Annotated in this window: 51 protein-coding genes, 2 pseudogenes and 2 riboswitches (1 of these 55 running past the window's edge); of the genes and pseudogenes, 18 read left to right on the top strand and 35 right to left on the bottom strand. The window is 74.2% G+C overall.

Going from position 1 to position 56,630, the window contains the following annotated elements; translation table 11 throughout:
- A partial coding sequence (locus tag ABZ570_RS12750) for an ATP-dependent DNA helicase (protein ID WP_358061305.1) occupies nt 1-1,644 on the top strand: 1,644 nt, incomplete at its 5' end.
- Nucleotides 1,645-1,739: 95 nt separating this feature from the next.
- On the opposite strand, the gene ABZ570_RS12755 is transcribed toward ABZ570_RS12750, so the two are convergent.
- Entirely contained in the window at nt 1,740-3,092 is a 1,353-nt protein-coding gene (locus ABZ570_RS12755; RefSeq protein ID WP_358061308.1) for an AI-2E family transporter, read from the bottom strand.
- Between the two features lie 88 nt (nt 3,093-3,180).
- Between ABZ570_RS12755 and ABZ570_RS12760 the strand changes: the two genes are divergently transcribed.
- Both ABZ570_RS12760 and ABZ570_RS12765 read left to right on the top strand, forming a co-directional pair.
- Complete coding sequence (locus tag ABZ570_RS12760; RefSeq protein WP_358061311.1) at nt 3,181-3,525, top strand: co-chaperone GroES; 345 nt, start codon at nt 3,181-3,183, stop codon at nt 3,523-3,525.
- 79 nt (nt 3,526-3,604) lie between these two features.
- Nucleotides 3,605-3,772, top strand: a complete 168-nt coding sequence (locus ABZ570_RS12765) for a hypothetical protein (protein WP_358061314.1) — start codon at nt 3,605-3,607, stop codon at nt 3,770-3,772.
- A gap of 63 nt (nt 3,773-3,835) precedes the next feature.
- Here ABZ570_RS12765 and ABZ570_RS12770 read toward each other — a convergent pair whose 3' ends face one another.
- Entirely contained in the window at nt 3,836-5,320 is a 1,485-nt protein-coding gene (locus tag ABZ570_RS12770; RefSeq protein ID WP_358061317.1) for a PrsW family intramembrane metalloprotease, read from the bottom strand.
- 24 nt (nt 5,321-5,344) lie between these two features.
- Nucleotides 5,345-5,462: riboswitch (SAM riboswitch) on the top strand.
- Nucleotides 5,463-5,513: 51 nt separating this feature from the next.
- Between ABZ570_RS12770 and ABZ570_RS12775 the strand changes: the two genes are divergently transcribed.
- The gene (locus ABZ570_RS12775; protein ID WP_358061320.1) at nt 5,514-6,809 is read left to right on the top strand and encodes an aminotransferase class V-fold PLP-dependent enzyme; all 1,296 of its coding nucleotides are present in this window, start codon (nt 5,514-5,516) and stop codon (nt 6,807-6,809) included.
- A gap of 29 nt (nt 6,810-6,838) precedes the next feature.
- Here the strand turns inward: ABZ570_RS12775 and ABZ570_RS12780 are convergent, their stop codons facing one another.
- Nucleotides 6,839-8,116: an FUSC family protein gene (locus ABZ570_RS12780; RefSeq protein WP_358061467.1), complete on the bottom strand. Its 1,278-nt coding sequence runs from the start codon at nt 8,114-8,116 to the stop codon at nt 6,839-6,841.
- Between the two features lie 169 nt (nt 8,117-8,285).
- A complete protein-coding gene (locus ABZ570_RS12785; protein ID WP_358061470.1) occupies nt 8,286-10,100 on the bottom strand; it encodes a glycerol-3-phosphate dehydrogenase/oxidase in 1,815 nt (604 codons plus the stop codon).
- Nucleotides 10,101-10,346: 246 nt separating this feature from the next.
- Here ABZ570_RS12785 and ABZ570_RS12790 point away from each other — a divergent pair, with 246 nt between their 5' ends.
- The 3 genes from ABZ570_RS12790 to ABZ570_RS12800 all read left to right on the top strand — a co-directional run bounded on the left by ABZ570_RS12790 (nt 10,347) and on the right by ABZ570_RS12800 (nt 14,147).
- Complete coding sequence (locus ABZ570_RS12790; RefSeq protein ID WP_358061323.1) at nt 10,347-12,791, top strand: S8 family serine peptidase; 2,445 nt, start codon at nt 10,347-10,349, stop codon at nt 12,789-12,791.
- A gap of 87 nt (nt 12,792-12,878) precedes the next feature.
- Nucleotides 12,879-13,808 (top strand): GNAT family N-acetyltransferase, encoded by a 930-nt coding sequence (locus ABZ570_RS12795; RefSeq protein WP_358061326.1) that lies wholly within the window; start codon nt 12,879-12,881, stop codon nt 13,806-13,808.
- A gap of 93 nt (nt 13,809-13,901) precedes the next feature.
- Entirely contained in the window at nt 13,902-14,147 is a 246-nt protein-coding gene (locus ABZ570_RS12800; protein ID WP_358061329.1) for a hypothetical protein, read from the top strand.
- A gap of 64 nt (nt 14,148-14,211) precedes the next feature.
- Here ABZ570_RS12800 and groL read toward each other — a convergent pair whose 3' ends face one another.
- From groL to ABZ570_RS12815, 3 genes are all read right to left on the bottom strand, one after another.
- Nucleotides 14,212-15,834, bottom strand: a complete 1,623-nt coding sequence (groL, locus tag ABZ570_RS12805) for a chaperonin GroEL (protein ID WP_089005035.1) — start codon at nt 15,832-15,834, stop codon at nt 14,212-14,214.
- A gap of 275 nt (nt 15,835-16,109) precedes the next feature.
- Nucleotides 16,110-17,195 (bottom strand): hypothetical protein, encoded by a 1,086-nt coding sequence (locus ABZ570_RS12810; protein ID WP_358061333.1) that lies wholly within the window; start codon nt 17,193-17,195, stop codon nt 16,110-16,112.
- Nucleotides 17,196-17,632: 437 nt separating this feature from the next.
- Complete coding sequence (locus tag ABZ570_RS12815) at nt 17,633-17,836, bottom strand: cold-shock protein (RefSeq protein ID WP_018787966.1); 204 nt, start codon at nt 17,834-17,836, stop codon at nt 17,633-17,635.
- 221 nt (nt 17,837-18,057) lie between these two features.
- Here ABZ570_RS12815 and ABZ570_RS12820 point away from each other — a divergent pair, with 221 nt between their 5' ends.
- A complete protein-coding gene (locus ABZ570_RS12820) occupies nt 18,058-18,588 on the top strand; it encodes a GNAT family N-acetyltransferase (RefSeq protein WP_358061335.1) in 531 nt (176 codons plus the stop codon).
- Between the two features lie 152 nt (nt 18,589-18,740).
- Here the strand turns inward: ABZ570_RS12820 and paaN are convergent, their stop codons facing one another.
- The 3 genes from paaN to thrC all read right to left on the bottom strand — a co-directional run bounded on the left by paaN (nt 18,741) and on the right by thrC (nt 23,150).
- Nucleotides 18,741-20,414 (bottom strand): phenylacetic acid degradation protein PaaN, encoded by a 1,674-nt coding sequence (paaN, locus tag ABZ570_RS12825; protein WP_358061338.1) that lies wholly within the window; start codon nt 20,412-20,414, stop codon nt 18,741-18,743.
- Between the two features lie 52 nt (nt 20,415-20,466).
- The gene (locus ABZ570_RS12830; protein WP_358061341.1) at nt 20,467-21,486 is read right to left on the bottom strand and encodes a GNAT family N-acetyltransferase; all 1,020 of its coding nucleotides are present in this window, start codon (nt 21,484-21,486) and stop codon (nt 20,467-20,469) included.
- Nucleotides 21,487-21,863: 377 nt separating this feature from the next.
- Nucleotides 21,864-23,150 carry a threonine synthase gene (thrC, locus tag ABZ570_RS12835; RefSeq protein WP_358061344.1) on the bottom strand — a complete coding sequence of 429 codons (1,287 nt, stop codon included), beginning with the start codon at nt 23,148-23,150 and terminating at the stop codon, nt 21,864-21,866.
- 12 nt (nt 23,151-23,162) lie between these two features.
- Nucleotides 23,163-23,294: riboswitch (SAM riboswitch) on the bottom strand.
- A gap of 130 nt (nt 23,295-23,424) precedes the next feature.
- On the opposite strand from thrC, the gene ABZ570_RS12840 reads away from it, so the two are divergent.
- A complete protein-coding gene (locus ABZ570_RS12840; RefSeq protein ID WP_358061347.1) occupies nt 23,425-24,057 on the top strand; it encodes a DUF4232 domain-containing protein in 633 nt (210 codons plus the stop codon).
- Between the two features lie 84 nt (nt 24,058-24,141).
- Here the strand turns inward: ABZ570_RS12840 and ABZ570_RS12845 are convergent, their stop codons facing one another.
- Genes ABZ570_RS12845 through ABZ570_RS12855 form a run of 3 tightly spaced genes read right to left on the bottom strand, consistent with a single transcriptional unit; the run spans nt 24,142 to nt 28,347 of the window.
- Complete coding sequence (locus tag ABZ570_RS12845; RefSeq protein ID WP_358061473.1) at nt 24,142-24,552, bottom strand: DoxX family protein; 411 nt, start codon at nt 24,550-24,552, stop codon at nt 24,142-24,144.
- A gap of 37 nt (nt 24,553-24,589) precedes the next feature.
- On the bottom strand, nt 24,590-25,459 hold the full coding sequence (locus ABZ570_RS12850; protein ID WP_358061350.1) for an ABC transporter permease subunit: 870 nt from the start codon (nt 25,457-25,459) through the stop codon (nt 24,590-24,592).
- A 17-nt stretch (nt 25,460-25,476) separates the two neighbouring features.
- Nucleotides 25,477-28,347, bottom strand: a complete 2,871-nt coding sequence (locus ABZ570_RS12855; RefSeq protein ID WP_358061353.1) for an alpha/beta fold hydrolase — start codon at nt 28,345-28,347, stop codon at nt 25,477-25,479.
- Between the two features lie 145 nt (nt 28,348-28,492).
- Between ABZ570_RS12855 and ABZ570_RS12860 the strand changes: the two genes are divergently transcribed.
- A complete protein-coding gene (locus ABZ570_RS12860; protein WP_358061355.1) occupies nt 28,493-30,700 on the top strand; it encodes an AAA family ATPase in 2,208 nt (735 codons plus the stop codon).
- A 66-nt stretch (nt 30,701-30,766) separates the two neighbouring features.
- On the opposite strand, the gene ABZ570_RS12865 is transcribed toward ABZ570_RS12860, so the two are convergent.
- The 16 genes and pseudogenes from ABZ570_RS12865 to ABZ570_RS12940 form a co-directional block, all read right to left on the bottom strand.
- Nucleotides 30,767-31,108 (bottom strand): gas vesicle protein K, encoded by a 342-nt coding sequence (locus ABZ570_RS12865; protein ID WP_358061358.1) that lies wholly within the window; start codon nt 31,106-31,108, stop codon nt 30,767-30,769.
- Between the two features lie 40 nt (nt 31,109-31,148).
- Nucleotides 31,149-31,415, bottom strand: a complete 267-nt coding sequence (locus ABZ570_RS12870; protein ID WP_358061361.1) for a gas vesicle protein — start codon at nt 31,413-31,415, stop codon at nt 31,149-31,151.
- Nucleotides 31,406-32,293: a GvpL/GvpF family gas vesicle protein gene (locus ABZ570_RS12875; protein ID WP_358061364.1), complete on the bottom strand. Its 888-nt coding sequence runs from the start codon at nt 32,291-32,293 to the stop codon at nt 31,406-31,408. The genes ABZ570_RS12870 and ABZ570_RS12875 overlap by 10 nt, the downstream gene beginning before the upstream one ends.
- Entirely contained in the window at nt 32,277-32,654 is a 378-nt protein-coding gene (gvpJ, locus tag ABZ570_RS12880) for a gas vesicle protein GvpJ (RefSeq protein ID WP_358061366.1), read from the bottom strand. The genes ABZ570_RS12875 and gvpJ (ABZ570_RS12880) overlap by 17 nt, the downstream gene beginning before the upstream one ends.
- A 1-nt stretch (nt 32,655) precedes the next feature.
- Nucleotides 32,656-33,006, bottom strand: coding sequence for a gas vesicle protein (locus tag ABZ570_RS12885; protein WP_358061369.1), 351 nt, complete (start codon nt 33,004-33,006; stop codon nt 32,656-32,658).
- A gap of 1 nt (nt 33,007) precedes the next feature.
- On the bottom strand, nt 33,008-33,352 hold the full coding sequence (locus ABZ570_RS12890) for a gas vesicle protein GvpG (protein WP_358061372.1): 345 nt from the start codon (nt 33,350-33,352) through the stop codon (nt 33,008-33,010).
- A gap of 3 nt (nt 33,353-33,355) precedes the next feature.
- On the bottom strand, nt 33,356-34,111 hold the full coding sequence (locus tag ABZ570_RS12895; protein WP_358061375.1) for a GvpL/GvpF family gas vesicle protein: 756 nt from the start codon (nt 34,109-34,111) through the stop codon (nt 33,356-33,358).
- 229 nt (nt 34,112-34,340) lie between these two features.
- Nucleotides 34,341-34,520: pseudogene (gene gvpJ, locus ABZ570_RS12900) on the bottom strand (gas vesicle protein GvpJ); the annotation flags it as partial.
- A 35-nt stretch (nt 34,521-34,555) separates the two neighbouring features.
- Complete coding sequence (locus ABZ570_RS12905; protein WP_358061378.1) at nt 34,556-35,743, bottom strand: SRPBCC family protein; 1,188 nt, start codon at nt 35,741-35,743, stop codon at nt 34,556-34,558.
- 2 nt (nt 35,744-35,745) lie between these two features.
- Entirely contained in the window at nt 35,746-36,216 is a 471-nt protein-coding gene (locus ABZ570_RS12910) for a hypothetical protein (RefSeq protein WP_358061381.1), read from the bottom strand.
- 288 nt (nt 36,217-36,504) lie between these two features.
- Entirely contained in the window at nt 36,505-37,014 is a 510-nt protein-coding gene (locus ABZ570_RS12915; RefSeq protein ID WP_358061384.1) for a GNAT family N-acetyltransferase, read from the bottom strand.
- Between the two features lie 117 nt (nt 37,015-37,131).
- Nucleotides 37,132-38,067 (bottom strand): hypothetical protein, encoded by a 936-nt coding sequence (locus ABZ570_RS12920; protein WP_358061387.1) that lies wholly within the window; start codon nt 38,065-38,067, stop codon nt 37,132-37,134.
- Nucleotides 38,068-38,232: 165 nt separating this feature from the next.
- Nucleotides 38,233-38,649, bottom strand: a complete 417-nt coding sequence (locus ABZ570_RS12925; protein ID WP_358061390.1) for a DUF3263 domain-containing protein — start codon at nt 38,647-38,649, stop codon at nt 38,233-38,235.
- A 132-nt stretch (nt 38,650-38,781) separates the two neighbouring features.
- Nucleotides 38,782-39,798 (bottom strand): ABC transporter permease subunit, encoded by a 1,017-nt coding sequence (locus ABZ570_RS12930; protein ID WP_358061393.1) that lies wholly within the window; start codon nt 39,796-39,798, stop codon nt 38,782-38,784.
- On the bottom strand, nt 39,795-40,802 hold the full coding sequence (locus ABZ570_RS12935; RefSeq protein ID WP_358061396.1) for an ATP-binding cassette domain-containing protein: 1,008 nt from the start codon (nt 40,800-40,802) through the stop codon (nt 39,795-39,797). Before ABZ570_RS12935 ends, ABZ570_RS12930 begins: the two co-directional genes overlap by 4 nt.
- Before the next feature lie 151 nt (nt 40,803-40,953).
- Entirely contained in the window at nt 40,954-41,739 is a 786-nt protein-coding gene (locus ABZ570_RS12940) for a DeoR/GlpR family DNA-binding transcription regulator (RefSeq protein ID WP_358061476.1), read from the bottom strand.
- A gap of 199 nt (nt 41,740-41,938) precedes the next feature.
- On the opposite strand from ABZ570_RS12940, the gene ABZ570_RS12945 reads away from it, so the two are divergent.
- The 3 genes from ABZ570_RS12945 to nagA are packed head-to-tail and all read left to right on the top strand — an operon-like array spanning nt 41,939 to nt 44,903.
- Complete coding sequence (locus ABZ570_RS12945; protein WP_358061399.1) at nt 41,939-42,868, top strand: sugar isomerase; 930 nt, start codon at nt 41,939-41,941, stop codon at nt 42,866-42,868.
- Entirely contained in the window at nt 42,865-43,797 is a 933-nt protein-coding gene (locus ABZ570_RS12950; RefSeq protein ID WP_358061401.1) for an ROK family protein, read from the top strand. The genes ABZ570_RS12945 and ABZ570_RS12950 overlap by 4 nt, the downstream gene beginning before the upstream one ends.
- Complete coding sequence (nagA, locus tag ABZ570_RS12955) at nt 43,794-44,903, top strand: N-acetylglucosamine-6-phosphate deacetylase (protein WP_358061404.1); 1,110 nt, start codon at nt 43,794-43,796, stop codon at nt 44,901-44,903. Before ABZ570_RS12950 ends, nagA begins: the two co-directional genes overlap by 4 nt.
- A 119-nt stretch (nt 44,904-45,022) precedes the next feature.
- Here nagA and ABZ570_RS12960 read toward each other — a convergent pair whose 3' ends face one another.
- The gene (locus tag ABZ570_RS12960) at nt 45,023-46,258 is read right to left on the bottom strand and encodes a DUF4032 domain-containing protein (protein ID WP_358061407.1); all 1,236 of its coding nucleotides are present in this window, start codon (nt 46,256-46,258) and stop codon (nt 45,023-45,025) included.
- 142 nt (nt 46,259-46,400) lie between these two features.
- Between ABZ570_RS12960 and ABZ570_RS12965 the strand changes: the two genes are divergently transcribed.
- The gene (locus ABZ570_RS12965; RefSeq protein WP_358061479.1) at nt 46,401-47,138 is read left to right on the top strand and encodes a phosphatase PAP2 family protein; all 738 of its coding nucleotides are present in this window, start codon (nt 46,401-46,403) and stop codon (nt 47,136-47,138) included.
- 9 nt (nt 47,139-47,147) lie between these two features.
- A complete protein-coding gene (locus tag ABZ570_RS12970; protein ID WP_358061410.1) occupies nt 47,148-48,389 on the top strand; it encodes an APC family permease in 1,242 nt (413 codons plus the stop codon).
- Between the two features lie 7 nt (nt 48,390-48,396).
- On the opposite strand, the gene ABZ570_RS12975 is transcribed toward ABZ570_RS12970, so the two are convergent.
- Nucleotides 48,397-50,178 (bottom strand): NAD-binding protein, encoded by a 1,782-nt coding sequence (locus ABZ570_RS12975; RefSeq protein WP_358061413.1) that lies wholly within the window; start codon nt 50,176-50,178, stop codon nt 48,397-48,399.
- A gap of 86 nt (nt 50,179-50,264) precedes the next feature.
- Here ABZ570_RS12975 and ABZ570_RS12980 point away from each other — a divergent pair.
- Both ABZ570_RS12980 and ABZ570_RS12985 read left to right on the top strand, forming a co-directional pair.
- A pseudogene (locus ABZ570_RS12980) lies at nt 50,265-50,579 on the top strand (MSMEG_6728 family protein); the annotation flags it as partial.
- 280 nt (nt 50,580-50,859) lie between these two features.
- Nucleotides 50,860-51,303: an HNH endonuclease gene (locus tag ABZ570_RS12985; RefSeq protein WP_358061416.1), complete on the top strand. Its 444-nt coding sequence runs from the start codon at nt 50,860-50,862 to the stop codon at nt 51,301-51,303.
- Between the two features lie 175 nt (nt 51,304-51,478).
- Here the strand turns inward: ABZ570_RS12985 and ABZ570_RS12990 are convergent, their stop codons facing one another.
- Both ABZ570_RS12990 and ABZ570_RS12995 read right to left on the bottom strand, forming a co-directional pair.
- A complete protein-coding gene (locus ABZ570_RS12990) occupies nt 51,479-52,246 on the bottom strand; it encodes an enoyl-CoA hydratase/isomerase family protein (RefSeq protein ID WP_358061419.1) in 768 nt (255 codons plus the stop codon).
- Nucleotides 52,247-52,340: 94 nt separating this feature from the next.
- Nucleotides 52,341-54,737: a M4 family metallopeptidase gene (locus tag ABZ570_RS12995; protein ID WP_358061422.1), complete on the bottom strand. Its 2,397-nt coding sequence runs from the start codon at nt 54,735-54,737 to the stop codon at nt 52,341-52,343.
- 171 nt (nt 54,738-54,908) lie between these two features.
- Between ABZ570_RS12995 and ABZ570_RS13000 the strand changes: the two genes are divergently transcribed.
- On the top strand, nt 54,909-55,442 hold the full coding sequence (locus ABZ570_RS13000) for a hypothetical protein (RefSeq protein WP_358061425.1): 534 nt from the start codon (nt 54,909-54,911) through the stop codon (nt 55,440-55,442).
- A gap of 43 nt (nt 55,443-55,485) precedes the next feature.
- On the opposite strand, the gene ABZ570_RS13005 is transcribed toward ABZ570_RS13000, so the two are convergent.
- Nucleotides 55,486-56,097 carry a histidine phosphatase family protein gene (locus tag ABZ570_RS13005; RefSeq protein ID WP_358061428.1) on the bottom strand — a complete coding sequence of 204 codons (612 nt, stop codon included), beginning with the start codon at nt 56,095-56,097 and terminating at the stop codon, nt 55,486-55,488.
- Nucleotides 56,098-56,170: 73 nt separating this feature from the next.
- A protein-coding gene (locus ABZ570_RS13010) for a DUF998 domain-containing protein (RefSeq protein ID WP_358061431.1) crosses the window boundary here: on the bottom strand, nt 56,171-56,630 show its 3' portion. Its footprint extends 197 nt past the window's final position; the window shows 460 of its 657 coding nt (coding positions 198-657); the start codon falls outside the window, past its right edge; the stop codon is at nt 56,171-56,173.

Here is a 56,630-nt window from a genome sequence, read left to right on the forward strand (position 1 = left end):
CGGCTGGGCAAGCAGACGCAACGGCTGCGCGACTGGGCGGAGGAGACCGCCACCGGGGACCGGGACGAGCTGGACCCGGGCGTCGACGACCAGGTGTGGCGGACCGTCTCGATGCCGGCGCGGGAGTGCGTCGGCGCGGCCCGCTGCCCGTTCGGGCAGGAGTGCTTCGCCGAGGCGTCCCGGGCCCGGGCCCGCGAGGCGGACATCGTGGTGACCAACCACAGCCTGCTCGCCGTCGACATGCTCGCCGGCCGGCACATCGTGCCGCCGCACAAGCTGCTCATCGTCGACGAGGCGCACGAGCTGGCCGACCGGGTCTCCTCGGCCGCCCAGGCGGAGCTGGTCCCGGAGCTGATCGACCGGTCCGCCCGACGGGCCCGGCCGCTGCTCCGCCCCGAGGTGGCCGAGCGGCTCACCGAGGCGGGCGACGCCCTCGCGGTCGGGCTGGCCGAGGCGCCGGCCGGACGGCTCACCGCGGGCCTGCCGCCCGCGCTGCGCGAGGCCTGCACGCTGCTGGACGGGGCGACCCGGGCCGCCCTGGACGGGATCGGCGAGATCAAGTCCGACGACCCGGACCCGGTCCGCAAGCAGCAGGCCAAGGCGGTGCTGGACGAGCTCTCCACCACCGCGCAGCGGCTGCTGGAGGAGGCCGACCACGACGTGGCCTGGGTGGAGAAGCCGGAGAACGGCAACCGCCGGGCCCTGGTGGTCGCCCCGCTCTCGGTCGCCGGCACCCTCGCCACCCACCTGTACGACGAGCGGACCGTGGTGGCCACCTCGGCCACCCTGGCGCTGGGCGGCCGCTTCGACACGGTCGCCCGCGCGCTGGGGCTGGACGCGCCGCCGCCCGGCCCGCCGTCCCCGGCCGCCGCCGCGCTGGCCACCACGGCCGCCGCCGGCCGTCCCCGCCCCGGGGCCGCGGAGGCCGAGGAGAGGCGCACCGCAGCCGGCACGGTACCGGCCACCGAGGGCCCCGGCTGGCGGTCGCTCGACGTCGGCTCGCCGTTCGACTACGCCCGGCAGGGCATCCTGTACGTCGCGGCGCACCTGCCCCGGCCCAGCGTCTCCGGGCTGCCCGAGGCGGCCGGCGAGGAGCTGCTGGCGCTGGTCGGCGCGCTCGGCGGGCGTACCCTCGGGCTCTTCTCCTCGCGCCGGGCCGCACAGCAGGCGGCGGAGCTGCTGCGCGCGCGGACCGACCTGCCCGTGCTGCTGCAGGGCGAGGAGGCGCTGCCGCTGCTGGTCCGCCGGTTCCGGGAGGAGCGGGAGAGCTGCCTGTTCGGGGTGATGTCGCTCTGGCAGGGGGTGGACGTGCCGGGTGACGCCTGCCAGCTCGTGGTGATCGACCGGCTGCCCTTCCCCCGGCCGGACGAGCCGCTCGCCGCGGCCCGCGCGGCGGCGGTGGACGCGAGCGGCGGCTCCGGTTTCGCGGCGGTCAGCGTGCCGATCGCGGCGGTCCGGCTGGCCCAGGGCGTCGGCCGGCTGATCCGGGCGACCGGTGACCGGGGCGTGGTGGCGGTGCTGGACTCCCGCCTGGAGACGGCCCGGGGCTACGGCCCCTTCCTGCGGCGCTCGCTGCCGCCGTTCTGGTACACCACCCGGCCGGACGTGGCCCGGGGTGCCCTGGAACGCCTCGGCAAGTCCTGACCCCGGCGTTGATCCACTCCGGGTACGCAGGTCGCGGCTTCCGGCCGCCGGGCCACCGCGGTGCGCGGCACCCGGAGTGGATCAAGACAGGTGGGTCAGGGGGCCTGGGCGGCGACCACCACGGCGTCAGGCGGGGTGTCCGGCACGGTCCGGGCGGCGAGCCGGCGGATCGCGGTGTTGAGCACGGCGATCAGGGGCACCGCGACCAGCGCGCCGGCGATCCCGGCGAGGACCACCCCGGCCGCGATCCCGATGATCACGGCGAGCGGGTGGATGGCCACCGCCCGGCCCATGATCAACGGCTGGAGCACGTGCCCCTCCACCTGCTGCACCCCGATCACGGCGCCCAGGATGATCAGGGCCGTCACCGGGCCGCTGTCGACCAGCGCCACCAGCACGGCCACCCCGCCGGACAGCGCCGCCCCGACGATCGGGATGAACGCCCCCAGGAAGACCAGCGCGGCCAGCGGGAACGCGAAGGGCACGTCGAAGATGACCAGGAATATGCCGATGCCGACGGCGTCGATGAAGGCGACCAGCACGGTGGCCCGGACGTACGCGCCGAGCGTCGACCAGGCGGCCCGGCCGGCGTCGTCGACCTTCCACCGGGCGGCCACCGGCAGCAGCCGGACCAGGAAGCGCCAGATCTTGTTGCCGTCGCGGAGGAAGAAGAAGGTCGCGAAGAGCACCAGGATCGTGCCGGTCAGCACCTCGGCCAGCGTCGCCGTGGCGGACAGGGCACCGGAGGTGAACGTCTTGGAGTTGCCGGTGATCCAGGTCTGCGCCTCGTCGATGTAGTGGTTGATCTGGCTGTCCGACACGTGCAGCGGGCCGGTCTTGAGCCAGTCCTGGATCTGCCGCACACCCTGGGACGACTTCTCGCTCAGCTCCGGCACGCCCCGGATGAACTCGTTCACCACGAGGGTGAGCGTGCCGACCACCGCGGCCAGGCCGCCGACCAGCACCACACCGGTCGCCAGCGACCGCGGGAAGCGGACCCTGAGCAGCCAGCCCACCGCCGGGGCGAGCAGCGCCGAGAGCAGCAGCGCGATCGCCAGCGGAATGATCACGATGCGGATGGTGCCGACGATCTTGAGCAGTGCCCAGGCGACGATGCCGATCGCGATCAACCGCCAGGACCAGGCCGCGGCGATCCGCAGCGCGTGCGGCACGTCCGCGTCGTCCCGGCTGGCGGTCGAGGCGTGCAGGGCGGTCGACGGTTGCCCGGTGGCGGTGCTCGCCGAGGCCGGGCCGGGCGTGGGCGGCGAGGCGGTGGTCGTCGTCTCCTCCGGCGCCTCCGCGACCCGGCCGGCCCGGGCCGACTCGCGGCCGGACTCGTACGCGCGGCGGAGCCGTCCGCGTATCCGCTCGAAGCGGCTCAAGCGCACCTCCCGCAAACTTGGCCCGCCCACGCAACAGGGGGGACAGGATACGTCCGTCCACCCCACCCTAGGGCGACTCCGCCACACATTGCCCGCACCAAGTCTGCCCAACCATGCCGACGATCGACCATCGCGTACGCGGTAGCGTCTTCGCGTGACCGCCGACCAGAACCTCGACTCGGGCCTGCCGATCCGTCTGCTGCACGACCGCGTGCTGGTGCGTACGGAGAACGGCGAGGGGGAACGCCGATCCACCGCCGGCATCGTGATCCCGGCCACCGCAGCGATGGGCAAGCGGCTGGCCTGGGCGACCGCGGTAGGGGTGGGCCCGAACGTGCGCGCCGTAGTCGCCGGGGACCGAGTGCTCTTCGATCCCGACGACCGCTCGGAGGTCGAGTTGCAGGGCCGGGCGTACGTCCTGCTGCGCGAGCGCGACGTGCACGCCGTCGCCGCCGAGCGGGTGGAGAAGGAGCACGGCTCGACCGGCCTCTACCTGTAGGCCCGCCCGGCCGGCTGCGGGCGTCGTTTGCGCCGCTGCCCGGCGGGAAGCCCAGGCACCTCAGCCCTGGGGAGGGACCATGCCAATTGTGCTCAAAAAGCTACTGGCCTGGGGACTCGTCGCGTTCCTGATCTACTTCGTGGCCTTCCGCCCGGACGGCGCGGCGCAGCTGGTCAGGACGATCGGGACGGCTCTGATGGCCATCGCCCAGGGGGTCGGTGACTTCCTCACCCGCCTGATGAGCTGACCCCGCGCCGGCCGACCGACCGACCAGGTGACCGGTCGGGCGGCCGGCAGAGCCGGAACGCGTTCAGGCGCCGGGCGGCCAGGGGGTCGCGGGGCGCGGGCCGTACCAGCCGGGCGGGCCGTAGCCGGCCGGGTAGGCCGGCGGTGGCGGCGGGGCCAGCACCACCGGGATCGGCACGACCGGCTCGTCCGGGGCCTCGACCGCCCGCTGCGACCCGTCCGGGAAGCGCAGGTGGTAGCTCCGCCCGTCCCAGACGCCGACCGGCGCCTGCGGGTCCCGACCCACGAAGAACGCCCGGTACGCGGCGATCGCGTCCAGCAACTCCCGCTCCTCCCGCGTTGTCCGGTCCCGCTCGGCCGGCTTGCGGTCCAGCCCCCGGCGCATGCCGTCGCGCAGCAGCGCGAGCCGCGTCGCGGCGAACTGGTAACCCCGCATCGCCTTCACCCCGCCCTCGCCGGCCACCCGGCGGGCCCAGGTACGCGCGGCGTGCCGCCGGCCGAGGCTGCCCAGGGCCGCCACCTCGGGCGGGGTGAGCCAGCCGGCCCGCACGTAGTCCGGCAGGATGCGTTCGGTGAGCCGCCCCTCCCAGGCGCGCAGCCAGATCGCCAGCCCCACCATCGCGAAGAAGATCGGCACCATCACGCCGATGTAGCCGTACAGGACGATCACCGGCTGCCCGATGCTGACGGCGAGCGTGGGCAGCAGGTTCCACGTGCCGTGCAGCATCATCGCGACCAGCAGGCCGGCGATCGGGGCGAGGACGCGGACCCGGCGGTCGGCCGTACGGGCGGCGATGCCCAACCCCACCCCGGTCATCGAGGTGAACAGCGGGTGGGCGAAGCCGAAGAGCAGGATCCGCACGATGAAGATGGCGATCACCTGCTGGGCGCCGGTGGCCGGACCGTACTCCTGGACGCCGGCGCGGTAGCCGTATCCGCCGAGGTAGAGGATGTTCTCCACCATGGCGAAGCCGACCGCGGAGAGCCCGCAGTAGACCAGTCCGTCGGTGATCCCGGAGAACTCCCGGCGGCGGAAGATCAGCAGCAGGATGGGACCGGCCGCCTTGGTCAGCTCCTCGATGAACGGGGCGACCAGCACGGCGGTGAGCGCCGCGGGCAGCCCCCAGGCCTTGAACAGCCCGGCGAAGCCCTCGTTGACGTTGATCGCGATCGAGGTCGAGACGAACGCGCCCCAGGCGAAGCAGAAGATCAGGTAGCGCAGCGGCTCCGGCTCGTAGCGGTCCAGCCAGAGAAAACAGGCGACGAGCACCGGCACCGGCAGGATCGCCGCCACCACACCGACCAGCAGTGCTTGCGGTCCGAGGTTGGAGCCGAGCCGGTAGAGGATGAAGACCGCGCCGACGGCGATCACCAGCACCACCACGGCGAGCGCCACGAGCCGCGGCCAGCCGAGTCGGCGTAGCGGCATCCGGGGGGTCGCCGAGCCCGGCGGCGGGACGGCGGGCACGGGCGGTGGCGGAGCGTCGCCGGGCGGGGTGTCGGCCATGCGGTCAGCGTAGTCACCCGCGGGCCGCTGGTCCGGCCCCATGGGCGCGCGCTATGCTGCCGGGCAGGTCACGAGCGCCAGCGTCAAGCCCCGGCTTGCTGGCCGGCAACCCTCGTCGAGTTCGCGGTGGGGTGCCCCGGGTGATGACCGGGCCCAGTCCGACCGTGCTGGGCAAGCGCGGACCCCGTCCCGGTAGCCACGCCCCCGGGGTCCCCTGGACCCGGGAGGTTCCGGCATGACCGTCACCCTCGTACCCGCTCCGCCCCCGCTGGCCGAGCCGCCGGCGCCGGCCCGGCCGGACCCGCTCGCCGTGCTCGGCGTACCCGGGGAGATAAACCTGGACCACGCGGCCAGCGCGCCGTGCGCGCGGGCGGCAGCCGACGCGGTGGCCGCGCTCCTGCCCTGGCACGCGAGCGTGCACCGGGGCGCCGGGGCGCTGTCCCGACGCTGCACGCTGGCCTACGAGCGGGCCCGGCAGACGGTGGCCGACTTCCTCGGCGCCCGCCCCGGCGACCACGTGATCTTCACCCGGAACACCACCGACGCGGTCAACCTGCTCGCCCGGGCACTGCCCACCGGCACCACCGTGGTCACCTTCGCCGGTGAACACCACGCCAACCTGCTGCCGTGGCCACGCGGCTCGGTCCGGCTGCCGGTGCCGGCCAGCCCGGCCGAGGCGGTACGCGGACTCGACGCCGCGCTGCGCGAGCTGCGCCGGCCGGGCCCCATCGGGTCGGCGACCGGCACCCGACCCGATCTACCGGTGCTGGTCGCGGTGACCGGGGCGAGCAACGTGACCGGGGAACGCTGGCCGGTGGCCGAGCTGGCCCTGGTGGCCCGCCGGCACGACGCCCGGATCCTGGTGGACGCCGCGCAGCTCGCCCCGCACGCCCCGGTCGACCTGGCCGCGCTGGACGTGGACTACCTGGCGCTCTCCGGCCACAAGCTGTACGCCCCGTTCGGCGCCGGCGTGCTGGTCGGGCGCGGGGACTGGCTGGACGCCGCGCCGCCGTACCTGGCCGGCGGCGGGGCGACCAGTCACGTCGGTACCGCCACCCACGAGGTGCGGTGGGCCACCGGGCCGGCGCGGCACGAGGCCGGCACCCCGAACCTGCTCGGCGCGGTGGCGCTCGCCGCGGTCTGCGCCGCGCTCGCCGAGGCGGACCGGGACGCGCTGCACGCCCGCGAGCAGGCGCTGCTGGCCCGGTTGCGGGACGGGATCGCCGCCCTGCCGCACGTGGTGGAGCTGCGTACCTTCGGCCCGGACGCGCCCCGCGTCGGCATCGCCTCGTTCGTGGTCGCCGGCCGGGACTCCGCCGAGGTCGCCGCGTACCTGGCCGACGCGCACCGGATCGGGATCCGGGACGGGCTCTTCTGCGCCCACCCGCTGGCCCGGCGGCTGCTGGCCGAGGCGGGGGCGCGCAGCGGCCGGCGGGACCTGCCCCCGACCGCGCTGCGCGCCAGCCTCGGCCTCGGCACCACCACCGCCGAGGTGGACGCGCTGCTCGCCGCCCTCGCCCGGCTGGCCTGAGCCGCCCGAGGGCGAAGCGGGGGACGGGCTCAGCCGACGGGGGGCGCGGTGGGAGGTTGGGGGGCGGGACTCTGCTCGGTCCTGCCGCCCGTCCGCTGCTCCCGCTCGCCGAACGCCTGCCGGACCAGCCGGTTCGCCTCCTCCTGCTCGACCCCGGAGGCCACCATCAGGTCGCTCGCCGTGGTACGCACCTGCGCGATCACCACGCTGCCGGAGAAACCGACCCCCTCGGCGTACGCCCGGCCCGCCTCGCTGACCGCGCGCAGCGAGCGCTCCCGGGCACGCTGCGGCTCCTCCCCGACGGCGAACTCGTGCCGGAGCAGGCGTACCGACTCGGCGAGGTGGGCGATCGCGGCGGGCATCGGCTCGGGGACCGGTTCCTCGTCCTCGATCAGGGTGACCGAGCGTCGGATCAGGGTGCCGCTGTTGCGCATGGCCCGGTCGATCGGGTCGGCCGCCTCCGCGTAGTGGGTCAGTTCGCTGCGCCGGTGCCAGCGGGCCGGCGAGATGGTCACGGTCTCCTTGGCACCCTCGATCGCCTCCGAGAACTCGGCCAGTTCCGCCTTGTTCTCCCGCAACCGGAACAGCGCCCGCTGCGCCGCGGCCCGATCGCGCGTGCGTAACGCCTCCGCGCAGACGTCGAGCTGCCCGGCGAGCAGGTCCAGCGCCGGCCGGGCGGCCCGGTTGATCACGCGTAACGGGTTCAGCGGCAGCAGGATCGAGGAGACCAGCAACGCGATGCCCCCGCCGATGGCCGCGTCGATGAAGCGTGGCACCTCCAGGTTCTTGGTGGAGGGGCTGAGCGTGACGATCAGTACGGCGGTGGCCGCCGCCTGGATCACGACGGCCACGCTCGCCCCGGCGAAGATGCTCAACAGGATCGCCACGGTGACCACCACGCCGAGCTGCCACGCGCCGCTCCCCAGGACATAGATCAGACCGTCGCCGAGCGCGACCCCGATGGCCACCCCGACGATCAGCTCCACGGTCCGGCGGAACCGCTGGCCCACGGAGGCGGCCAGGGTGCCCACCGCGGAGATCGGGGCGAACACCGGCTGCGGGTTCTTGAGCAGCCGATGGGAGATCACGTACGCCAGAGCGGCGGCCAGACCCGCCTGGAGGGCGAGGCCGGCGGCGGTGCGCACCCGGTGCAGCCGGTCGTGCCAGGTGGCTCTGCTCCGGTCCCGCAGCTCGTCCATCGCCTTGGAGATCCGGGCCGTGTCGACGTCGACCAGCCCCTCGCGCCGCAGGAACGGCAGCCGGACACGCCGCAGGAACGGCGGTCGTCGGTCCCGGGCAACGGCCATGGCCGGGACTACCCGTCCCACACCCGGTGAATCCTCGCGCCCAGGACGGCGGCGCGGCAGACTCCCCCGGGTGGACGAGCTGATCGAACGGTGGCGGGACGGGGCCCATGCGGCGGGGGCGTCCGGACCGGGCCGTCCGTGCCGAGCCGCTGCACCAGCCAGGGGCCGCCTACCGCGACGACGGCAGCTCGGCGCTGTCGCCCTCGCCGCCCCGGTCCGCCGCGAACCCGCGCACGTCCGGCGCGCCGAGCCGGGCCGCGTCGGCGGCCACGTCGTCGGGCATCGCCTGCGACCGCCGCTCGGCCTCCACCCGGGCCCGGTAGTGGGCCACCTCGCGGGCCCGGGTCGCCTCGTCCCAGCCGAGCACCGCGCCCATCAGCTCCGCGGCGTGCTCCGCCGACTCCAGGCCCCGGTGGCTGGTCTCGAAGGAGATCCGGGTACGCCGGGTCAGCACGTCCTCCAGGTGCAGCGCTCCCTCGGCGCAGGCCGCGTACGTCACCTCGGCGGCCAGGTACTCCGGGGCGCCGGCCAGCGGTGAGCCGAGCAGCGGATCGGTGTCGATCAGGGCGAGCAGATCCCGGGTGAGGGTGCCGTAGCGCTCCAGCAGGTGCTCGACCACCCCGACCGGCATCCCGTGCCGGCGGGCCAGGTCGGCCCGGTCCCGCCACATGGCCACGTAGCCGTCCGCGCCGAGCAGGGGCAGGTCGGCGGTACGCGACGGGCGCGGCCAGCCCAGCCGGTGCACCGCCCGGTCGACCACGTCCGACGCCATCACCCGGTAGGTCGTGTACTTGCCACCGGCCACCAGGAGCAGCCCGAGCATCGGCTCGACCACCGCGTGCTCCCGGGAGAGCTTCGAGGTGGAGTCCGCCTCACCGGCCAGCAGCGGACGCAGCCCGGCGTACACCCCCTCGATGTCGTCGGTGGTCAGCGGCCGGTCGAGCACGGTGTTGACCTGCTCCAGCAGATAGTCGATGTCCCGCGCGGTGGCCGCCGGGTGGGAGCGGTCCAGCCGCCAGTCGGTGTCGGTGGTGCCGATGATCCAGTGACCGCCCCACGGGATCACGAAGAGCACGCTGGTGGCCGTCCGCAGGATCAACCCGGCCTCGCCGGTGATGGCCGAACGGGGCACCACCAGGTGCACCCCCTTGGAGGCCCGGACCCGCAGGCCGGGGCGCAGCCCGACGTCGTTGAGCATGCGCGACATGTCGTCGCTCCACACCCCGGTCGCGGCGATCACCGTGCGGGCGCGTACCTCGAACTCGGCGTACGGCGAGCCGGCAGGCGCCTCCAGGTCGCGGACCCGGACCCCGGTGACCTCGCGGGCCTGCCGGATCAGGCCGACCGCCCGCGCGCTGGTCACCACCGTCGCCCCCAGGCTGGCCGCCGTCCGGGCCAGCGTCACCACCAGGCGCGCGTCGTCGACCTGTCCGTCGTAGTAGCGGATCGCCCCGGCCAGCTTGTGGGCCCGCAGGCTCGGGAACACCCGGCGGGCGCCCTCCCGGGTCAGGTGCCGGTGCAGCGGCATGCCCCGCCCGCCGCCGAACAGCCCGGCGAACACGTCGTAGGCGGCCACCCCGGCGCCGTAGTAGGAGCGGCGGAAGAGCCGGCTCGGCAGGTCGCCCAACCCGCCCTCGGCGGGCAGCGGGACCAGGAACGGCACCGGACGGACCAGGTGCGGGGCGAGCCGGGTGGCGAGCAGCCCCCGCTCGGTGAGCGCCTCGTGGACCAGGTGGAACTCCAACTGCTCCAGGTAGCGCAGGCCGCCGTGGATCAGCTTGCTGGACCGGCTGGAGGTGCCGGCGGCGAGGTCGCGCGCCTCCACCAGGGCCACCTTCAGCCCTCGGGACGCGGCGTCGAGAGCGGCGCCGGCCCCGGTCACCCCACCGCCGATGACCAGCACGTCGAACCGCTCGGCGCGGAGTCTGCGCAGGTCGTCGGCCCGGCGCTGGGCGGAGAGCTGACCGGCCACGGATCGGGACACGTTGGGGTCGCGCACCCGTCCACCGTAACCGTCCCGGCGCTCCGGCGACATCTGCCGTCTCCGCACACCAGCAGCCCGGCCGGCGCGCACTCGGCGGCCCGCGTGTCGCGACCACTCGACCAACCACTTCGCAGTGATATGCCTGTGGGGCATATTCATGCCTCACAGGCATATCCAAACAGGGGGCATTGTCTTACCGGCGGCGTCACCGAGCATCACGGGTGCCGGCCGTCGTACGGTTTGCGAATGCCGGCCACCTCACCGCAGGGTCCCGCGCCCCACCTCCGCCCGACCGGGAGCAGCCCTTGGGCGCTGGTCGCGGCGGTGTTCGTCGGCGGCTGGGCCGTCCTGGTGACCGTGTCGAGCCAGGTCGTCGGCTGGGCGGTCGACCAGGTGCTGCTGGTCGCCGGCCTGCACCGGGCGGTGCTGGTGTGGCCGGCGGTCGCGCTGGCCACCGTGCTGCTGGTGGGTGCGCCCAGCCTCGCGCTCGCGCTGCTCCCCCGCTCACCGGCCGTCCGGACCACCGGCCGCGCCTGGCTGGCTGCGGCACTCGTCCTGGGCGCGCTGACCCTGCTGCGCACGGTCCCGCCGGTGCACGAGGAGGCGTACCTGGCGGCACTGGCCGCGGCCGCCGCGGTGCTCGCGCTGGTCGTCGGTCGGTTGTCGCGCCGCCGCGCGGTCGCCGCGCCCGGCAGCCTGGCCAGCCCGGGGGCCGGTGACGGGGGGCGGCGGCTCGGGCCGGTGACCCTGCTGGCGATCGCCGCCGGGTTGGCGTCGCTGCTGCCCTGGGTCGGGGTGGGTGCGCTCGGCGGGGCGCTGGAGACACTGCTCGCCGGCCTCGCCGCCGCCGCGCTCGGCGCCCTCGCCGGGGCGTTGCTCGACGCCGCGTTCTGGGCCCGGTTCGCGGTCGGCGCGCCACCCCGACCGGCCCGACTGGTGCTGGTCGGCGGGCTGGTCGCCGGGGTCACCCTGGTGCCGCTGGCCGGCGCGGCCGGGCAGTCCGGGGCGCAACTGCCGGCCCTGGTGCTGCTGCCGCCGCTCGGTTTCGTGCTCGGCGCGCTGGAGGCCGCGGCACGGCGCTCCGGCCGGCCGGCCGGCCGGGCCCCGGTCCGCTGGCTCGTCGGCCTCGCGGCGGCCGGGCCGCTCGCCTTCACCGACCCGGAGGAGATCACCCTCCTGCTGGCGGGCAGCCGCGACGTCCCGTACTGGGTCGCCGTCGGAGCCGGCGCCGGGTTCGCCGTCGCGGTGCTGCTCGCCGTCGGGTACGGCGTCCTGCTGGCCCGGCCGCGCGCCCGCGCGCCCCGGCGGGTCGCGGCTGGCCTGGCCGCCGCGGCCCTCCTCGCCGCCGTGGCCGTGGTGTACGTCGTTCCCGGCCGGCCCGGACTGTACGGCGAGCGCCTGCTGGTGGTGCTGCGCGAGCAGGCCGACCTGGGCGGGCTCCCGACCGGGCGACCCGGCCGGGACGGGCGGAACGCCCGCGCGACGGAGGTCTACCGGCGGCTGGTGGCCACGGCCGACCGCACCCAGGGCGACCTGCGCCGCGAGCTGACCCGGCTGCGCCTGCGTCCGACGCCCTACTACCTGGTCAACGCCATCGAGACGGACGGCGGGCCGGCGGTACGGGCCTGGCTCTCCGGCCGGCCGGAGGTGGCCCGGGTGCTGGTCAGCCAGCGGCTGCGTCCGGTGCCGGCGCCAGCACCGCCGGCCCGGGGCAGCCAGCCGGCGCCCACCGGTCCGGTCTGGAACGTCTCGCTGATCGGCGCGGACCGGGTCTGGTCGGAGCTGGGCGTGACCGGGTCGGGCGTCGTCGTCGGCAGCTCGGACTCCGGGGTGGACGGTCGGCACCCGGCGCTGGCCGCCGGCTTCCGGGGCGGCGACGACTCCTGGTACGACCCGTGGGAGCACCGCCGTACGCCGGGCGACCGGGGCGGTCACGGCACCCACACGGTGGGCAGCGCGGTGGGCCGGAACGGGATCGGCGTGGCCCCCGGCGCGCAGTGGGTGGGCTGCGTCAACCTGGACCGCAACCTGGGCAGCCCGGCCCACTACCTCGACTGCCTCCAGTTCATGCTCGCCCCGTTCCCGGCCGGTGGGAACCCGTTCACCGACGGCCGGCCCGACCGCGCGCCGGACGTGCTGACCAACTCCTGGGGCTGCCCGCCGATCGAGGGCTGCGACCCGGGGGCGTTGCGACCGGCGACCGCCGCGCTCGCCGCCGCCGGCATCCTGGTGGTGGCGGCCGCCGGCAACACCGGCCCGTACTGCGGCTCGGTCGCCGACCCACCGGCAACGTACGCCGACGTGCTGGCCGTCGGGGCGGTGGACCGGACCCGTCAGCTCACCCGCTTCTCCAGCCGGGGCCCGGCCGCCGGGGGTCTCGCCAAGCCGGACCTGGTCGCGCCCGGGGCGGGGGTGCTGTCGGCGTTCCCCGGGGGCGGCTACGCCACCCTCGACGGCACCTCGATGGCGACGCCGCAGGTGGCGGGGGTGGTGGCGCTGATGTGGTCGGCGAACCCGGCGCTCGTCGGCGACCTGGCCCGGACCCGGCGGATCCTCCTCGACACCACCACCCCAGCCGGCGTACCCGCCGGCACACAACGCTGCGGCGGCCCGGCCGACGAGGTCGGCGCCGGCCTGGTCGACGCCTACGCCGCCGTGCGCGGCGCGCTGAAAGCAGGGGCCCCTTCTTAACGCCTCCGGCAGGGCAGGGCTCCCTGTTGACACCCGGGCCGGTCGGGCGGTGCCGGGCGAACGATGGATGGCCTAGGGTCGGCGACCATGGATGTGGAGATCATCGAGCTGGGCCCGGAGCGCCTGCCGGCGGTCGTCGACCTCTGCCGGCGGGCCCTCGACCTGGCGGAGGATGCCGCCGAGGCGCCGGCCATCGTGGACGCGCTCGCCGCCCGCGCGGCGGCCGACCGGCCGGTGCTGACGCTCGGGGCGGTACGCGGCGGCGAGCTGGTCGGCGTACTGGTCGGCTCGGTGTCGCAGCGGGACGCCCGGCTCGGTCACGTCGACCTGCTGGCGGTGGCGCCGCAGGAGCGGCGGCGGGGCGTCGGGCGGGCCCTGCTGACCGGGGCGGAGCGGCGGTTGGCCGGGCTCGGCGCGGCCGAGCTGCTGCTGGCCGGCAATCCGCCGTACTACGCCTGGCCGGGCATCGACGTGCGGTACACCCCGGCGGTCTGCGCCGCGTTGCGGCTCGGCTACCGGCAGGACCGTACGGCGTGGAACATGACGGCGGACCTGGCGGCGGGTTCCCCGGCGCTGCGCGCGACGGACGCCGCCGAACGCCGACTGGCCGACGGTGGCGTGACGGTACGCCGGGCCGAGCCGGCGGACCTGCCCGCGCTGGCCGCCTTCGCCCGCACCACCTTCGGCGGGGCGTGGGACGGCGAGCTGGCCGGCTCGCTGGGCCGGCCGAACGCGGGCGCGCACCTGGCCGAGCGGGACGGCGAGATCCTGGGCTTCGCCGCGTACGGCTCGTCCCGGCCGGGCTGGTTCGGGCCGATGGGGACAGCCCCGGCGGCCGAGGGCTCGGGCATCGGCGGGGTGCTGCTGCGGCGCTGCCTGCGCGACCAGGCGGCGACCGGCCTCGATACGGCGCAGATCGGCTGGGTGGGCCCGGTGCCGTTCTACGCGAACGCGGCGGGCGCGCGTATCGAGCGGGTGTTCTTCCTGTATCGCAAGGCCCTGACGGAACAGGAATGATTAAAAGGGCGAAAAGGGCATAGACGTCAATAACGCCATTCCGGCCCGCCGGTCATTGATCTCCGCCTACGGTCGTGCGTAGAGGAGGCAGCCATGACGACGGATGACGAACTGACCGGCGACCAGCCGGCGAGCTGGCGCCCGGTCGGCGAACTCCCCGGCCAACTGCCGTTCGACCGGCTCGACTACGGCGACGCCGAGCAACTGGCGGAGATGGCCCGCGTCGACGAGCCGTCCACCGCCGAGGAACCGCTGCAACTGGTGGACGAGCCGATCCGGATCGTGCCCCCGTACGACCGCACGCACAAGCGACGCAACCAGCGGCCGCTGCCGACGTGAGCAGACGGAGAGGGGCGGACCGCTGACGCGGCCCGCCCCTCTCGGCGCACTGGTGGAACTGGACTCAGAAGTCCATGTCCCCGCCACCCGGGCCAGCCGGGGCGGCCGGGGTCTTCTCCGGCTTGTCCGCCACGACGGCCTCGGTGGTGAGGAACAGCGCGGCGATCGAGGCGGCGTTCTGCAGCGCGGAACGGGTCACCTTGGCCGGGTCGATGATGCCCGCGGCCAGCAGGTCCACGTACTCGCCGGTCGCGGCGTTGAGGCCGTGGCCCGGGTCGAGGTTGCGGACGTGCTCGACGACGACGCCACCCTCCAGGCCGGCGTTCACGGCGATCTGCCGCAGCGGGGCGTCCAGCGCGATCTTGACGATCTGCGCACCGGTCGCCTCGTCGCCGGCCAGGTCCAGCTTGTCGAAGGCGGTCTTGCCGGCCTGCACCAGCGCGACACCACCACCCGGGACGATGCCCTCCTCGACGGCGGCCTTCGCGTTGCGGACGGCGTCCTCGATGCGGTGCTTGCGCTCCTTCAGCTCGACCTCGGTGGCCGCGCCGACCTTGATCACCGCAACACCGCCGGCCAGCTTGGCCAGGCGCTCCTGCAGCTTCTCCCGGTCGTAGTCGGAGTCGCTCTTCTCGATCTCGGCCCGGATCTGGTTGACCCGGCCCTGGATCTGCTCGGCGTCGCCGGCACCGTCGACGATGGTGGTCTCGTCCTTGGTCACCACGACCTTGCGGGCGCGGCCCAGCATGTCGAGGCCCACCGCGTCGAGCTTGAGGCCGACCTCCTCGCTGATGACCTGGCCACCGGTGAGGATGGCGATGTCGGCGAGCATGGCCTTGCGGCGGTCACCGAAGCCCGGCGCCTTGACGGCGACCGACTTGAAGGTGCCGCGCACCTTGTTGACCACCAGGGTGGCCAGGGCCTCGCCCTCGATGTCCTCGGCGATGATCAGCAGCGGCTTGCCCGACTGCATGACCTTCTCCAGGATCGGGAGCAGGTCCTTCACCGACGAGATCTTGCTGTTGACGATCAGGAGGTACGGGTCGTCGAAGACGGCCTCCATACGCTCCGGGTCGGTCATGAAGTAGGCGGAAATGTAGCCCTTGTCGAAGCGCATACCCTCGGTGAGCTCCAGCTCCAGGCCGAAGGTGTTGCTCTCCTCGACGGTGATGACGCCTTCCTTGCCGACCTTGTCCATCGCCTCGGCGATGATCTCACCGACGCTCGGGTCGGCGGCGGAGATGGAGGCGGTGGAGGCGATCTGCTCCTTGGTCTCCACGTCCTTGGCGAGCTTCAGCAGCTCCTCCGAGACGTTGGCCACGGCAGCCTCGATGCCCCGCTTCAGGGCCATCGGGTTGGCACCGGCGGCCACGTTGCGCAGGCCCTCACGGACCAGGGCCTGGGCCAGGACGGTCGCCGTCGTCGTGCCGTCACCGGCCACGTCGTCGGTCTTCTTCGCGACCTCCTTGACCAGCTCAGCGCCGATCTTCTCGTACGGGTCCTCGAGCTCGATCTCCTTGGCGATGCTCACACCATCGTTGGTGATGGTGGGGGCACCCCACTTCTTCTCGAGCACGACGTTGCGGCCCTTGGGGCCGAGGGTCACCTTCACGGCGTCAGCGAGCTGGTTCATGCCCCGCTCGAGGCCGCGGCGCGCCTCTTCGTCGAACGCGATCATCTTGGCCATACGGCGTTGTCCTCCTGGACACTCACGGGCCACCCGAGTGTGTCTCCCGGATGGGCCGCCTGGTGTACGCACCTTGGGACGTCGCCACCTGGCGACGACGACGTCCGTCGGCCGGGCCGGATAGCCCGCGACGACCGGCCTCGTGCCACGCCGGTGCCATCGAGACACCGGCGCGGCCGTGGCCCTACCGCCCCGACCATTGGCACTCAACGTACGCGAGTGCCAATGACCTGTTTAGCACTCTCCCTAGCCGAGTGCAAGCACGATGCCCCGGCTCAGCCGAGTTCCGCGGCCAGTCGGGCGGTGTTCACCGGGCCTTCGTGGGCCCGCTGTTCGGCGTACGTGACCAGTAGCCCGACGAGCTGCGCCAGGTAGGCGGGGGTGACCAGCACGGCGGAGAGCACGGCCACCGCGACGGCTCCCGCCGCCGTACCGGGGGCGTCCATCGGGTGGGTGCCGAACTGGACCTGTCCGAGCAGTTTCAGCACCGCGCCGACCACGGCGAAGACCACCGCCCCGACGGCGACCAGGGCGACCCGGCCCAGCACCATCCCGAACCGCCGGTGGAACATCGCGAAGGAACGACCGATCGGGTTCTCCCGCTCGAAGAGATAGACCGGCCCGACCAGGGCCACGGCGAACGCGACGTAGATCGCGGGCAGCAGGCAGAGGCAGGCGCCGACCACGATCAGCAGGCTGGCGACGATCGTCCAGCCCCAGAGGCCGAGGGCGCGGCGCAGGCCGTACCGGAGGGCGGCGCCGACCCCGACGGCCGCACCGGCCGCCTGGCGGGTGACCACCCACGAGCCGGCGGCCCAGCCGGTGCTCTGGACCGGCCCGAGCAGCAGGCTGGCCAGGATCACCACGCCGTAGAAGGTGAAGAAGTCGGCAAAGTACCCGTCGGGCAGGACCGGGGCGCCGTCCGGTCCGGTGGCGAACTGGTCCGGCGGGGCCAGGGCGCTCGAGAGGACCGAGATCACCGCCGCCGGGAGCGCCTGGGTGAGCAGCATGATCGGCAGCATCTGGCGCCAACCGCGGCGCACCGCTGCCGTGCACCGGGAGAACCAACCCCCGACACCGGCGTACGGCGGCGTGACCAGGGGGTCGTCGGCGTCGACGCCCGGATACCAGCCGTACGGCTGACCGGGGACCGCGCCGGGATACGGCCCGACCGGCACGGGAGCCCCCGTGGCCGGCCACACCCAGCCCTGCGGCTGCCCACCCGGGTCCGACGGGTAGGCCCCCCAGGGCTGCCCGCCGTACGCGCCGAACTCCGGCTGCCCCGGCCAGGCCGGCGCCCCGTACGGCACGCCCTGACCCGGCACCGTCGACTGGCCCGGCACCGTCGGCTGCGCCGGCACCGCGCCCTGACCGGGCAGGACCGGCTGCGTCGGTGGAGCGGGTGCCGGGAACTGGCCGGGTAGGACAGCCTGACCAGGCTGGGGCGGTATCGCCGCCGGCGGCATCACCGGCCGACCGGGTTGCGCCGGTACGGCTGGGTCGCCGGGTTGAACGGGCTCGTCCGAACCGGTCGGGGTGGACTGTCCGGGCGGGGCCGGCTGGCTCGCCCGCCCCGGTGTCGGCGCGGGTTCACCTGGCGGCGACGCGGGCCGGGCCTGGTCGCCCGGGGTGTCGGACGACGCCGGGGGCACCGGCTCGGTGGAACCCGACGGGGGCTGGTCGGACATGAACCCTCCTCAGCGGCGATGGCTGGAACGGCTCATGATCCTTCCCGGTGCGCGTTCGCACCGCAGCCCCTGTCCGGGATGGACCTCCGCCCGATCGGGCGGCGACGGAATCAGGCGATGAGCCGGACCCGCTCAGCCTGCGGGCCCTTCTGCCCCTGTGCGATCTCGAACTCGACCCGCTGGCCGTCGTCCAGCGCCTTGTAGCCGTCCATCTCGATCGCAGAGAAGTGGACGAAGACGTCCTGCCCGCCGTCGACGGCGATGAAGCCGTAGCCCTTTTCGGCGTTGAACCACTTGACGGTGCCCTGTGCCACGGTCCACTTCCTCACTATGCGCGGCGTTCCACAATCCGGAGACCGGCGGACCGGCACCGGCGGACCACCGGTTCGGCGATCGTCGACGGCCGCTGAATCGGTGACCGAAATCGCACGGTACACGAGGCGTGACGACCGCGCACGACCACAAATCGGGCATATTCCGGCCATCATCCGACCCGGACGGTCGGAAACCCGTCGCCCTCCGGTATGCATGCGACATGACCTGCGCGCCGACCACGACCGGGCCCCGCCCCGCGACCGTCCGCCGGGCCCGCCCCGAGGACGCCGCCCGGATGCGCGCGCTCCGGCTGGAGATGCTCGCCGACTCGCCGCTGGCGTTCCTGGAGACCGTGGCCGAGGCCGCCGCCCGGCCGCACGCCGCGTACGCGGCCCGGATCGCCGCGGTCGCCGAGGGCACGGAGACGGCCCAGTTCGTGGCCGATCCGGGCGGTCGCCTGGTCGGCCACGCCGGCGGCTCGGTCGCTCCGGGCGAGCCGGAGCTGACCGTGATCCACGCGGTCTACGTCACGCCGTCCTGGCGCGGCAGCGGCCTGCTCGGCGCGCTGCTCGACGAGGTGGCCGCCTGGTCCCGGGCCTGCGGCCGGCCGGAACTGATGCTGGAGGTGGTGGTCGGCAACGACCGCGCCTACCGGGCGTACCAGAAGCTCGGCTTCGTGGACACCGGCGTACGCGTCCCGCACCCCAGGATCCCCACCCTCAGGGAACTCCAGATGCGCCGCCCCGCGTGACCCCCGGGACTCCGTCGACCGTGGACCCGGCCCGAGGCGGCGCCCCCTCAGACCGGCCGACCGGACGGGTTTCCGGGCGGGCCGCCTCGCGGAGGGATCAAGCCTGACCGCCCGGAGCGACGTGGCCTGCCCGGAAACCCCAACAGCAACCGCTATACGTGCCGGCGCGACTGCACGATCCGGAAGCGGTTCGAAACGTACGCCCCGTCCGTCAGTGCGGAGTTCGCCGCCGGGTTCGCTCCCGAGCCGTGGAAGTCGGAGAACGCCGCCGACTGGTTGACGAAGACCCCGCCGGTGAGGTTGCAGGACAGGTGGACGCCGACCTCGATCGCCGCGGCCTCCGCGGCGTCCAGCACCGCCTCGTCCGTGGAGTAGACCGCCGCGGTCAGCGCGCCCTTCTCTCCCACCGTCTCGCGCAGGACCCGCAGGCTGTGCGCGGTCGAGTCGGTCGCGATGGCGAACGAGATCGGGCCGAACCACTCCCGCGAGTAGGTCGCGGTGTCGGTCGCGTCCAGCTTGACGATGGTCGGCGTCCGCACCACCGCGTCGGGGAAGGACGGGTGCTCGACGCTCCGCGACTCCAGCACCGGCTCGCCGACCTTGGCGACCTCCTCCAGCCGCTCCAGCACGCCGTCGTTGACGATCGCGCCGGTGAACTCGACCCCCCGGGCCGGGTCGGCGGTGAGCTTGCCGATCGCCGCGGCGATCCCCGCGGCCACCTCGTCGAAGCTCTTGTGCCCCTGGTCGGTCTCGATGCCGCCCCGAGGGATCAGCAGGTTCTGCGAGGTGGTGCACATCTGGCCGCTGTACAGGCTGAGCGTGAAGCCCAGGTTGCGGCACATCCCGGCGAAGTCGTCGGTGGAGTCGATCACCACCGTGTTCAGGCCGGCCTTCTCGGTGTAGACGGCGGCCTGCCGGGCGTTCGCCTCCAGCCAGTCGCCGTACTCGGTGGAGCCGGTGAAGTCGACGATCTTGACGGCGGGGTGCAGCGCCAGGGTCGAGGCGAGCTTCTCGCCGGCCGCCTCCGGGGCGAGCTGCACCAGGTTCGGGTCGAAGCCGGCCTCGGCGAGCACCTGGCGGGCGTACTTCACGGTGATGGCGAGCGGCAGCACCGCGCGCGGGTGCGGCTTGACGACCACCGGGTTGCCGGTGACCAGGGAGGCGAACAGGCCGGGGTACGAGTTCCAGGTCGGGAAGGTGTTGCAGCCGATCACCAGCGCCACGCCGCGGGGTACCACGTGGAAGGTCTTGCTCATCCGCAGGGGGTCACCCTTGCCGGCGGCCTTCTCCCAGCCGGCCGTGCCCGGGTGGCGGGTCATCTCGGCGTACGCGTACGCGACCGCCTCCAGCGCCCGGTCCAGCGCGTGCGCGCCGCCGGCCTGGAAAGCCATCACGAACGCCTGCCCGCTGGTGAACTGCACCGCGTTGGCCAGCTCGAAGACATGCTTGTGCAGCCGGTCGAGGATCTCCAGGCAGACGCCCGCCCGGGCCTGCGGACCGGCGTCGCGCCAGGCCGGCAGGGCGGCGGACGCGGCAGCCACGAGCTGGTCGGGGGCGGCGTGCGGGTAGCGCACGTTCAGCTCGACGCCGAACGGGCTGACCTCGGTGGCGACGGTCTGCCCGTCACCCGCCTGGTCGAGGGGGAAGTCCTGGCTCAGGTACGCCTCGAAGGCAGCCCTGCCGTCCGCGGCGGCCGTCTCGCCGTACACCCGGGGGCTGGGCGACTCGGGATAGGCGGACCAGTATCCCCGCTCCGTGATCGCGGTCAGCGCGCGGTTGAGGGTGTCGGCGTGCCTGTCGTACAGGGGGTGCGGGGTCTCCGTCATGCCCGCCATCATGCAACAGAAAGCCACCAGATCAGTAGGGGCGTGTCACAGCTCAAATCGTCAGCTGCCAGTCCGTCCAGGCGTCCACCGGACGGAAGCCGAGCTGCTCGTTGATCGCGATCATGTGCCGGTTCTCGGCGGCGTTCCAGGTGTCGACCGCCCGCAGGGCCGGCTCACGGTCGAGCACGTACCGCAGATTCTCGATCTTGACGAGCAGGCCGAGCCGGTGCCCCCGGTGCGCCGGGTCGACGATGGTGATCTGCTGCCAGGCGTGCCAGTCGGCGTTCGGACCCAGGTCGATCAGGGTCCAGGCGACCAGCCGCCCGGTCGCCTCGTGCACCGCCCCGTGGTGGTAGCGGCGACGGCCCCGGGCGTCGAGCGCCCGCTCGGTCGCCCGTACCCGCTCGACGTCGACCCGCTCGGGCTCCCACTCCAGGTCGCCCAGGGGCGCGTCGGCCATCAACCGGCCGTCCAGGTACGCCACGTCGGCGACGTACTCCTCCGGCGCGCCGCCCTGCCAGCGGACGGTGCGGTAGCCGGCCGCCCGTGCCCGCGCGTCGGCGGCCAGGACGGCCAGGGCCGCCTGGTCGAGCCGGCCGGTGTCGAGCCGGCGGCGCACCTCGGCGAGCGCCGGCCGGGCGCCCGTGGCGGCGGCGAAGGCGCCCCCTGCCTCCGGCCGGGCAACTCCTCCGGGCAGCGCCGACACGGTCGCCCCGACGACCCGTTTGCGGCCGTGCTCGCGCAGCAGGCGCAGGCCGTGCTCGTGCAGCGCCCGCCCGACTCCCCGGCGCCGGTACGCCGGATGCACCACCAGCTCGATTTCGGCGTTGGCGGTGTTGTCGAGCTGCGGCAGGGCGAGCGCGAGGTAGCCGGCCGGCACCCCGGCGAGCCGGGCCAGCGCCCAGAGCCGCACGCTGCCCGGCAGCGGGTGCCGGAGGCCGCCGGTGAAGCGCTGCCGGCAGAACGGCGGGAAGTCGGGTACGTCGGCCTGCTCGGCGGCCGCACCGATCTGGTACGCCGCGTCGATCGCGGCCGGGTCGGCGGCGTCGAACGGGGCGATCGTGATGCTCATGCGGTGAGCCTGCGCCACGCACAGCGAAGGGGCCAGCGATATTCTCGCCGGCCCCTTCGGACGTTGGTCGGGAGGGACGTCCGCACAACGCCTCCGGCGTTGGGTCGCAAGAACTTGAAAAGTCTCCGGCGGATGCCCTCCCGCACCGAGCATCTTGCGCCGTCCCATTCCTGCCGTCAAGTCCTTGTCGGCGGGTTTCTCACACTCACAGCGAATAGCCAGTTACCCCACGGATCACCCCGATCCCCCACCCGGGCGATCCCCCCTCCCCTCCCTCCCCACCCCCCTCCCTCGCGATCTTGCAGTTACTGCCGCCCATCTGCCCTTTACGGGGCTTTTGCCACGGCAGCAACTGCAAGATCGACGGGGAGGGTGGGTTAGAGGAGGGTGGCGTCGCGGGCGGCGCGGAGGGAGGGCTTGATGCGGTGGGTGGGGCCGACCTGGGCGGCGACCGCGTCGAGGGTCTTGAGGCCCTCGCCGGTGTTGAAGACGACGGTCTCGGCGGCCGGGTCGAGGCGACCGGACTCGACCAGCTTGCGGAGCACCGCCACGGTGACCCCGCCGGCGGTCTCGGCGAAGACCCCGGTGGTGCGGGCCAGCAGCCGGATGGCCGCCCGGATCTCGTCGTCGTCGGCGTACTCCATCCAGCCGTCGGTGCGGCGGACCGCCTCCAGGGCGTAGAGGCCGGCGGCCGGGTCGCCGATGTTCAGCGACTTGGCGATGCCGGTCGGCTTCACCGGAACGATGGTGTCGGTGCCGGCGTGCAGCGCGGTGGCGATCGGGTTGCAGCCGGCGGACTGGGCGCCGAACACCTTCCAACCGCCGGCCGGCGCCTTCACCAGCCCGATCTCGACCAGCTCGGCGAACGCCTTGTCGATCTTCGTGAGCAGCTCGCCGCTGGCCATCGGGATGACCACCTGGGCTGGGATCCGCCAGCCGAGCTGCTCGGCCACCTCGTACCCCAGGGTTTTGGAGCCCTCGGCGTAGTACGGCCGGACGTTGACGTTGACGAAGGCGGTGTCCTCGAACTCGTCGGTCTCCACCAGCTCGCCGCAGAGCCGGTTCACGTCGTCGTACGAGCCGTCGACGGCGACCAGGTCGCCGCCGTAGACGGCGGTGGTCACCACCTTGCCCTGCTCCAGGTCGCTGGGGATGAAGACCACCGAGGGCACCCCGGCCCGGGCCGCGTGGGCGGCGACCGAGTTGGCCAGGTTGCCGGTGGAGGCGCAGGCGTACCGGGTGAAGCCCAGCGCCCGGGCGGCGGACAGCGCCACCGAGACCACCCGGTCCTTGAAGGAGTGGGTGGGGTTGGCACTGTCATCCTTGACCCAGAGCGGGGCGGTGAGGCCCAGCTCGGCGGCGAGGTGCGGGGCGGCGACCAGCGGGGTCAGGCCGGGATTGAGGGTGACCCGGGTGGCCGGGTCCTGGCCGGCGGGGAGCAGGGCGGCGTAGCGCCAGAGGTTCTTCGGGCCGGCCTCGATCTGCTCCCGGGTCACCCTGGCCAGGGCGGCGCTGTCGTAGTCGACCTCGAGCGGCCCGAAGCACTCGTAGCAGGCATGCTGGGCGGCGAGCGGGTAGCGCGCGGAACAAGCGCGACAGACCAGGGCACGGGCCGGGCTGAGGGTGGTGTCGATGCCGGAGGCGGCGGGAAGCGTCGACGTCATGTCGAGGAAGTCCTCTCATCTTTCCCCGCATCGCCTCGTGCGGCGGGGACGGAATTGGCACCTGCCGGCGTCGCTCGTCGTCGAGCGCGCGGGTGGTTGCCGGGGCGTCATCGGGCCGTATCCCTCAGCCCCTCTGGATGAGGTATGCAGTTGTGCCGTCGAGTCTATGCCCAGGCCACGCTGCCACCGCGCGGGGTTCCCACGCTGTGAACTGCTCGCCACACCTCCCCGGGCCCTCGGCAGCGCCGTGCGGCAGGGCTGACAGGATCGCCGGGTGAGGTTGACGGCCTTCCGGATCTGCGCCCTGACCGGCACGGCAATGCTCGCCGCCTGCACGTCCGGGCCACCGACCGACGGCCCCGCCGCGGCGAGCCGGCCGACCCCCACCACCACCACCACGGTCGTCCCCGAGTGCTCCCCGGAAGGGGTACGCATCACGAGTCTCGGCGTGGACGCCGCCATGGGCCTCCGGGCGATGGGCCTGGAGCTGGTCAACTGCGGCAGCGGGCCGTACGTCCTGGAGGGCCGTCCGGAGCCGCGGCTACGGGACGCCGACGGGCAGCCGCTGGCCGTCGAGATCATCCCCGGGGCACGGGCGATCACCTCGGGTTTCGACGATCCGCCCCGGCGGATGGTGCTGCGCCCCGGCGAGCGGGCCACCGCCGCCCTGCTCTGGCGCAACCTGGTGACCGACGCCACGGTGGTCGCGAGCAACGGCACGTACCTGGAGATCAGCCCGATGGCGGGGCGGCCGGCGTACCCGGTGGAGCTGGACGGGCCGATCGACCTGGGCAACACCGGCCGGCTCGGAGTGAGCGCCTGGAAGCGGAACGACGACCCGGCCCCGACCCGCAGCGCACCACCCGCCGTCCCCGACCCCACCCCGACCCCGGACAACCGCCTCTGACCGGCTCGCCTCGATCAGCTCGGGGACTGGGCGGTGGTACGCCGGGTGGCCCGTTGCGGTGGGCCACCCGGCGGGTCCGCGCGGTCAGGCGGGGACCGAGGAGCACTCGGCCGGGCCCGGCAACGCGGCAACGGAGCGGCGGCGGAGCAGGGCGTCCAGCGCCCAGGTGCCCGGGCCGAGCACCGCGATGAGCACGAACGACCAGCAGAAGAGGGCCGCGAGTTCGCCGCCGTTGTGCAACGGCAGCAACGCGTGCGGCTGGTGCACCACGAAGTACGCGTACGCCATCGAGCCGGCGGCGAGCAGCGCCGCGGGCCGGGTCAGCAGGCCGACGAGGACCAGGGCGCCGCAGGCGAGCTGGATCAACGCGGCCCACCAGCCGGGCCACTGGCCGACCGGGATCGCCTTGCCGGTCGCCGAGTTGCCGCCCAGGACGCCGAAGAGCGACGCAGCGCCGTGGCAGAGGAAGAGCAGACCGGTGACCATGCGGAACAGGGAGAGCGCGGGACATACGGCCCCCCGGGGGCTATGGTCAGCTCGTGACGTCCTTGCGGGTGAAACGCCAGAAGGCCAGGCCCCAGAATCCGGTGGCGTAGGCGATCGCCGAGATGGCCCCGCGGACGAGATCGTCCGTCTGCACCGGGGTGGAGAGCAGGCCCAGCCAGGCGCTGCTGTAGTGGGTGGGCAGGAACGCGCGCAGCCCGCCCAGCGCGGTGATCTGGTCCAGGATGCTGGACAGGATCCAGAGCAGCACCGCCCCGCCGACCGCGCCGAGCGCCGCGTCCGTGGTCACCGACAGCAGGAACGCCAGGCCGGCCACCACCAGCAGGACGACCGCCAGGTAGCCGAGCACCGCGAGCAGGCGGAGCAGCCCCTCCGCCGGGGCCAGCTCGGCGGAGACCTGGCTGCGCAGCGGGGACCAGCCGTACCGGAGGGTGCCGGCGAGCAGCGCGGTGCCGGCCAGCAACAGCAGGGCCAACGCGGAGTACGCGAGCGCGACCAGCAGCTTCACCGCCAGCAGCCGGGCCCGGGGCACCGGGATCGCGAGCAGGTAACGCAGGCTGCCCCAGCTCGCCTCACTGGCCACCGTGTCGCCGCAGAACAGCGCCACCACCACGACCAGCAGGAACGACGCCGAGACCAGGATCGTGAACAGGGTGAAGTTCAGCCCGCCGGAGGTGGCCAGGTCGGCCAGGCTGCCGAACTCCCCCCGGCCGCCGCGGTCGTCCTCGGCGGAGGGGAACTGGAACGCGACCAGGATGATCAAGGGCAGCAGCACCATGAACCCCAGCGCGAGCTGGGTACGCCGGCGCGACGCCTGCCGGCGGAACTCGGCCAGGAACGGCAGCGTCGCCGACGGCCGGTAGCCCTGCGCCGCCCCGCCGCGGTCCGCCGCTCGCACGGATGACGACTGTCCCATCACCGGTCCCCGCTCCCCCGAGAGTTCTCGCCGACCAGGGCGAGGAAGGCGTCCTCCAGGCGGCGCCGGGGCACCACCCGGTCCACCCCGATACCCGCCCGGACCAGCTCGGCCACCACCTCGCTGCGGGCGGTGCCGTTCGTGTCCACCACCAGCCCACCGTCGCCGCCGGGCAGCACCCGTACGCCGGCCAGCCGGTCGAGCACGCCGCGCGCCGCGTCCGGGTCGCTCACCTCGAACAGCACGCTCGGCGACTCGCCGACGATCTCCTCGACCGGGCCGGACGCCACGATCCGCCCCTTGTTGACCACCACGGCATGGGTGCAGGTCTGCTCCACCTCGGCCAGCAGGTGACTGGAGACCAGCACGGCGCGGCCGTCGGTGGCGTACCGCTGGAGCACCCGGCGCATCTCGGCGATCTGCGGCGGGTCCAGGCCGTCCGTCGGCTCGTCGAGCACCAGCAGCTCGGGCAGGCCGAGCATGGCCTGCGCGATGGCGAGTCGCTGCCGCATCCCGTGGCTGTACTTGCGGGTCTTGCGGTGCACCGAGTCGCCCAGCCCGGCGATCTCCAGCGCCTCGTCGAAGTGCGCGTCCGCCCAGGGCCGCCCGGTCGCCCGCCAGTACGCCTTCAGGTTCTCCAGGCCCGACAGGTGCGGCAGGAAGCCGGGCCCCTCCACCAGCGCGCCGATCCGGGAGAGCACCGGTGAACCCGGCACCAGCCGGTGCCCGAAGACGTAGATCTCACCGGCCGTGGGCTGGGTCAGCCCCATCAGCACCCGCAGCGTGGTGGTCTTGCCGGCGCCGTTCGGGCCGAGCAGGCCGACCACCTGACCGGGGTGCACCTCGAAGTCCACGTTGGAGACCGCGACGAAGCCGTCCGCGTACTCCTTGCGGAGCTGGCGGACGGCGAGTGGGACGCCCGCGTACCCGGGGTGGACCGAGCTGTCCTGGCGGCGGTGCCGGCGGCGGGCGACCAGGACGACCACGGCCAGCCCGACCGCGATCGCGGCGAGCAGGCCGACCAGCACCCAGCGCCAGACCGTGGCCGCGGTGGGAATCGGCTGGGCGTCGACCGTGGGCAGGACCAGCGGGCCGTCGCCGAGGGTGACGGTGTGCACGGCCGGCTCGGCCGGGGTCGCGTACGCCTGGTCGGAGGTGGCCACGACGACCCGCAGCCGGTGCCCGGACTCGATCCGGCGGACGATCGCCGGCAGGGTGACGGTGACCGACTGCGCGGCGTCGATCGCCGCCGGCAGGCCGGTCAGCCGCACCGGGGCGACCAGGCCGTCGGGGAGGGTGGCCGCGCCCTTCGGGTCGACGTCGTAGAGCTTGACGAAGAGCACCGCCTCGCCGGTCGGCGAGGCCGCCCGGATCCGTACGGTCGGCGCGCCGACCACGTCCACCGGCTCGGTCAGCGGCGCGGACTCGAACCGGGCGTGCTGGCCGGGGATGTCCCGGGCCACGCCGTTCAACAGCGAGCCGAGCGCCCCGGCGAAGGGCACCGAGGAGATCGCCGCGGGGTTGGCGTTGGGCGGATTCGCGATCACCTGGGCCGGGCCGGCCAGGGTGACGTCCTGGCGGCCCTGTCCGGCCAGGCCGGGATAGTCGGCGGTGTGGTAGCCGGTGGCCACCAGGCCCCGGTCGAGCGCGTCGAAACCGGCGATCCGCGAGAAGGTGAAGCTGTTGGCGGGTGCCGCGCCCTCGCCCTTGACGTAGTGGTCGAGCCACTGGGCGGTCAGGAACCGCACCCGGTCGGAGTCAGAGGTGGGACCCGTGCCGCCGTCGTGGCCGCCGGTGAACCAGGCGACCCGGACGGGGGCGCCGGCGGCGGCGATGCCACGCGCGTTGGCGTCCGCCTCGGTGAGCGGGAAGAGGGTGTCCGCCTCGCCCTGCACCAGCAGGGTCGGCGCCTTGATCCGGTCGAGCACCCCGGCCGGGGAGGAGCGGCGCAACAGGTCGACCGCCTGGGCGTCGGCCCGCCCGGTGGTGGCGATCCGCAGGTACGCGGCGCAGACGTCGGCGGCGAACCGACCGCAGGACGGGTCGGCGGCGCTCCCGGGCACCCGCCCGGAACTGGTGCCGGGACCGGCGCCGGGCTGCGGGCTGGGCGGGCCGGCCGACGCGGGGGCGCCCTCGGGCTGGCCGGCGGTGTTGCCGGAGACGCCGGCCGGGCCGGAGCCGGCGTTCCCGCCGCCGCCGAAGAAGATGCCGGCCCAGCCCTTCTTGAACACACCCTCGGTCGGCGCCTTGCCGGTGTTCTCCGGCAGGAAGGCGCGGGACAGGTCGTTCCAGGTGATCATCGGCACGATCGCGTCGACCCGCTGGTCCTGCGCGGCCAGCAGCAGGGCCAGGCCGCCACCGTACGAGCCGCCGACCACGCCGACCTGGGGATCGCCGGCGGTGTCGAGGCGGATGTCGGGGCGGGCGGCGAGCCGGTCGAGCAGGCGCTGGGCGTCGCGCACCTCGTAGTCCGGGCTGTCCAGGTGGATCTCCCCGCCGCTGCGGCCGAAGCCCCGGGCCGTCCAGGTGAGCACCGCGTACCCCCGGTCGGCCAGGTCCTCCGCGTCGGCGCGGACCGACTCCTTGGTGCCGCCGAAGCCGTGCGCCAGCAGCACCGCCGGGACCTGGTGCCGGGCCGAGGCGTCCCGCGGCAGGTAGAGCGTGGTGTCCAGGTCGACCGGCTGGTCGCCGGCCGGTCCGGAACGGACGGTCACCAGCGCCGGCTCGGTCCGGAAGCCGGGCCGCTGCGGCCGGGCCGCCCAGGTGACGGCGCCGGCCACCAGGACGACCGCCACCACCGCGGCGACCACCCGCCGACGACGGGTGGCCAGGGCACGCCGGATCCGCGCGGCGGCGAGCGGTGGTTTCATGCGGCACACGGTACGGCCCGGACCCTGAGTGGTACCTGAGATCCGCCGTACGTCCGTCCGGCCGACTCCGCGACGACGGCCGCTCCCGCCCACGGTCGACCGGTGGACGCGCCGGGAGATGGTGCCGGCGGCTACTGTCGGGCGGGTGGCGGAACCCGAGCTGACCCTGACCGCGAGCCTGCGGCCGGCCGCGCTGGACGCCCGGCGCGGCGTCGTGCGCCTGCACCCGGAGGTGCTGACCGCGCTGGCGCTGCGGCCCGGCGATCCGGTCCGGCTGGCCGGCCGGCGGGTGACCGCCGGCATCGCCGCCCCGGCCGAGGCGACCGCGAACGCGGCTCTGCTCTACGCCGACGACCTACTCCTCGGCAATCTGGGCCGGCGGGACGGCGGGCAGGTGCGGGTGAGTCGCCTGCCGGTGGTCCCGGCCCGCACCGTGACCCTGGCCGGCCCGGTCGGGGTCGTCGCCGCGGTCTCCCCGGAGATGCTCCGCCTGGCCCTGCTCGGCAAGCTGGTCACCGCCGGGGACGACGTCTCGCTACTGCCCCAGGACGTGCTCCCCGACGCCGCGGTCCGCGGTCTGGTCGAGGCCGCCCGGCGCAGCCTCGCCAACACCGTGGGGTACGCCTGGACCAGCACCCTGCTCACTGTGGTGGGAGCCGAACCGGAGGCCGGCGCGCTGGTCACGATGGACACCGTGGTCGGCTGGGAGCAGGGGGCGGCGACCCGTGGCGCCGCGGCCGGACCCGGAGCCGGGTGGGCCCCGCCCGAGCCGGAGCTGGCCGAGCCGGCGGAGGCACCGGACCTCGACGAGCTGCCCGGGCTGCGGGCCCAGGCCGAGCAGCTGACCGAACTGCTCGACCTGGGCTTCCACCACCGGGAGGTGCTGGGCCGGCTGGGCACCACGGTCTCGCTGGGTGTCCTGCTCAGCGGACCGGCCGGCTCGGGCAAGTCGGCGCTGGTCCGGGCGGTCGCCGCCCGGGTCCGCGCCCGGATGTGCGCGCTGTGGGCGCCGGAGCTGGCCGCACTGACCAATGACGCGGCGGCCCGCCGGCTGCGCGAGGCGGCCGAGGCGGTACGCGCGGACGGCCCGGGCGTGCTGCTGGTCACCGACGTCGAGGCGCTCGCCCCGGCCGACGAGCCCGGTCCCCTGGCCACGGTGTTCCGGCAGGTCGTCGGCGAGGCGCTCCGGGCCGGGGCGGCCGTGGTCTGCGCCACCGGCCGCCCGGAGGCGGTGGATCCGGCACTGCGCGCCCCGGACCTGCTCTCGCTCCGGATCACCGTCCCCCTGCCCGACCAGGCGCTGCGCCGGGAACAGCTGACCGTGCTCACCCGGCAGGTGCCGCTCGCCGACGACGTCCGGCTGGACGAGGTGGCCGCCCGTACGCCGGGGTTCGTCGCCGCCGACCTGGCCGCGCTGGTCCGCGAGGCCGGCGTACGCGCGGCGCTGCGGCAGAAGGCGGCCGAGTCGCCGACCGTGGCGATGGTCGACTTCACCGCCGCGCTGGAGGTGGTCCGGCCCACCACCATGGCCGCGTCCACGCTGGAACTGGCCTCGGTGGCCCTCGACGACGTCGGCGACCTGCGCGAGGTCAAGGAGACCCTGACCGAGTCCGTGCTCTGGCCGCTGACCTATCCGGACACGTTCGCCCGGCTGGGCGTGACGCCGCCGCGCGGGGTGCTCCTCTACGGGCCGCCCGGCTGCGGCAAGACCTACCTGGTCACCGCGCTGGCCGGCTCCGGTCGGGCGAACGTGCTGTCGGTGAAGGGCGCGGAGCTGCTCTCCAAGTGGGTCGGCGAGAGCGAACGCGCGGTCCGCGAGCTGTTCCGCCGGGCCCGCGAGGCGGCCCCCACGCTGGTCTTCCTGGACGAGGTGGACGCGCTCGCCCCGGTCCGGGGCCAGGCCAGCGACGGCGGCACGACCGACCGGGTGGTGGCCGCCCTGCTCACCGAGCTGGACGGGGTGGAGGCGCTGCGCAACGTGGTGGTGGTGGGCGCGACGAATCGGCCGGACCTGGTCGACCCGGCGCTGCTCCGACCCGGCCGCCTGGAACGCCTGGTGTACGTGCCGCCGCCGGACGGTCCGGCCCGGGCGGAGATCCTCCGGGCGGCGGCCCGGAACGTCCCGCTGGCCGACGACGTCGACCTGGCCGCGCTCGGCGCGGAGCTGGACGGCTTCTCGGCGGCCGACTGCGCGGCCCTGGTGCGGGAGGCGGCGCTGGCGGCGATGCGCGAGTCGCTGGCCGCCGCCACGGTCACCGCCGCCCATGTCGAGACCGCCCGCGCCCGGGTCCGCCCCTCCCTGGACCCGGCCCAGGTCGCCTGGCTCGCCGCGTACGCCGCCGCCCACCAGTGATCCGTTGATCATGAGGTTGCCGGCAGTCGAGGATCCACATCGCCGCCAACTTCATGATCAACGGAGTCAGTCGGTGGGCAGCAACGGGCCGAGGGGGCCCAGGTCGAGGTTGAGGTCCTCGGGGGAGAGACCGAAGTACTCGCGGAGCTGAGTCATCTGCTCCTCCAGCGCCATCAGCGTGGTGCCGATCCGTTCGACCTGCTCCTCGGTGAGGTCGCCCAGGTCGACCCGGCGCAGGGCCTGCCGTTCCATGAGCTGCCGCAGCAGCTCGATGATCGTGAGCACCAGGCTGGCCAGCCCGCGCTCGACGGAGTCCTGGTCGACGGCGAGCCGGCGGTCCAGCGGCCGGACCCGGGGTGTCTGCCACTGCGGCTCCCCCAGCGCGGCCGCCTCGTCCCGCCCGGTCACGACCGCGCCCCCGCCGGCTCGGCCGCCTCGGCCCGCCCGGTCACGGCTGGGCCCCCGCCGGCTCGGCCACCTCGGCTCGTCCGGTCGCCGCCGGCGCCTCGGGCAGCGGCGCGGCGAGGGCATCCACCGAGGCGACCAGCGCGCGCAGCGAGATGCGTACCAGGTCGACGTCGGCGATCGCGAGGGTGATGTCGCCGGTGATCACCACGCCGGTGGCGAGCACCCGGTCGAGCAGGTCGACGAGGGCCACCGGCCGGAAGGCCAGCGGGTCGTCGGCGCTGCTCGGGGCGAGCGTGGTCACGCCCATGCCGGCCCCCGCGCCGCGTCCGCGCCAGCCCCCGGACTCCGCGCCGCGTCCGCGCCAGCCCCCGGACTCCGCTGCGGCTCCGGCGACGGTTCCGTCACGAAGGAGTACGGCGGCCAGGGGCCGGTCAGCTCCAGCCGGATCGCCGGGTGCCGGTCCGCCAGCGCGCCGACCAGCGCGGAGAATCCGTCCAGGCCGTCCCGGTCGATCAGGTACGCGCCGTTGAGCACCATCGCCGTGGGCGCGCCGGAGAGCCGCCGGTCCTGCGGGGCGTGCCGGCGAGCGTCGACGGCGTACCCGGCGAGGGCGCTGTGCACGGCGGCGGCCGCGTCGGCGGCCACCTGCTGCCCCTCCGCCCGGGCGGCGAGCTGGGCCCGGCGCCGCCGCAGGTACGCCGTGCCGGCTCCGCCCCCACCGCCGGGCTCCTCGGCCCGCGGTGTCACGCCGGGCACGACGTACCCCTTCACGCCCCACTCCTCACGGCCGGCGAGCCGGGCCAGCGTGCCGGCCAGTTCGGTGCCCCGCCCGGCCAGCATCCGGGCCACCCGGTCGTCGTCGCGGTACACGGTGGCGAGCCGGGCCGGCACCACCGCACCGGCCCGGGAGAGCGCGTCGACCACGGCGTGGTGCGCCCGGGCGGTCCGTTCCAGCCAACCCAGGTCCTCCAGGTTGCGGCGCAGCGCCTCCTCGCCGTACTCGGCCAGCGGGGCGTCGCTGACCACGGCGACCAGCCCGGCGGCCGGCACCGCCCGGACCGGCGCACCGGCGACGCCGGTGATCCCGGCGAGGGTCGCCGGGGCGGCCTCGGTCACCACGCCGTGCAGCCAGACGCCGGTGTCCGGCGCCGTTGCGCCCCGGGCGGTGTCAGCCGTCGTACTCATCCCACTCCTCCCTCGCGGTCCGCTCGGCCCGGGCGGCGGCCCGCGGCCGTCGGGACGCCTCGACCTCCTCCGGGTCGCGCGGGCCCGGCTCGACGGGTGGACGGGCTCGGGAGCTGAGCCACGGATCGTGTTCCCACCAGTCGATGCCGATCTGCCGCGCGGTGTCCACGGAGGCGATGACCAGCCGCAGCTTCAGCGTCAGCAGTTCGATGTCCAGCAGGCTGACCCGGATGTCGCCGGCGATCACGATGCCCCGGTCGAGAACCCGTTCGAGGATGTCGCCGAGGTTCGCCGGCTCGTGCCCGGCCGGCAGCACCTGGCCGGAGTTCTGCACCACCGACGGAGTCCGCCCGACCGTCATCTCAGTCCCCCTTGCCGCGCTGGTAGCGGCGCGTCCGCCGGTAACCGAGCAGGGTGCCGACCATGTCCAGCTCGACCTCGTAGAGGCCGAGCAGGTCCGTGGACGCCGGGATGCGGTGGTCCTCGACCACCTCCACCCCGACCAGCCAGCCGTCGTCGGTCGCCTCGATCGAGGTGACCCCGAGCGGGTCCCTGCCGGTCAGCCCGGCGATCTGGCGCAGCCCCTCCCGGGCCGCCTCGGCCGCCGCGATCGCCTCGTCGTCGTCCTCGTCGACGTACCGGTCCGCGTCCCGGCCGCCCCGGTCGCGCCACCGTTCACGGTCGCCGTCCCCGCGGATGCGTGCTGCTGTCATCTCATCTCCCTCGCCCGCGGCGCTGCCCGGTGCTCCGGCGTCGGACTGGAGACGGCCGCCGGCCGCCACCGGCCGCCGACGCCGAGCCACGACCGCCAACCGGCGTCGAGCCACGACCGGCGGCCGGGACGATCAGCCGCTCCAGCACCCGCCGCTCGCCCTGGTCCCGCTCCTGCGGGGTGATCTCGCCGGCCGTCGCCGCCCGGTCCAGCTCCTCCAGCTCGCGCCGGACGTTGACCGGGTCGTACTGCTGCGACTCCGCCTCCCGGGCGATCACCTTGACCATCGCGGTGAGCCCACGCACCGGGGCGTACGGCAGGGTCAGCAGCGCCCAGAGGATGTCCACGGCTCACTCCACCAGCTGGTGCGCGCTGACGAAGTCGTACGGGGCGACCGGGCCGCGCAGGCGCATCCGGATCAACTCCCGCCGCTGCTCGGCGAACTCCTCCACCGCACCGACGAACTCGTCCTCGTCCTCGGCGGCGACCAGGAAGGCGACCTTCACCGCGTCCAGCTCGTGGCTGGGTGAACGGACGATGTTCGCCACCGCGTACCGGCCCACGGCGTCGATCAGCTCGCGGTTCTCCGCCTCCCGGTGCAGCTCCACGGCCTGGCTGATCACCTCGCCGAGCCGGATCCGCTGCTCCCGGCTCTCCGCCTCCGGCCGGCCGCGCACCTCACCGGCGAGCGCGGCGGCGGAGGCGTTGCCGGCGAGGAGGCCGGAGATGAACACCTGCTCGTCGAAGCGCCCGTGCACCAGGTACTGGAGGCGGTCCTCCAGCTGCGCCAGTACGGCGGCGAACCGGTCGTGGTACTCGTCGAGCAGGTCGTCGACCGCGTCCACACCCGTCACCACCGTGCCGAACCGCACCGGCAGCACCGGCGCGACCACCACCGTCCCGTCGAGCAGCGTCTCGTACGCCGTGAGATCGGCCGGCCGGCCCAGCGGCTCCGCCAACCCGACCTCGCTGACCAGCGCGGCCAGGTCGCCGTGCCGGATCGCGGTGACCTCGCCGGGCGGCGAGCCGACCCCCTCCGCCTCGGGGGTCGGCTCCACGTCGGAGGGCACGATGCCGTAGATGAACAGTCCCGTCTCCTGAGCCATCTCAGCGCTCCCTCTCCCGGCGGCGCGGCCGTTCCCGAGCGCGGCCCTGGTCGTCGTCCTCGTCCTCGTCCTCGTCGAGACCGCTGAACGCCTCCCGGACCGCGCCGCCGATCGCCCCGGCCGCCTTGCCGAGCCCGGAGACGGCCCGTCCCTTGGTGACCGCGCCCGAGGCGCCCTCGACCAGATCCGGCAGACCCTTCTGCTGCTTCGGCACGATGCTCAGCCGGTCCACCGCTTCGGCGAACCGCAGGTACGTCTCGACGCTGGCGATCACGATCCGGGCGTTGACCTCGAGGAGCTGGATGCCGATCACGGCGACCGACACCTGGGCGTCGATCACCACGCCCTTGTCCAGCACCGTCTCGACGACGTCGGCCAGGGTGCCGCCACCCCCGCCGGCGCGTTCCAGGGCGCTACCGGGCTGGTCCGCTGTCGTGACGATCGTCATTGGTCCCGCTCCTCTCGCCGGCGACGGACCACCGGCCGTCGGGGTGACTCCGGAGCACGGCGGACCGCCGGTCGGGGACGCGGCCGGTCCGCGAGCTCCTCACGGGACGCCCGCTCCTCCCGGCGGGGTGCCCGTTCCTCCCTCGTCTGTGGACGGCGGGCCCGCTCGGGCTGCCGGCGCCGCGGCGGTTCCTCCTCGGTCTCCTCGGCGTACTCGTCCTCGTCGTAGTCGTCGCCCTCGTCGTAGACCTCGTACTCCTCCTCTTCCGGAGAGCGGCGGCGCTGCGGCGGACGGCGGCGCTCCTCGTCGGCCTCCTCGGCCTCCGCGGCACGGCCCCGCGGTCGCTTCCGGGCCTCCTGCTCCTCGCGGAGCGCGGTCTCGTGGTCCTTGACCACCCGGGAGTCCTCGATCTCGCCGCGCCAGCCCTCGACCGAGTCGGGGTCGAGCACGGTCCGGGTCATCACGTGCCGGACGAAGTGCTTCAGCTCCAGCCGCACCCGGCGGCCCGGGGCCCGCCAGAGGTTGCCCGTGCGTTCGAAGAGGCCCTGCGGGTGATACTCCAGAACGACGAGGATCCTGGTCAGCTCGGGGCCGACCGCGTGGAAGCTGACCGTGCCGTCGACGGCGCCCTTCTCGCCCTTCGAACGCCAGTGGATCAGGCGGTCCGGGATCTGCCGGACGATGGTCGACTCCCAGGTCCGGTGCGACCAGAACACCTGGGCCTTCCAGGTCATCTTCTCGTCCGAGTCGGTCTCGGCCCGTTCGACCTTCTTCATGAAGCTCGGGAAGTCGCCGAACCGGGTCCACTGGTTGTACGCCACCCGGACCGGCACGCCGACCTCTATGGTCTCGACGATGTTGGTGACCTTCAGCTTCCGGCCGCCCTTGCCACCCTTGCCGCCAGCGCCGACCGCCGACATCAACTTCTCCTTACCGCCGGCCAGGCCGGCATGGAACACGGCCCGCATCGGGGAGTTACCCTCGGCGAGCTTCTGGGCGCCGGTGGCCGCGGCGATCAGGCCGGGACCGCCGCCCTGTTTGGCGTACTCGCTGAGCCGCCCGGTGGCGTCGGTGATCCGCTCGGTCACCGCCTGCACGGCCCGCTCGCCGAGGGCGGCGGCGAGATTGCGCAGCTCGCCGCCGAGCTGGTCCCGGGCCTTGTCCGAAATACTGCTGGTCGCCATGCTCACCTCCCCCGCCGCCGGCCGCCGGCCGTGGGACGGTCCTCGTAGTCCCGCGCCGCGGGCTGGTCGTCCAGCTCCTGCTCCTCGTCGGGCGCCGACGCCTGCTCCTCGTCCGGCGCCGAGCGCTCCGCCGGATGCGGCTCGGCGTCCTGCTGGCCGGCGCCGGACCGGCGGCGCAGCGCCTCGGCGCTGCCGCGCAGTTTGCCGCTGAGCGCATCGATGCCACTGCCGGCGGCGGCCGTCGCCGCGGCCTTGCCCGCCGTGGCGAGCGGGCCGCCGATCCGGGTCAGGTTGCTCAACTGGGGGGAGGTGTTCAACAGGTCCGTGCCGTACTTCCGGAGGCCACCGGGCTGCTGGCTGGCCCGGCCGACGGCCACCGCGGCGGCGAGGGTGAGGGCGGTACGCAGCTTCCTCCGCCGGCCGATGACGTAACCCAGGCCCACCGCCAGCGCGATCCGAACTCCGCTCTTCATCAGTTCTCCTTCGCTCCCCGGCGACGGGGACGCCGATCGCGTGGGCAGGCCGGAAAACAGCTGCCGGGGGTCAGCGAAATAGGGCCTGCAACCGGACGTCCCGTATTGGCGGACCCGGCGGGCAGTACCCGACCCCCTACCCGCAAAACCTCTTTGAGTGGTTCTTGCGGTGCCGGTCACCAGGGAATTCGGGTACGGGTGAGCTGCGGCACGACACCGCGCAAAACGGTCAGGCGGGCCCGGTCGAGCGAAAAGAAGGAGTTAGTTGGCTAAATGCGACCGGCGGCGTCAGCGGGCCGGCAGAACGGAATCGAGGCAGATTTTGGCGTGCAGCTTCCCGCCCGTTTCGCGCAATTCCGCGCCGCATTTCCTCAGTACGGAGACCGCGCCCTGGTTGTCCGGCGTCGTCTCGGCCACGACGGTGTGCATGCCGGCCGCCGCGGCCGCGTTCAGCAACTCGCGCAGGGCTGCCGCGCCCAGCCCCCGGCCCCGCGCCGAGCGCCCCAGCCACATCCCGGTCTCCACCGTCCCGGGCTCGTCGCGGCGGGTCATCCGGACCATGCCCACCACCTCGCCAGCGGCGACGATCGCGTACATCCGGGTGCGGGTGGGGCCGTCCAGGCCGCCGAAGCTGGCCCGGTGGAACTCCCGGAACGCGTTCCGACGAGCCAGCGACCAACCGGCCGGGGCCTCCACCGGAGGCATCACGTCCTCCGGATCCGCCTCGGCAGCCGCTACGGAGAGCAACGGCTCCAGGTTCCCCTCGTCCACCAGCTCCAGTCGTACCGCACCCGTCACGAGCCGCAGTCTGCCGGTCGTACCGGTCCAAGTCCACCCCTTTGGACCCGGACTGCCGCTCTGGAGGAGGGAACCGGCCGGTCGTACCTCCTCAGTGTTCCACCTCACGCTCCGTTGTCAGCCGACCGGACTTTCCTTCGTCGGCCGGTCCTCGCCCACGGGGCCGAACTCGCAGAACACCACCGAGGCGTCGTCGCTCCGCTTGTGCCGGCGCAGGCGTTCCGGGTGGTCCCGCTCGGCGGCCCGGACCCGGCCGATCAGCCCCTCCGGGCCCTCCGCCGCCGTCACGTCCAGCAGGCCGGCCCAGTCGAACAGCTCGAACTCCTCGACCGCGCAGGACGCGCCGTCGCTGAGCAGCGCCGCCCGCCGCAGCGCCCCCGGCCCGCGCAGCGGCAGCGTCCCGGTCACCGCGTGATACGCCGCGTCCGGGTCGGAGGCGGCGGCCCAGTAGCCGTGGGTCCGGTTCATCCGTTCCCGCTGCACCATCACCGACTGGCGGAACCGGGTCCGTGGATCGACGTCGGACGCGGGCAGCTGCGCGACGGTACGACGCAGGTCCGCCATGGCCGCGTCGAGCCGTTCGTCGGCGACCACACTGACCTGGCCGCCCGTGTCCAGCACCAGCGGGCTGTCGCAGAGCACCAGGTAGTCCACCTGGTCGCCGCCTTCGCGCAGCAGGCAGACGGTGGACGACGGGGTGCCCGGGTGATCGAGGTCGCACTCCCCGCCGTGGTCGGCCCGGACGGCCAGGATGGCCGCCGCCAGGCTGCTCATCAGCGTCGCCGCCGGGCGGGCCGCGACGGCCAGGCCGATCCGGGCGGCCAGGTGCCGGACGTACCATGCCGGCCCGTGCACGCAGCCGGTGTCGAAGCCCTCCGGCACGGTGGCCCCGTCGAGGACCCCGACCAGCGGACCGAACCCGAAGACCACGTCCTCGTTCACCGGCTGACCAGGGGCCGGGTCGGAGGCGGAACGTACCCGCATCAGCGGCGCCGTCCCGATCGGGCGCGCCGGCCGGCTTCCGGTCAGGTACCGGCGATCTGGTGCCCCCATCCGTCGACTCCCTTCGTCGCCCGCCCGCCTACCCGGACCGGCGGACGCCATGCCGGGACGCCATCAGCGGCGCGGCCCGGGGTTTCAGCGCCGCCGGTTACGGGCCCGCGCGGCGCGCAGCCGGCGCGGCCCGGGGTTTCAGCGCAGCCGGCGCGGCCCGCGGTTTCAGCGCCGCCGGTTGCGGGCCCGCGCGGCGCGCAGCCGGCGCAGCCGGCCGATCAGCACCGGCTCGGCGGCCAGCGCGGCCGGGTGGTCGAGCAGCGCGTTGAGCAGCTGGTAGTACCGGGTCGCGGAGAGCCCGAAGGTGTCCCGGATCGCCTGTTCCTTCGCGCCCGCGTGCTTCCACCACTGCTGCTCGAAGGCGAGGATCCGCCGGTCCCGTTCGCTGAGCCCGTCGGCCGGTCCGGCGACGGCGTCCGGCCGGGGGTCCTCGGCGGCGTCCGCCGGGGCGGCGCCCGGCGCGGGAGCGGCCTCGACGGCGGGAGCGGAGCGGGGCGGGGGAACGGCCTGCCGGTGCACGACGTCGGCCTGCCCGGACGGCTCGGGTCGGCCGGCGGCGGCCGCGGAGGCGTCAGCGGGCATGGCGCTCCTCGGAGGTGGACGACCGGCACGGCGACCGCCGGCCGGGGAGCCCCAGCGTAACCAGCGGGGCACCCCGTCCGCATCGGACGCCTCCTCCGCGCCGTCGACCCGCGTCGACGGCGCGGAGGACGGTCAGGCGATGTCCCGCTTGCGCATCGCCCAGAATGCGGCGGCCACGACCGCCGCGACGCCCAGGCCGAACACCAGGGCCGAGTCCTGCCAGGTGATGAACAGCTCCGCCGGACGGCACTCACCCTGGGCGAAATCGCACGCCCGATGGTCGAACAGCTGCACCTGCTTCATGAACCAGGCCTGCGCGTACGTGGAGAGCACGTACCGGTCACCGAACGGGATCGCGAGCACGCCGACCGCGATACGGACGGCGACCTCGCTGATCCCGAAGACCGCCACGACCGCGCCGAGCGCCATCGCGGTGTGCCGGCCCAGCGAGGCGAGCGCGAAGGCGACCGCGCCGACCGCCAGGACGAGCCCGACCGCCCGCAGGCCGTCCAGCCCGATCGACTGCCAGGCCCCGGCGGTCATCTTCGCGGTGCTCCCCCGGTAGGTGCCGATGAGCCAGAAGGCCAGCGTCCAGAGCGCGCCGAGCACGAGGCTCACCCCGAGCACCGTGGTGAGCACGGCGGCCAGCTTGGTACCGAGCACGGCGAGCCGTTTCGGCCGCCAGAGCAGCAGGTTCATCATCCCGCCGGTGGCCCATTCGGCCCCGATGAAGGAGGCGCCGACGAGGAACGCGAAGAGCCCGACCGCACCGGCGAACACGGCGATGAACATCGGGAACTCGCCCCGGAAGTCGAACTGGTAGGGAAGGTTCCACTTCGGGTCGAACATCTCCGGCTGCGGCGGCCAGTCACGGCCGCAGTTCGGTCCGAAGCGCTGCTCGATGTCCTGGTCGCCGCGGGCCTGGGCGGCGTCGCAGTCGGCGACGCTCTTCTTCCAGCTCTCCATCGCGGTGCGGTACTGGGCGTCGGCCTCCGCCTGCGCCGCCGCGACGACCTCCTTCGACAGCTTGTGGCTGGAGAGGCTGAACGCGGTGGCCACGCCGGCCAGCCCGAGCACCAGCAGGACCAGCAGCAGCCGGGTGAGCCGGCGCTTGGCGAGCCGCCGCAGTTCCGTCACGTAGAGGCTCATGCGCCCCAACCTCCTCCGGCGCCGGAGCCCGGCTCACCGACCTTCATGGACTGGTCGACCTGCCGGTGCTGGCCGGGTACCGGCGCGGTGCCGGTCAGGTCGAGGAAGACGCTCTCCAGGTCGGCCGCGACCGGAGCCAGCTCGCTGACGTACAGGCCCTGCTCGGCGAGGAGGCGGCTGACCGTGGCCGGCTTGTCGACGCCGCCGAGCATCAGGTGGTCCGGCTGCGTGGTGGTGACCCGGATCCCGGCGCGGGTGAGCAGGTCCGCGGCCTGCGGCAGGTCGGTGACCGCCTCCAGCCGGACCCGTACGGCGCCCTGGGAGTGCGCGGCGAGCACCTGCTCGACCGGGCCGAACGCGACCCGCCGGCCGAGCGAGATGATGGTGACCGAGTCGCAGATGACCTGGATCTCGCCGAGGATGTGGCTGGAGAGCACCACGGTCATGCCCGAGGCGGCGAGGTCCCGCATCAGGGTACGCATCTCCCGGATGCCGCCCGGGTCGAGGCCGTTCGCGGGCTCGTCGAGGATCAGCAGCTTCGGGTTCTTGAGCAGCGCGGAGGCGACCGCGAGCCGCTGCTTCATGCCCAGCGAGTAGGTCTTCACCCGCTCGCCGGCCCGTTCCCGGAGCCCGACCAGCTCCAGCACCTCGTCGACCCGCTGCCGCGGCAGCTCCCCGGCCTGGGCCAGCAGGCCGAGCGTGTCCCGGGCGGAGAAGTGCGGAAAGAACTGCGGGCTCTCCACGATGGCCCCGACCTGTCCGGCGACGGCCGGCAGCGCCTGCGGCAGCTCGTGGCCGAGGATGGCCATCCGGCCACCGTTGGGCCGGATGAGGCCGAGCAGCGTGCGCAGCGTGGTGGTCTTGCCCGAGCCGTTCGGGCCGAGGAAGCCGTGCACCTGCCCGGCCTCGACCCGCATGTCGAAGCCGTCGAGCGCGTGTCGTGTCCCGCGCTTACGACTCCGGTACGTCTTGCGGAGACCCTCGATCTCCAGGACAGCTGACAAGCTGACCTCCCCCGATGAAGTAAGTGACAGCGACACCATACGCGGTATGCAGACGGAGGCAATACCAGGTATGCACATACGCGCCGATCGAGCTGTCAGGAGGGGGCCCTTCCTATACCGGAGGCGTTAACAGGGGGCCCTTCCTTGCGCCTCAGGCGCAGATGACCTGTACGCCGGCGTCGCGGAACGCCTGCACCACCGCCGGGGCCGCGCCGGAGTCGGTGACCAGCGTCTCCACCCGGTCCACCGGGCAGATCCGGGCGAAGGCGTGACCGCCCAGCTTGGACGAGTCGGCGATCACCACCACCCGCTTCGCCCGGGCCACCATCAGGCTGTTCATCGCCGCCTCGCCCTCGTGGTGGGCGGCGGCGCCGAGCTGCGGGTCGATCGCGTCCACGCCGAGCAGCGCGACGTCCAGGGTCACCTCGCGCAGCAGCGCCCCGCCCAGCGGGCCGACCAGCTCGAACGACTTGGGCCGGACCACGCCGCCGGCGACCACCACCTTCATCCGCGAGCGCACCAGCAGCTCGTTGGCGATGTTCAGGGCGTTGGTGACCACGGTGAGCTGGGCGCCCTCGGCGCTGGTGTTGAGATCCGGCCGGACGGCCAGGGCCCGAGCCACCTCGGTGCTGGTGGTGCCGCCGTTCAGGCCGACCACGGTGCCCGGGGAGACCAGCGCGGCGGCAGCCGCCCCGATCCGCTGCTTCTCGGCCGAGTGCTTGGCCGTCTTGTAGCGCAGCGGCAGGTCGTACGAGACGCCGTTGGCGACCGCCCCACCCCGGGTCCGCGTGATCATCTGCTGCTGGGCGAGCTGGTCGAAGTCACGCCGGATGGTGGCCTGGGAGACCCCCAGGCGCTCGGCCGCCTCCTCGACGCTGACCCGGCCACTGTCGGTCAGCATCTCGAGCAGGGCGTTCCATCGGGCGTACCGGTCCACCGCGGGGGCCTCCACTGACTCTGCACGAACCGTGATTGGTTGCGTGCACACTAGTGCGCGAAACTGGCAGGCGCAAAACCCTGGCCTGCGCAATCCGGGAGCTGGTTGCCACATCCACCAAACTTCGCGCAGAATAACGCGCGAAAGGTGGCCATAACGCGCCGTATTGCGCAGGGCCGCCCCGTGGCGAGGAGTTGTCATGGCGTACGTGCACGCGGAGATCGCTAGCCAGCCCGACTGCTGGCGGGAGGCGGCACGGCTCGCCCCGACCGTCGTCGACCGCCTGCCGCGCCCCGGCGAGCGGGTCGCCGTCGTCGGTTGCGGCACGTCGTGGTTCATGGCCATGGCGTACGCCGGGCTGCGCGAGCGCGCCGGCCAGGGCGAGACGGACGCCTTCCAGGCCAGCGAGTTCCCCATCGGCCGCCGCTACGACCGGCTCATCGCCATCACCCGCTCCGGCACCACCACGGAGGTGCTGGATCTGCTCGCCGCGCTGCGCGGCCAGGTCCCGACCACGGTCCTGGTCGGCGACCCGGCCTCCCCGGCGGTCGAGCTGGCCGGGTCCGCGGTGACCCTGCCCTTCGCCGACGAGCGCTCGGTCGTGCAGACCCGGTTCGCCACCACCGCGCTCGCCCTGCTCCGCGCCCACCTCGGCGACGACCTGGGCCGGCTGGCCGCCGACGCCGAGGTGGCCGTCCGGGCCCCGCTGCCGATCGACCCGGCCACCATCGAGCAGGTCACCTTCCTCGGGTGCGGCTGGACCGTCGGGCTGGCCCAGGAAGCCGCGCTGAAGTGCCGCGAGGCGGCCACCTTCTGGGCCGAGGCGTACCCGGCGATGGACTACCGGCACGGGCCGATCTCGATCGCCGCCCCCGGCCGGCTGGTCTGGGCGTTCGGCGGGATCCCCGACGGGCTGCCCGAGGACGTCTCCGCCACCGGCGCCGCCTTCGTGCACAGCCGCACCCATGGCTCGCGCACGGTGCTGACCAAGTGGGCGGCCGGGCGTACCCCGGTGGATCCGATGGCCGACCTGATCCTCGCCCAGCGCTTCGCCGTCGCGCTGGCCACCAGCCGCGGCCTCGACCCGGACGCGCCCCGGCACCTGACCCGCTCCGTGGTCCTCGCGTGAGTTCAGGCGACGAGGTCGTCGTCGCGCTGGACGTGGGCGGCACCGGGATGAAGTGCGCCCTGGTGCGCCCGGACGGCACGACCGTGCACGCCGAACGGCACGCCACCGAGGCGGCGCGTGGCCCGGAGGCGGTGGTCGACACGATCCTCGACGTCGCCGACGGGCTGGCCGGCAAGGCCCGCGCCGAAGGGCTGGCCCCGGTGGCCTGCGGGATCGCCGTACCGGGGGTGGTCGACGAGGCCCGCGGGGTCGCGGTCTGGTCGGCGAACGTGGGCTTCCGGGACGTACCGCTGCGGGAGCTGGCGCGCCGGCGGCTCGGGCTGCCGACGGCGCTCGGCCACGACGTGCGGGTGGGCGGCCTGGCCGAGGCCCGGCTCGGCGCCGGGCGCGACGCCGGCCACGTGCTCTTCGTCGCGATCGGCACCGGCATCGCCGCCGCCCACGTGGTCGACGGGTCGGCCGCCGCCGGCGCGCACGGCGCCGCCGGCGAGATCGGCCACATCCTGGTACGCCCCGAGGGCCCGCGCTGCGGCTGCGGCCGCCCCGGCTGCCTGGAGGCGATCGCATCCGCCTCGGCGATCGGCCGCCGGTACGCCCAGCTGGCCGGCGCCCCGGCGACCGCCGCCGACGTGGCGGACCGGGCGGCCGGCGGCGAACCGCTGGCCGCCCGGGTCTGGCGGGAGGCCGTCGAGGCGCTCGCCGACGGCTTGGCCACCGGGCAGGCGCTCTTCGACGTCGAGACGATCGTGATCGGCGGCGGGTTGGCCCAGGCCGGCCCCCGGCTGTTCGACCCGCTGCGCGCGGCACTGCACGCCCGGCTGACCTTCCACCGGGAGCCGCGCCTGGTGGCGGCGGCCCTCGGCGACGAGGCCGGCTGCGTCGGCGCCGCCCTGCTCGCCCTGGACGCCCTGGAGGAGGAGACCGGATGACCCTGCGCGTGACCGGCAAGGTGGTGACCCCGACCGGCGTGATCCGGCAGGGCTGCGTGGAGATCACGAATGGCCGGATCAGGGCGGTCGCCGAGTACCCGTCGGTGCGCGACGGGCACTGGATCCTGCCGGGCTTCGTGGACATGCACACCCATGGCGGCGGCGGGCACACCTTCACCACCGGCGACGCCGGATCGGCCCGTGAGGCGGCCGCCTTCCACCTGCGGCACGGCACCACGACCCTGCTGGCGAGCCTGGTCAGCTCGCCGTTCCCGCTGATGCGGGACGCCACCACGGCCTTCCGGCCGCTGGTGGAGTCGGGCGTGCTGGCCGGGGTCCACTTCGAGGGGCCGTACCTGTCGGCGGACCGCTGCGGCGCGCAGAACCCGGAGTTCCTCCGCGACCCGTCCGTCGACGAGCTGACCGAGCTGATCGAGCTGGGCGGCGGCGCGGTGCGGATGGTCACGCTGGCCCCCGAGCGGGACGGCGCGCTGGACGCGATCAAGCTGCTCGTCTCGCGCGGCGTGGTGGCGGCGGTCGGGCACACCGACGCCACCTGGGAGCAGACCCGGGCCGCCGTGGCGGCCGGGGCCAGCGTCGGCACTCACCTGTTCAACGGGATGCGCCCGGTCCACCACCGGGAGCCCGGGCCGGTGGTGGCCCTGCTCGACGCCCCGAACGTGGTCTGCGAACTGGTCGCCGACGGGGTGCACCTGCACGACGGCATGCTCTCCTTCGCCACCTCGGTGGCCGGTCCGGAGCGGGCCGCCCTGATCACCGACGCGATGGCCGCCGCCGGCATGCCCGACGGCGAGTACGAGCTGGGCGGCCAGGCCGTCACCGTGGCCGGCGGGGTGGCCCGGCTGAGCCGGGACGGCGCCATCGCCGGCAGCACGCTGACCATGGACGCCGCCCTGCGGCACGCCGTCGCGGCGGGGGTCGCGCTGCCCGACGCCTGCCGGATGGTCGCCACCACCCCGGCCCGGGCGATCGGCCTGGGCGACCGGGTCGGAGCGCTCCAGCCCGGCCTCCGGGCCGACCTCGTCGTGCTCGACGACGACCTGAACGTCGTCCGGGTGATGCGCGGCGGCGACTGGGTGGAGTAAGCCCGGCTGCCGGGCTGCGGGCTGCGGGCTGCGGGCTGCGGGTTGCGACGACCCGTCGCCGCCTTTGGAGCTGACATCACCGGCGACTCGCCGCCGTCCGGCGTGAATCGTTTGCGACATCAGCTCGAAAGGCGGCGAGCAACCATGTCTTCCTCATGACGCCCGACGCCGAGCACGGCCTGCTCGTCCGGGCGGTGCACCAGCACATCGGCCAGGTAGGACTGCACCGCGTGGCGCATGCCCACGTCCCGGCCGGCCCGTTCGGACAGCAGCCACTTGTGCTCGATGATCTGGGTGAAGAGCTCCTGCGGCTCCAGCTTGCTGCGCAGGTGCGCCGGCACCGCCCGGACCACCGGTTCGAACACCTCGGTCAGCCAGCGGTGCGCCGCCTGGTGCTCGTCGATGAGGTCGCTCTCCGTCCGGTACGCGTCCAGGTCGTTGAGGAGCTTGCGGGCCTGGTTCTCCTCGGCGTCCAGACCGGTGAGGCGGAGCAGCCGACGGGTGTGGTAGCCGACGTCGACCACCTTGGGCCGGACCAGGTACCGCGCGTTGTCGGCGGTGGACATGGCCACCTCGGCGACGTCGAAGCCCAACTCGTTGAGGCGGCGGATCCGCCGCTCGATGTCGTGCCGGGCGTCCCGCTCGACCTGCTGCTCGTAGGTGATCTCGTGCCAGAGCCGCTCGTACCGCTGCACGACCTCCTCGCAGACCACCTCCGGGTCGATCGACTCGTGCAGCAGCCCGGCGGCCTGCAGGTCCAGCGCCTCACCGAAGATGTTCACCCGGGCGATCTCCAGGTCCTCGCCGCGCTGGCCGTTGGAGAGCGAGCGGTGCAACGCCCCGGTCTCGGCGTCCACCAGGTAGGCGGCGAACGCGCCGGCGTCCCGCCGGAACAGCGTGTTGGACAGCGAGCAGTCGCCCCAGAAGAAGCCGGTCAGATGCATCCGGACCAGCAGCACCGCCAGCGCGTCGAGCAGCCGGTTCATGGTCTCCGGCCGCAGCGTCCGGGAGAAGAGCGCCCGGTACGGCAGCGAGAACTGGAGATGCCGGGTGATCAGCACCGGATCCAGCGGCCGGCCGTCGTCGGTCTGCCGGTCGGCCACGATCGCGATCGCCTCGACCGACGGGAAGTCGATCCGTTCCAGGGCTCGGAGCAGGTCGTACTCCCGCTCGGCCACCCGTTCCCCGGTCTCCTTCACCGCGTAGACGTAGTCGCCGAGGCGGACGAAGCGCACGATGTGCCGCGAAATGCCCTGCGGCAGCGCGACCAGATGCTCGGCCGGCCACTCGTCCAGCGGGGTCGACCAGGGCAGGTCGAGCAGTGCCGGGTCGACGAGGGCCGAGGTGATCCGCACGGGGACAAGTCTGACGGGTGACCCGGCGAAGCGCTTCCCATCGTGGGCCGGCACACAGCCGCCGGACGCCCGCGCCCGGCCCGGCGCCGGCGGCGGCCGGTAGCGTGGTCGCGTGCGGGAGACCACGGGAGTACGCGAGAAGCTGCGGCTCCGGCCCGTCCGGCCGGCCGGCTGGTGGTTCGACGGGCTGCTGCTCGCCATCCTGGTGGGCCTGACCGCGGCCCTCGCCACCGGGCACCTCTTCGGCCTCGACCGGGCGGTCGCCGACTGGGCCGCGGAGCACCGTCCGACCGCCGCCCGGTGGGCCGCGATGATCCTGAACTTCCTGGGCCAGGGCACCCCGCTGACGCTGCTCGCGGCCGGGCTGGGCGTGCTGGTGGCGGTCCGGCTCCGCTCGGTCCGCCCGGTGCTGCCGCCGGTGGCCGCGTTCGTGCTGACGTACCTGACGATCGGGCCGTTGAAGGTGTGGACCGCCCGGCCGGCGCCCAGCGCCAGCACCAGGGAACCATTTCTGCCGCCCGACCAGACGTTGCCGCTGTTCCAGCACGACCTGCCGGTACGCTTCGCCCAGTCGTACCCGTCCGGGCACGTGGCCAACGCGATCGTCTGGTACGGCGTGCTCGCCCTGCTCCTGGCCCCGCTGCTGCACACCTTCGGCCGCGCCGTCCCGCCCCGGCTGGTCGCCGTGATCCGGGTACTGCCGCCGCTGATCGTGTTGGCCACGACGATCTACCTCGGCTGGCACTGGCTGACCGACTCGGTCGCCGGCCTGCTCCTCGGCCTGCTGCTGGACCGGCTGCTGCACCGGGTGCCCTGGGACGGCCTGCCGTTGCCCGCCGCGCTGCGCGGGTGGAATCGTCCATTCATCTCGTCCCCGTAGCCTGCGCCCATGGTGGAACTGGCGCGGCGGCTGGCCGTACCCGACGCGGTGGTCCTCGGCCTCGGGTCGATGCTCGGCGCGGGCGTCTTCGTGGTCTTCGCCCCCGCCGCGGCGGCGGCCGGCGGCCTGGGCCTGCTGATCGCGGTGGCCCTGGGCGGCTTCATCGCCTACTGCAACGCCACCAGCTCGGCCCGGCTCGCCGCCCGCTACCCGGAGTCCGGCGGCACCTACGTCTACGGCCGGGAACGGCTGCACCCGTTCACCGGGTTCCTCGCCGGCTGGGGGTTCGTGGTCGGCAAGACGGCGAGCTGCGCGGCGATGGCGCTGACCATCGGGGCGTACCTCTGGCCGGGGCGGGCGCGGCTCGTCGCGGTCCTCGCGGTGGTGGCGGTGACCGCGGTGAACCTGCGCGGCATCGGCAAGACGGCGACCGCCACCCGGGTGCTGGTCGGCCTCACCCTCGCGGTGCTCGCCGTGGTGGCGGTCAGCGGCGCACCGCACGTCGCGTTCGACCGGCTGGACGGTCTCCCCGGTGCCGACGGCCGGGGCGTGCTCACCGCCGCCGGCCTGCTCTTCTTCGCCTTCGCCGGGTACGCCCGGATCGCCACCCTCGGCGAGGAGGTCCGTGATCCGCAGCGGACCATCCCGCGCGCCGTGCCGCTGGCGCTCGGCATCGTGCTGGCCGTCTACCTGGTGCTGGCCGTGGTCGCGCTCGGCGTGCTGGGCGAGGAGCGGCTCGCCGCCTCCACCGCACCGCTGGTCGAGGTGGTCTCCGCCGCCGGGCTGCCCGGCCTGGCCTGGCTGGTCCGGGCCGGGGCGACCGTGGCGGTGACCGGAGTGCTGCTCTCCCTGATCGCCGGGGTCGGCCGGACCACCCTCGCGATGGCCCGTCGCCGCGACCTGCCCGGCGTGCTGGCCGCCGTGCACCCCCGCTTCCGGGTGCCGCACCGCGCCGAGCTGGCCGTGGCCGCCGTGGTGGTGGTCGTGGTGTCCGTGGGCGACATCCGGGGCGCGATCGGCTTCTCCAGCTGCACGGTGCTGGTCTACTACGCGATCGCCAACGCCTCCGCGCTCACCCTGGGCCGCGAGCCGGCCCGGAAGGTCCCGGTGCAGCTGCTGGCCACGCTGGGGCTGGTCGGCTGCCTGGTGCTGGCGGTGAGCCTGCCGCTGGCGAGCGTGATCGCCGGCTTCGGCGTACTCGCCCTCGGCGCCCTCGGGTACGCCCTGCGGCACGCCCTCGGCCGGGCCTGAACCCTCGTCACTCCTCGGGTTGTCGCGGGGACGGCGCCCCGGGCGGCTCGGACGGGACCGGGGTGGTCTCCCGGAGCAGGGCGGTCAGCCCGGCCCGCCGGGCCACCACGGTCAGCCGGTCCCCCGCCTGGATCACCATCCGCGGGTCGGCGGACCAGTCCGTGCGCTGCCCGGCCGGAGTGTGCGCGAGCAGGCGTACCTCGCCGGGGCGGGCCACCGCGCCGAGCGGGCGGCCGTCCAGCGGGGAGCCGGCCAGCACCGGCACCTCGGTGACCAGCAGCGCGTGCCGGTCGACCGGAATGGTGGCGACCACGGCACGGTCCAGCAGCGCCACCGCGAACGCGGGCGCAGCCAGGTACGACACGCTGCGCGAGATGCCGATGCCGAACGCCCGCTGGATCCGCTCCGCGAAGTCGCCGTCGAAGAGCCGGAGCACCACCCGCAGGCCGGGGTCGAGGCTGCGGGCGTTCAGCGCGGCCCGGAGGTTGGCGCCGTCGTCGGTGGAGACCACCACCAGCGCCTGGCAGGTCGCCACCGAGGCGGCCCGCAGTGTCTCCTCCTCGCCGGCGTCCCCCACGATCAGCGGTACGCCCAGCCGGTGCGCGAGCGCCGCGCCCCGGGCATCCGGATTCCGGTCGATGGCAACCACCTCAACCCCGAAGTCGTTCAGCTGGGCCATCACCCGGGTGCCGATGTTGCCCAGCCCGACGACCACCACGTGGCCGGACCGGTCGGGCTGGATCCGGCCATTGTGCAGGGCCAGCCGGGCGTTCACGATGCCGTCCACCACGGCGGCCGTGATCAGCGGGATCAGCGCCAGCCCGGCCAGGTTGAGCACCACCTGCATGATCTGGGCGGCGACCGTCTTGTCGACGTCCGGGTCCTCCCCGCTCAACGTGTCGACCAGGGTGAGGTAGAGCGCGTCGGACCAGTTCACGCTGGCGGCGCGGGCGTTCAGCCAGCCGAGCACGGCGATCACGCCGAGCAGCACCAGCACCGCCACGCCGATCTTGCGGGTGGCGAAGCTGCGGATCGCGCGGAGCAGCACCACCACGGGCTGGCGGCGTCGCCGGGCCCGGGCCAGCCGGCGGGCGGCCAGCTCCGTGCCGGCCGGCTGCCCGGTCGCCTCGGCCAGCACCACGTCGGCCGCCGCCTCGTCCGCGGGCAGCACCCGGACCAGCTCCGGGTCGGTGGTGACGGCGAGCCCGCAGACCACGTCCCGCGGGCGTACGTCGGCACGGCGGGCCACGTAGAGGGTGCGGCCGGCGTGCCGGAAGTGGGTGGGGGCCAGCTCGCCGAGCGCGGCGGCCACGAACGCCGGGGCGGCCATCGAGGCGTCGGAGAGCACCGCCGAGTCGGGGAAGAGCTGCCGGAGGCCGTTGGCGAGGCTGGTGTTGAACATCCGTACCACCAGGCGCAGCCGGGGCTCGACCTCCTGCGCGCAGAGCGCGGCGTGCATGTTGCCCACGTCGTCCTGGTGCAGCAGGGCCAGCCCGTCCGCGCCGGCCAGCCCGGCCCGGCGGAAGGTGGCCTCGTCGAGTCGGTCGGCCAGGACCACCTGGACACCCTCGACGTCCCGGCCGTCCGGCCCCTCGGAGCGGCGCCGCTCGGGCACCACCAGGGTGACCCGGACCCGCCCGGCCGGTGACTCGGTGGCGAGCAACGACCGGACCACCCAGTACGCCAGCGGGTCGGAGCCGCAGACCACGTAATGCGGGCGGGGGTCGCCGTTCATCCGGGGCCGCCAGCCGGCGGCGCGGCGCGCGCGCTCGCGCAGTGGCTCGGCCATGCCCGGATCGTATGCAAGCGTTCGCGGTACGCGCAGCCCCGTGATCGTGAACGCATGGTGTCCCCGAGTACGGGTAGAGGAGCGCCGTGCAGACCTTCCTCCCGTACCCGGACTTCCTGGCCAGCGCCCGGACGCTGGACCAGAAGCGGCTGGGCAGGCAGCGGGTGGAGACCATCCAGGTGCTGCGCGGGCTGACCTGGTCGACCTACGGCTGGCGCAACCACCCGGCGGTGAAGATGTGGGCCGGGTACGAGGAGGCGCTGACCCGGTACGGGCTGGACGTCTGCGCCGTCTGGTGCGAGCCGGGCCGGGCGGACACCTGCGCCGCCACCTTGACCACCGATCTCGCCACCGCCTGTGGGATCACGACCGTCCGCACCCAGGCCGAGCTGGCCGAGGCCGACGAGCGGCGGGGCGAGAGGGATTGAAATGCGTTGCCCGCCGTTTCGGCGGCGATCTACGGTGAGTGCGCAAGGTCAACCACCGCTCCGGGAGCCGTCGATGTCGCTGCCACACCGCGCCGCCGTGCCGTCGTGGCTGCTCAACGCCGGTTGCCGAGCCGAAGGTCCCCGCGTCGGGTGGCCCGACTGACGCCTATGCCCGTCAGCGCCACAGCCGCCCCGTCGCCACGGACCGGGCGGCTTTTTGCTGCCCCGCCACCGATCGTGAAGGGAGAGCCCGGTGGACGCCGTCCTCGTCATCAACGCCGACCTCGGCCCGCTGCACCGGGTCACCGTCCAGCACGCGATCCGGATGCTCTGCCGGCGGGTCGCCGAGATCCACGAGGCCGAGCCGGACCGGGTGATCGGGATCTTCCCGGTCCCCCGGGTGGTCCGCCTCGTCCGGTACGTCGTCACCCGCTGGCGGTTCAGCGCCGGCCCGGCCTGGTCCCGGGGCGGGGTGCTGCGCCGCGACGGCCACCGCTGCGCGTACTGCGGCGACCCGGCCAGCACCGTCGACCACATCCTGCCCCGCTCGCGCGGTGGCCGGAACACCTGGAAGAACACCACCGCCGCCTGCTACGAGTGCAACCAGCGCAAGGGCGACCGGACGCCGGCCGAGGCGGGCATGCCGCTGCGCCGGGAGCCGGTGACGCCGACCTGGGCCGCGCTCGCGGGGCGGTGACGGGCCGGCCGGCGGGCACAGGGGGCCGCGTCGGGGGTACGCCCCGGCGCGGCGCCCGCCGGCCCCGGGCCGTCCCCGGCCCGTCACCGGTGATGCCGCGGCTGCTCCGGTAGCCCCGGGGACTACCCGACCCGCGCGGTCGCGTACCCGAGCCGGCACCGGCCTTCCGCGGCGGTCAGCGGCCGGCGGGCGGCGTCCAGCCGAAGCGCGGCGGTCGGCGCTCGTTGGCCGCCGCCACGCCTTCCCGGGCCTCGCCGCTGGCCCGGACCTGGCCGTGCCACCAGGCGACCCGCGCGTCGTCGACGCGCCCGTCGATGATCTCCTTGGCCGCCGCGACGGTGAGCCGGGAGCGCTCGGCGATGGTGGCGGTCAGCGCCGTCACCCGGGCGGCCAGCGCCTCGGCCGACAGCACCTCGTCGACCAGGCCGATCCGCAGCGCCCGCTCGGCGTCGACCAGCTCGCCGGTGAAGAGCAGGTGCTTGGCGGCGGACGGGCCGACCAGCCGGGCCAGCCGGCGGGTGGTCGGCGCCGGATAGACCAGCCCCAACCGTGCCGGGGGTACGCCGAACCGGGCGTCCGCCGCGGCCAGCCGCAGGTCGCAGGCGACGGCGAGTTGGCATCCGCCGCCCACGCAGGCGCCCTCGATCGCGGCCACGGTGGGCTTGGCGAAGACCGCCAGCCGTTCCTCGGCGGCGACCGCGATGCTGTCGTCACCGGCCTCCAGCAGCTCGTCCAGGTCACCGAGGTCGGCGCCGGCACAGAACGTGCCGTCGGCGCCGGTGAGCACCAGCGCGTGCACCGCCGGGTCGGCCTCCAGGCCGTCGAGCAGCACCGGAAGCCGCCGCCACATGGCACTGGTCATCGCGTTGCGGCGGGCCGGGTTCCGGATCACCACGGTCGCCACCGGGCCGGTCACCGCGACGGTCAGCTCCGCGTCCGACATCTTTCCTCCTCCGCCGGTCCGCCGACGATAACGGCGCGGGCCCGACGACCACCCGCGAGGGGTGGCCGCCGGGCCCGCCGGCGGAACGGTCAGGTCAGGAGACGTTGACCGCGGTGTCGTCGACCACGAAGGAGGTCTGCAGGTAGACGTCCTCGGTGGCGGTGAACTTCAGGGTGACGGTCTGGCCGGCGTACGCGGCCAGGGAGAACGACTTCTGGCTGTAGCCCGAGGCCTTGTTCAGGTTCGAGTAGGTGGCCAGGGTCGCCAGCACCGTGCCGGACGAGTTGAGCACCTGCACCTTGAGCGTGTCGTACGCCGTGGTGGTGGTCGTCTCGGAGCTGTCGATGTGCAGCCAGAAGCTGAAGTTGTACGACGTGCACCCGGACGGCAGGCTCACCGCCTGGGAGAGCGTGTCGGTGTGGGTGCTGCCGTAGCCGTCCATCCAGGCGTTCCAGGTGCCGCCGTGGGTCGGCTGGCCGCTGGAGCCGTACTGGCCGATGACGCCGGACGAGGCCGTCCAGACGGTGTTACCGGACTCGAAGCCGGGGTTGCCCAGCTTCTGCCCGGCACCGGTGCAGCCACCGCTGCCGCCGTTCACGGTCAGCGTGTAGGTCGCCGTGTGGTTCACCGAGGTGCCGGTGCCGGTGACGGTGACGCTGTAGGTACCGGTCGGGGTGCTCGACGAGGTGCTGATGGTGAGGGTGGACGAGCCGCCCGAGGTCACCGAGGACGGGCTGAACGACGCGGAGGCGCCGGTCGGCAGGCCGGACGCGGAGAACGTCACGGTCTGCGCGGTCCCGCTGGTGGTCGCGGTGGACACGGTGGTGGAGACGGCGTTGCCCGCGGTCACCGAGCCGGAGGTCGGCGAGAGCGTGACGGAGAAGTCGTTGCCGGTCGAACCGCAGGGCGCGTCGTTGCCGGCCACGTTGACCGCGGTCCACGCCGCCTGGACGGTCTTGTACTCGGTCGAGCAGTTGCCGTACAGGTCGGTGGCCGCCTTGAGGGTGTACGCCCGGGCGGTGTTCGCCGGGTTGGTGGTGTTGACGTACGTGGTGTTCGAGGTGAAGTACAGGTCGAGCGCCCGGAACCAGATCTTCTCCGCCTTGGCCCGGCCGATGCCGGTCACCGCCGGGGCGGAGCCGCAGACCGGCGAGGTGCCGTACGCGGTGGAGCCGGTGCCCTCGGCGAGGTTGAAGAAGAAGTGGTTGCCCGGGCCGGACGAGTAGTGCACGTCGACGTTCTTGGTCGAGGTGGACCAGCAGGAGTGCGACGCGCCGTCCAGCGACGGGTTGTACATGTAGCGCAGCGGCGTCCCGTTGCCGTTGATGTTGATCTTTTCGCCGATCTGGTAGTCACCCGGGTCGCTCGGCGCGTTGGCGTAGAACTCCACCATCGTGCCGAAGATGTCGCTGGTGGCCTCGTTGAGACCGCCCGACTCACCGGAGTAGACCAGGCCCGCGACCGCCTCGGTGACGCCGTGGCTCATCTCGTGGCCGGCCACGTCGAGCGCGACCAGCGGACGGGAGTTGCTCGACCCGTCGCCGTAGGTCATCTGGGCGCCGTCCCAGAACGCGTTGACGTAGTTGTTGCCGTAGTGCACCCGGCTCGGCACGCCGCGGCCGTCGCCGAAGATGCCGTTGCGGCCGTGCACGTTCTTGAAGTAGTCGAACGTCTTGGCCGCGCCGAAGTGGGCGTCGACCGCGGCCGACTGCCGGTTGGAGTTGGTGCCGTCACCCCAGGTGTTGTCGGCGTCGGTGAACGTGGTGCAGGTCGAGGTGCCGTTGTTCATGTCGCAGGTACGGCCGTTGCCGTGCGACGGGTCCACCATCTGGTACGTGCTGCCGGAGAGCGTCGTGTCGATGCTCACCGTGCCGGAGTAGATGCTGTTGCCGGTGCCGGCGACCGACTCGATCTCGTCGTAGGACCCGAGCACCTTGCCCGTGGTGGCGTCGGTGATCACGTGCAGCTTGGACGGGGTCTGCTTGTCGGCCTTCCAGCCGGCGGCGACGGTCTCCCAGGCCAGACGGCCCTTGCCCGAGCTGGCGTCGACGAAGAGCTCGGGGGCGTCCACCGAGGTGAGCGTGCCGGAGAACGCCTTGCGCGCGCTGGACTCGGCGGCGGCCGAGCTGACCTTGGCGGTGGTGCTCAGGGCGAGCGGCGCGGCCAGACCGACGGACGTGCCGGCCATCGTGCCGTCCGGCGCGGTGTGGATGACGAAGTCGCCGCCGTAGACGCGCAGGCCGTGGTAGGTCCGGGTGTACCGGGTGTGGGCGGCGCCGGAGGCGTCCACCTTGGTGCGGACGACCTGGTACGCCTCCCCGCTGGCGCCCTGGACGGCACCGGGGTTGGCGCGGAGCAGGCTGTCCGCACGAGCTGCCGCGGATTCCTGGGCAGGTGCGCTGGGTGGTGCCGCGTGCGCCGAGGTGGTGACGCAGGCCAGCACGCCGCTGGTGAGCAGCGCTGCGCTGACGGCGGCAAGGGGTCTTTTCACGGGCCCTCCTGACGGGGGAAAGTTGTGACGGGGGTAGTCACGGATGTAGATATAGCGATACACCGGCGAAAGGGGAAGAGGGGCGGGCGATTCCTGCCGGAGACACTGGCCGTTCGGAGGAGGCGGCGCAGGTGGATGGAACCGAGTGGCGCCGCCGCGCGTCCGACCGGCATGAGAACAGCCCCGGTCGCGGCAGCCGCCCTCGCCGCGTTCCTCGTCCCGCTCGCCGCGTGCGCCCAGGCCGGCGAGACGGGCACCGCCCCGGCCAGCACGCCGGCCACCACTCCGGCCGCCGCCCCGACCGCCGCGCCCACCAGCACCGCCCCCGCCCCCGCCGCCGGCACCGAGCCGGCCGGCCGGCCGGGCGTGGAGGTGGTGCTGACGACGTCCGGCGGCTTCGCCGGGCTGAACGACACGGTGACCGTGACCCCCGACGGCCGCTGGACCAAGGTCGACCGGGCCGGCGCCACGCGTACCGGTCAGCTCGACCCCGCCGACCTGGACCGGCTCCGGCAGCTCACCGCCGACCGGCGTCTCCTCGCCGAGGCGACCGCCACCGCCCCGACGACGGACTGCGCGGACGCCTTCACCTACCAGCTCACCGTGGGTGCGGTCACCACGAGCTACGTGGACTGCGCGCCCGAGCACACACCACCCGCCGTCACCGCCGCGGTGGTCGAACTGCTCACCCAGGCCACCGACTGACCGGCCAGATCGAGCGGACCGGCCCCTCGCCGAGCCCGACCGCCTAGATCCGGTAGTCCGGCGGCAGGCCGGTGGCCCGCAGCTCGGACGACAGGTGGGCGACGTCGTTGTGGGCGATCAGGCTCGGCGGCCCGCCCGCGCCGTAGCGGATCACCGTCAGCCCGCAGTTGTGGTGGTTCAACCCGAGCCAGCGTCGTTCGGGAGCCTCCAGCGCGTGCCGGACGAGCCAGGCGATCAGGAAGTTGTGGGTGATCACCAGCTCCCGGACGTCGCCCTCGGCGGGCGAGGTCGCGAACCGGGCCACGGCCTCCGCCGTCCGGCGCGGCCCGTCGGCCCGCTCGCGCTCGGTGAAGGCGGCCAGGAAGTCCGCGTACGCCGGGGGCAGGTCGGTCGGGTCGGTGTCGTGCGGAAGGTGGTCCCCGACGCTCTCCGAGACGTGTACGGGGACGCCCGGCAGCGCGGCGGCGACCAGCTTCGCGGTCTCCACGGCCCGACGCGCCGGACCGTGGTGGACGGCGGCGAACGGCGTGCCCCGCAGCCGTTCCGCCAGCAGGCTCGCCTGCCGCCGCCCCCGCTCGGAGAGGCCGGTGTCCCCGCCGGCCTCCGGCCGGTCCTGCTCACCATGCCGGGCCAGGTAGAGAAGTCGACTCGCCACGAACACCTCACGGTCGTCGGGAGGCACGAGCCTAGTACGCGCCTCCCGACGATGGGCGCCCCGCGCCCCGGCGTCAGCGGACCGCCCGCAGCAGGGTCACCGAGAGCCAGGCCCAGCCGGCCGCGACGGCCACCGCGAACACCACCAGCGCCGCCGCCTGCCCGCCGCTGGCCATCAGCGCCACCCAGGCCACCCCGAAGAAGGCTCCGGTGATCCCGCTGTACGCCGCCCAGCCGCGTTCGCCGCGCCGGGCGAAGCGGCGGGTGGCGATCAGGCAGGCCGCCACGAGCGCCGTGAAGGCCACCGCCCCGGCGCCGAGGTGCGCGACACCGTGCCAGCTCACCTCGCCCGGGCCGCGCGGCGTACCGGCCGGGAAGCCGTCGAGCGGGTCGGCCGCGAAGATGCCCGCCAGCACCAGGCCGAGACCGTACTGGCCGAGCAGCCAAGGGCCGCTGACCGGACCGAGGCCGGGATGGGGGTTCCGCCGCAGCGCCAGGGCCGCCCCGACGCAGAGCAGCCCGGCGAGGACGAAG

Source organism: Micromonospora sp. NPDC007271, assembly GCF_040634005.1.
In the GTDB taxonomy this organism is placed as follows: Bacteria; Actinomycetota; Actinomycetes; order Mycobacteriales; family Micromonosporaceae; genus Micromonospora.

Excerpts from the sequence above, each read along its gene's own strand:
- ABZ570_RS12905 (WP_358061378.1), bottom strand. The coding sequence starts at position 35,743 with ATGGCGACCAGCAGTATTTCGGACAAGGCCCGGGACCAGCTCGGCGGC.
- ABZ570_RS12770 (WP_358061317.1), bottom strand. The coding sequence starts at position 5,320 with ATGGGGCCGGACCAGCGGCCCGCGGGTGACTACGCTGACCGCATGGCC.
- paaN (WP_358061338.1), bottom strand. The coding sequence starts at position 20,414 with ATGACGGAGACCCCGCACCCCCTGTACGACAGGCACGCCGACACCCTC.
- ABZ570_RS12920 (WP_358061387.1), bottom strand. The coding sequence starts at position 38,067 with ATGGGGGCACCAGATCGCCGGTACCTGACCGGAAGCCGGCCGGCGCGC.
- ABZ570_RS12885 (WP_358061369.1), bottom strand. The coding sequence starts at position 33,006 with ATGACAGCAGCACGCATCCGCGGGGACGGCGACCGTGAACGGTGGCGC.
- ABZ570_RS12930 (WP_358061393.1), bottom strand. The coding sequence starts at position 39,798 with ATGAGCCTCTACGTGACGGAACTGCGGCGGCTCGCCAAGCGCCGGCTC.
- ABZ570_RS12945 (WP_358061399.1), top strand. The coding sequence starts at position 41,939 with ATGGCGTACGTGCACGCGGAGATCGCTAGCCAGCCCGACTGCTGGCGG.
- ABZ570_RS13000 (WP_358061425.1), top strand. The coding sequence starts at position 54,909 with ATGAGAACAGCCCCGGTCGCGGCAGCCGCCCTCGCCGCGTTCCTCGTC.
- ABZ570_RS12780 (WP_358061467.1), bottom strand. The coding sequence starts at position 8,116 with ATGGCCGTTGCCCGGGACCGACGACCGCCGTTCCTGCGGCGTGTCCGG.
- ABZ570_RS12830 (WP_358061341.1), bottom strand. The coding sequence starts at position 21,486 with ATGAGCATCACGATCGCCCCGTTCGACGCCGCCGACCCGGCCGCGATC.
- ABZ570_RS12790 (WP_358061323.1), top strand. The coding sequence starts at position 10,347 with ATGCCGGCCACCTCACCGCAGGGTCCCGCGCCCCACCTCCGCCCGACC.
- ABZ570_RS12975 (WP_358061413.1), bottom strand. The coding sequence starts at position 50,178 with ATGGCCGAGCCACTGCGCGAGCGCGCGCGCCGCGCCGCCGGCTGGCGG.
- nagA (WP_358061404.1), top strand. The coding sequence starts at position 43,794 with ATGACCCTGCGCGTGACCGGCAAGGTGGTGACCCCGACCGGCGTGATC.
- ABZ570_RS12820 (WP_358061335.1), top strand. The coding sequence starts at position 18,058 with ATGACCTGCGCGCCGACCACGACCGGGCCCCGCCCCGCGACCGTCCGC.
- ABZ570_RS12775 (WP_358061320.1), top strand. The coding sequence starts at position 5,514 with ATGACCGTCACCCTCGTACCCGCTCCGCCCCCGCTGGCCGAGCCGCCG.
- ABZ570_RS12970 (WP_358061410.1), top strand. The coding sequence starts at position 47,148 with ATGGTGGAACTGGCGCGGCGGCTGGCCGTACCCGACGCGGTGGTCCTC.
- ABZ570_RS12800 (WP_358061329.1), top strand. The coding sequence starts at position 13,902 with ATGACGACGGATGACGAACTGACCGGCGACCAGCCGGCGAGCTGGCGC.
- gvpJ (WP_358061366.1), bottom strand. The coding sequence starts at position 32,654 with ATGACGGTCGGGCGGACTCCGTCGGTGGTGCAGAACTCCGGCCAGGTG.
- groL (WP_089005035.1), bottom strand. The coding sequence starts at position 15,834 with ATGGCCAAGATGATCGCGTTCGACGAAGAGGCGCGCCGCGGCCTCGAG.
- ABZ570_RS12990 (WP_358061419.1), bottom strand. The coding sequence starts at position 52,246 with ATGTCGGACGCGGAGCTGACCGTCGCGGTGACCGGCCCGGTGGCGACC.
- ABZ570_RS12925 (WP_358061390.1), bottom strand. The coding sequence starts at position 38,649 with ATGCCCGCTGACGCCTCCGCGGCCGCCGCCGGCCGACCCGAGCCGTCC.
- ABZ570_RS12765 (WP_358061314.1), top strand. The coding sequence starts at position 3,605 with ATGCCAATTGTGCTCAAAAAGCTACTGGCCTGGGGACTCGTCGCGTTC.
- ABZ570_RS12795 (WP_358061326.1), top strand. The coding sequence starts at position 12,879 with ATGGATGTGGAGATCATCGAGCTGGGCCCGGAGCGCCTGCCGGCGGTC.
- ABZ570_RS12895 (WP_358061375.1), bottom strand. The coding sequence starts at position 34,111 with ATGGCTCAGGAGACGGGACTGTTCATCTACGGCATCGTGCCCTCCGAC.
- ABZ570_RS12875 (WP_358061364.1), bottom strand. The coding sequence starts at position 32,293 with ATGAGTACGACGGCTGACACCGCCCGGGGCGCAACGGCGCCGGACACC.
- ABZ570_RS12870 (WP_358061361.1), bottom strand. The coding sequence starts at position 31,415 with ATGGGCGTGACCACGCTCGCCCCGAGCAGCGCCGACGACCCGCTGGCC.
- ABZ570_RS12910 (WP_358061381.1), bottom strand. The coding sequence starts at position 36,216 with ATGAAGAGCGGAGTTCGGATCGCGCTGGCGGTGGGCCTGGGTTACGTC.
- ABZ570_RS12855 (WP_358061353.1), bottom strand. The coding sequence starts at position 28,347 with ATGAAACCACCGCTCGCCGCCGCGCGGATCCGGCGTGCCCTGGCCACC.
- thrC (WP_358061344.1), bottom strand. The coding sequence starts at position 23,150 with ATGACGTCGACGCTTCCCGCCGCCTCCGGCATCGACACCACCCTCAGC.